Source organism: Undibacterium sp. TJN25, from assembly GCF_049339885.1.
Lineage (GTDB): Bacteria > Pseudomonadota > Gammaproteobacteria > Burkholderiales > Burkholderiaceae_D > Undibacterium.
In genome coordinates this window covers 456,460-503,269 of sequence record NZ_JBMPPM010000005.1, presented here as the reverse complement: position 1 = coordinate 503,269, position 46,810 = coordinate 456,460, and the positions used below count along the sequence as shown (strand labels likewise).

The window sequence follows — 46,810 nt, the reverse complement described above, 5'->3', positions numbered from 1 at the left end:
GCCGCCTTGTTCCACACCGGTGATCAGCACCGGGTTCAGGTTGGCGCGGGCGGCATAGACTGCGGCTGAGTAGCCGGCGGGGCCGGAACCGAGGATCAGGACTTTGGCGTGTTTTGGTGTGGACATAACAATTCGTGGTTAAAAGATGCCTGTGAAGCCAGGGACAGGTTCAAGCTATCAGGAAGCCAGGTAACGCGACAGGTGCTCGATAAAACGCTCCGGCTCCAGGAAACCGATGATACGGCTTTGCGGAATTTCCGTGCCGGCGGCATTGAACAGGATGATGCCGGGCGGGCCGAACAGGCTGAAGCGTTTCATCAGCGCCTTATCGTCAGCGCTGTTGGCGGTGACATCCACCTGCAACAGGCGAACCTGCTTCAGTTGCGTGCCGACCTGTGGTTTGGAAAAAGTGAAGCGTTCCATCTCCTTGCACGACACGCACCAGTCGGCATAGAAATCCAGCATGACCGGCGTCTTGGCCGACGCCAGCGTCTGGTCAAGCTCGGCCACGCTGTGGATGCGCGTGAACTTCACTTCCGCAGCCCCGGCAGCGTTGGCAGAAGCCGCATTGCCCGCAAGCTCCGCGCCGGCAACGCGCAGATGGTTCAGCGGCTGCAACACATCGTTGCCGGAACTGGCAGCACCGACCAGCTCGAACATGCCGCCCACCAGAAACACCAGGCCCAGCGTCTTGCCGACATAGGCGCGCAGCCGGGTATTGGCCGGCAAGGCGTCAAATACATGCAGGAATACGGCGCACAGGATGGCGAAGCTGCCCCAGATTGCCATCATCACGGGAACGGGAAATACCGGCGATACCATCCAGATCGCAACGGCGATCAGCAGCAGGCCGAACACCTTCTTCACCTGCTCCATCCACGCGCCGGCACGCGGCAGCAGGCTGCCCGCGGAAATACCGGTCAGCAGCAGCGGCACGCTCATGCCGACCGCCATCGAGAACAGCGCCCAGCCGCCTATCCAGATATTGCGTGTCTGGCTGATGTACAGCAAGGCGCCTGCCAGCGGGCCTGCGACGCAGGGGCCGACGATCAGCGCCGACAGCGCACCCATGATGAATACGCCGGCAAAGCGGCCGCCGCTGAGGTTGCCGCTGGTCTGGCTCAGCCGGCTTTGCAGCCCGCTGGGCAATTGCAACTGGTACACATCAAACATCGACAGGGCCAGGCCTACCAGCAAGGCGCCGAAGGTCAGCAGCACCCACGGCTTTTGCAAGGCGCCGGCCAGCCCCTCACCGGCCAGACCTGCCGCAACGCCCAGCGACGTATATACCAGCGCCATGCCCAGGCAATAGGCCAGCGCCAGCATGAATCCACGGCCGCGCGACACCTCGCCCTGGCCGACAATGATCGACGACAGGATAGGCACCATCGGCAGCACGCAAGGGGTAAATGACAATAACAGGCCAAACAGCAGGAAGGCTCCGCCGATGCGCCAGACGCTGCCGCTTTGCAAGGTGCGCTGGGCCAGTGAACTGTCGTCTTCTGCGGCAGGCGCTGCCGCTGCCGGAGATGCTGAAACCGTGGCGGCTACTGTAGTGGCTGCCGGTGCATCCGGCGCCACGGCCAGTGGGCCCAGTTTGGAAGTATCAACCGTATAGGACTGCTCCGCAGGCGAATAGCACAAGCCCGCATCGGCGCATCCCTGGTAGCCCACCGTCAGCGTGAATGACTGTTGGCCCTGCCCCGCCTGCGTGAGCGGGATTTCCGCTACCAGACGGTTTTCATAGGTTTCCAGCTCGCGGTTAAAGTTGGTGTCGAACTTGCGTATGCCTGCAGGCAGCTTGGGTTCGCCCAGCACCACGCCGGACTGTCCGGCCTTGAAGCTCAGGCGCTCCCGGTACAGGTGGTAGCCCGGCGCAATGGTCCAGGAAACCACGAGGGTCTTAGCATCCTTCAGTTCCGCCTGCACCTGGAACGCCTGCTCCGGCTCCAGGAAATTATCGGCCAGCGCGGCGCCGCCGAGCAGCGCCAAGGTAAAAAAAGCGACGAGTGCCAGCACCCATCTTTGTAGTTGACCAGGTTTCATCAAGCTCTCCGCTTCAGATTGTTCAATTGGGTTCAAATGATACATATTCGATGTCCGGTACCGGCTGCCTTCATGCCACATTTATCGTCTGTCACGTCATGCCGCATCGGACTGTAAGGCATTCTTGTGCAACAAATTACCCTCGCCGTCCATGGCCAGGTAGCGCATGCCGGAAGCCTCCAGGAAAGCCAGCCCTTCTTCCTGCTTCAGCATGGCGATGGTGGAACAGCTGCCGGCGGCAATCGCCAGCGGCGCCAGCACGCTGACCGAGCGCCAGTAGCGCACCGGCATGCCGGAGCGCGGATCGAGGATGTGGCAATACCTTTTTCCGTCCAGTTCAAAGTAGCGCTCATAATCGCCGCTGGTGGCCAGAGCGCCGTGGCTGATAGGGATGGTGGCAACAATGCCATCCACCCGTCGCGGGTCCTGTATGCCGATTGCCCACGGTCTGCCGTCCGGCTGCGGACCGATGACACGGATATCGCCGCCCAGGTTGATGTAGCCCGACTGCACGCCCTGCTCCATCAGCACGGCCACTGCGCGGTCGGCTGCGTACTCCTTGCCGAAACCGCCGAAATCCAGCTCCATGCCCGCCTTCGGCAGACGCACATGGCGCGGTTCCCGCTGCACCTTGTCCCAGCCTATCAGCGCGGTCAGCAGCCGCAGCTGCTCGGGCGTCGGGCAAACTGCATTGCGAAAATCCCAGGCACGCCGCAGCACGCCGGAGGTGATGTCAAACAAGCCCCCGCTGGCAGCGTAAATGCTGTCGGCATATCCCAGCAGCGCCGCAGTTTCCTCATCGCACTCTATCCATTCCGAACCGGCGGCGGCATTGATGCGCGAGACGATGCTGTAAGGCCGGTAGCGTGAATATTTTGCTTCTATCCGCTTCACCTCCCCGATCGCCGCCTTCGCCACCTCTGCCGCAGCGCCTTCGTCGGCAGCGGCCAGCCTCACCTCGCAGCGGCTGGCCATCGCATCGAACGCAATCCGGAATACTGATGCGGCTGCTGCTACCACTGTTTGTTCACCCCTATCTGTATGCTTTGCGCGCGCAGAGGTTCCAGCCCCGGGCTGCCGTCATGGAACAGGCGCCAGCTGCCGCGCTGCTCATACGACTCCAGCTTCAGGTCCACGGACCAGTCACGCGTCAACTGCTTCACGACCTTGATGCCGACGGTAACGGCGCCAAAACCGGACAGGCGCTGGTCTGCCGACGTAAACTGGCCGGAGCCGAACACATATCCCGGCGGGAAAGGCGCGCCCAGCTGCGTGTCGTACACAGGGTCGAAATAAAAGCTGGCGGCGCTCTGCGTGTAGAACCGCAGCGAAGGCGTCACCGTCCAGCCCTGCGACAGCGGCTGCACATATTCGCCGCTGAAGGTATGCGCGCGGATCTTGTAGGTATCCGTGTAGTAGCGGTAGCTGAGGCGGCTGGTGCCGTCGGTGCCGGAGAAATGATGGTTCCATTGCGCCAGCAGCGCGGTTTCATTACGGGTGCGCGGGCGGTTGTCCACATCCTTATAGGGATCGGAGAAATAACCGCTGCCCTGGCTGCGCGTCAGCGTCAGCTGGGCGATATCCTGCGCTGTCAGCACCTGGGTCACGCCAAGCAGGAAATCATTGGTGCGCCTGTGCTCGTTGACGACGATCAGGTTGACAGGGTTGATCTTATCGCGCGCGCCGCCAACGCCGAAAGACCAGGTCGTATTCTTGTCTTCGCTGGACACATTGCCCTGTACCGACAGTGCACGCGATTCATAGTCGTGCTCGGTCGAATAGGCGGCGCCCACTGTCACGCTGCCGCGCGAAAAATAACGGCTCACAGCAAAGTCCGCGCCGGTGCGCTGGTCGTTCATCCGCGATGCACCGGACACTGCCGTATGGTAGCGCGGCGAAGCGCCGGAAACATCATCCGACGTCAACGTGCCCTCTATCGACCATTCGCCAGCGACCGGCGTCATCACATAGATGGACGGCGAGTGCGCGGTGATACGGTCAAAACCGGGCTGGCTGTCCTGGTAGTTCAGATATTTGAGGCTGAAGATGCCGTTCTCAGGCGCCGTATCGGCATGTGCGGCCTGTATGCCGGGCAGCACCAGCGCCGCGGCGAGAATGGCGGAGCCCAGCGCCCCCTGGCCGGCAGAGGGAGAACTGCCGGCGGCAACAGCGGGAATAAGCGGTTTGTTTGTCGTCATATCGGGGTTTCTTTAAATACGCAATCAGCGTTCAACGTGGCGTCAGTTGGACCTCAGAGTTGGGTCTTAATTGCAGCCGCAACCGCCACCACCGACACCGGCGCCGCCGGATGCTGCTTCGCGGCTGGTGTAGATGTGCTCGGTATAGCGGGAATCGAGCTTGTCGCCGCCGAAGGTCATTTCAGGCCGCGCCAGCGTGCCCTTTTCCCATGGCTGCACATTGCCGAACTGCGCGCAGCCGGACAGGGCTGCCAGCGCGGCGCCTGATACGGCGATACACAGGCATTTTTTTAAAACGGCCGGTTTCATCAGTGTTTTCATCATTTGGCTCCCAGCAGGGATTTGATCTTGCTTTCCAGCTCGGCCCGGTCGGCTTCCTTGAAGCCGCTGTGCTCGAACAGGACCTTGCCGTCCGGTCCTATCAGCAGGCTGCTCGGCATGCCCTTGACGCCATAGTTGCGCGGCGTGACGCCGGAAGGGTCGAAGGCGATGGTGAAGTGCGCCGGCGTGCTGCTGAGGAAATTGCGCGCGTCGTCATTTTTTGCATCCAGGTTGACGCCGATGATCTGCAAACCCTGGGCGCCGTATTTGGACTGCATTTCATTCATCCACGGAAAGGACTGCCGGCACGGGCCGCACCAGGAAGCCCAGAAATCGAGATAGACCAGCTTGCCCTGGTATTTCGCCAGTTTGACGGTACCGTCGGCGCCGTTCAGTTCAAAGGCGGGTGCAGTGCTGCCTTTTTCCAGCGCAAACGCATGGGGCAGGCACAGCAACCCTGCTAGGGCTGCCGCGGCCCGGTAGAGTTGGATTTTCTTAGTGCTGAATACATTCATGGAGACACCTGATCGGATGGAAGCAGAAGAAACGGAACATCGCCGGGAACGCAGTCGCAGGACAAACTGCGCTCCCGTGCATGTGCTACCGCGGAGATACGCCGGCTTTGGCCTGGCGCCGGCGCCATACGATCACCAGCAGGGCCATGAACACCATCAGCACCAGCAGAGGATCGTTACCGCTTTCCGCTGCGGAGCAACCGCCGCCGCCATGGTTTTGCGGTGCGCTGCCGTCTGTTGCACCCGATCCACCCGAATTAACCGGAGTGGCTACGCTGGCCTCGCCGCTGAACGAAATCGTCCATTTGGTGGCTGCATCGCTGGACTGGATGACGACATTGCCGTTGCTGGTGCCGGCGCTGACCGGCAGGTATTGCACCACCAGGTCGCAGGAAGTGCCGGCCTGCAGTGAGAAAGGCAGAACCGGGCAGCCGCTGCTATCGGCGACGCCGGAGAACGGGCCGCTGAAGGTCGCGCTGGTCAACGACACTGCGGAAGTGCCGGTATTGCTCAAGGTGAAGCGCTTGGTCGGCGCCGTACCGCCTATCGTCACCGCACCGAAGTCGAAAGACTGCGGCGTGATGCTCAGCATAGGTGTGCTGACCACGACTGCGATGCCATTGCCGGCCAGCGCCAGGTTGAACTGGGCACCGGCGTCGGTGACCAGCAGCAGGCTGGCGGCACGCGCACCGGCTGCCGATGGTTTGAAGCTTGATTCGACGGTGCAGCTGCCGGAAGGATTGACTGTTGCATTGGTTGCACAGGTGCCGCCGAGCACGAAGTCGCCAGGTTGCGCGCCGCCCAGAACCAGCGATGTAATCTTCAGTGCAGCAGTGCCGGTATTGCTCAACGTCGTAGTGTGGACTGCGGAAGATTTACCGACCTGGGTATCGTCAAACGCAATGCTGCCGGAATCAGACAAGCCAGGCTTGGCGGTTGCCTTGGCCGTGCCGGTGCCGCTGATGCCGACCTGCACCGCCGCTGCATTGGAAGCAATTGCCAGGCTGGCAGTGACGGCTGCTGCTGCGGAAGGATTAAATACCAGTGGAACCGCGCATTTCGCGCCTGGGGCCAGGCTGGCGCCGCAGGTATTGCCTGTACCGATGGCGATGTCGGACGAGCCGCTTACCGCAATGGAAGTGAATGTCGCGGCAATATTGCCGGTATTGGTCAGCGTCACGGTCTGCGTAGCCGGTGTGCCTATGGTCTGGTTGCCGAAGGCAACTGCAGTCGGGCTCGCTGCCACTACCGCAAGCGGCGCAGCGCCGGTGGCGGACAAGCTGATGGCGGCCGCGCCGTTGGATGCATTGGACGTGATGTTCAGGCTGGCCGAGAAATTGCCCGCGCTAGTGGGATTGGCCTGCACGAGGATGGAGCAGCTGGCGCCGGCCGCGACCGCTGCCTGCGTGCTGCAGGTTCCGCCCAGCGTGAATACCGAGGCATTGGTGCCGGACAGGCTGATGGCTGTCAGGTTAAGTGCTGTCTGGCCGCTGTTGCTGACCGTGACGCCCTGCGCCGTGGACGGGGTATTCAGCAGTACGGAACCGAAGCTGAGGCTGTTAGCCGATACCGCAATGCTGGCCTGCGGCACGGCATTGCCGGTGCCGTTCAGCGCGATGGTGCTGCTGCCGCCGGTCGCGTTATGCGTAATGCTGATGGACGCCGCGCGCGCGCCGACTACCGTCGGCTTGAAGGCAGCATGGATGGTGCAGCTCGCGCCGGCAGCGACCGCCCCACCGTTGGCGCAAGTACCGCCACCGACGAACAGGAAATCGCCTGCGGCAGAACCGGTGATGCTGAGACTGCCGATGTTCAGTGCAGCGGAGCCGCTATTGGACAGCGTAGCCTCCAGCGCACCGCTGGTCTGGCCTAAGGTAGTGCCGGAGAAAGTCAGCGTGGACGGGGACACGGTTGCCGCCGGCGCTGCCGTCACATTGGGATTGCCGATAAACGCCGCGAGGTCGGCGATCTGTGATGCATTCAGCTTGCCGTTGAACAGCGAACCCATGCCGCCCAGGTTCTGTGCAAATGCATTGCTGATGACAGTCGGATTATTTGCCGCCGCCAGGATGCCGTTGACATTGTTTGCCGGGCTGGGGCCATGGCAGCTGGCGCAGGCCGGGCCGCCGGCCGGAGGGCCGTTTAAAAAGATGCTCTTGCCGTTCAGCGCATCGGCAGCGTGTGCGGCGGGAGCAATGCTGCCCAAGCCGAGCACGGCATAGAATGTGATACTGCGCAGTTGGTGCAGCAGACTGAATAGACGCGTGTGCGGCCTGTTCATAGATTCTCCCTGGGTAATTGGACAAATTTAAAAACCACAAAAACAAAGTGCAAAGGCGTTAAAAAGACAGTGAACCAAAGCGCACAGGCGCCAGTCTCGCGTCGCCTGGTAGATACCCGCCAGCGCCAGCCCCGGCAGGAACACCATCTCCGCAGCGATGAGACCGGAAGCGATGTGCAGCAGGCTGAAACCCAAAGCCGATACCAGCACGGGAACAATATGCACGGCATACATCTGCATGCCGCCTCTGCCCGCTACTGCTGCCGGTACTGCCATGCCGGCCGGCAGGCTGCGCCGTATCATCCATTCCTGCAGGCCCGCGCGCACTATCCATTCCTCCAGCAGTGGCGCCAGCAACAGCAGGCGCAGCAACACCCCGGCGTCGGGATGGTGCAACTGGTCGCCGCAGAAACTGGGCAACGGCAGGAACAGGTAGATAAAATTCATAAAAGCGTGAAAGGCGTCGTTATCCAGGCCATGCGGTCAAGCTCAATGCAAGGACAATGCAAGGGCGATGCAAACAGCGGTCCCCGGACAGCTTTGGGCAGGCCCGTTTTCAGTAGGTAAATGCAAAGGGCCGGGAGGATGGTTCAATCCGGAACTGGATTTTTATAAAAATATTTTGATACGGCATGTACCGCCGCCGCTGTCGGCAAGCCGCTAAAAAAAATTTGAATTTGTTTGAACCTTTTGCGGGCCGGCGTCAATTAACGCCGTTCGCAAGGACTTGGAGGGGGGATCTGAAGCCGTCGTGGAGCCTGGGATGCCAGTAAACCCGGCAAGCGCAAGAGCAGGAAGACGCCGGCAAGGTGCCCGGTGTCGAGACTGGAATTAATTCTGGGAAAAAAAACCCCGATCATAGGCCTTGCAATACGCTTGCCAGTCCTTGGCTAGCTGCTTGCTGCAATCCTGCGCCGCTGCCATGACGTCGGCGATCCATTTTTTCTTTTGCGCGAAGGCGATCAGCTCGTCGGCAATGGCGGAGCCCTGCCGGCCCGCACCGCGCAAGTGCGCAGAGGCGACGACCTCCCCCATCGTGCGCATGACGTCTTCCATCTCTTGCAAGGAGTTGACTGCGCCGTCCAGCGTCACCCGGTCTTCGGACGGTTGCAGCGCGCGCAGCACATAGTCGCGCTTGCCCATTTTTACCGGATGCAGGAAAGCCATGGACACGGCCTGCAGGCGGCGCTGCAGCGTGACGATGCGCTCGGCTTCGGTCTTCCATTGCGGCTGCGCGCGCTTCAGGCTGGCCGCCATCGACGAAGGCTGTGCGCGCTTCAGGTCCAGCAGGAAATTCCCATTCGGGCTGCCCTTGCCCTGCACCAGTACAATATAGCGTTCTATGCCCAGGCTGCCGGTACCGGCGACGCGCCTGGCAACGTCCAGCACCTTGAAGAATGCCGGGTCCGGCTGCGACGGCGCAAATTCGCTGAAAAACCGTTCTACCCTGCTGCGTTGCGCCGGCGTGACAGGCAGGCCCTTGCGCCCATCCACCAGCAGCCGCCTCGCCGCACCCTTGCGCACGGTGCGCCGGTCCAGAAATGCCGCCCTCTGCCTTTGCGCCAGGCTGCCCAGCAGCGTGCCGACCAATCCGCTCGCGATATCCCTTTCCACCCAGCGGCTTTTCCCCTTCATCAGCACTTCGCGGTAAGACGCCAGGAATGCCCGGCCCAGCGCCCTCGCCTGCGGCTTGCGCAGGCCCAGACTTTCTGCGCCGGCCAGCACGCTGCAGACAAAGCGCACCAGGTCCCAGGTCAGCGGCGCCATCGCCGCCTCGTCGAAATCGTTGATGTCAAAGTACGCCAGCCGGTTGTCACCCTTATAGCTGCCGAAGTTTTCCAGGTGCAGATCGCCGCAGCACCAGGCTGCCGGCGACGGCAAGATGTTTCCGGCCTCCGCCAGCCTCGCATAGAAAAGATGGCAGGTACCGCGCAGGAATATGAACGCGTTGCGGCGCATGTTGGCGTACTTCATCTGCAGGCGCTCAGGGTCGCGGCCTTCGTTAAAGGACAGGATGGCGCGGCAAGGGTCGAGCATGGTCACCTCTTGGACAGCAATTAAAACAGCGCTAGAAAATCGCCAGATTAGTTAAATTTTGTTTAATTAATATAAAAATTTTTTCATCACCGCACGGCGTCCGCATGCTGTCAGCTATTTGTCAGCTTCCCGTCAAGTTACTGACAGCATGGAAACGTAGTATCCGTAGCGATGATACACGGGCCATGCTCACAACATGCTGGCCTGAAGAATTTTGTTGCAGGAATTAGAAATGATGAACGAACTCGGCGAAATCGCCCACTGGCTGAGAAGCCACTCCGTGCACCACACTTCCGCGGTGCACGATAATTTGCCTGACCCGCGCTTTTCGGCGGACGGGCGCAGCTATGTATCGTTCAGCACCAACAACTACCTGGCACTGGCCAACCATCCGCGCCTGGTGGCGGCGGCAAAAAACGGACTGGACCGCTATGGCGTGGGCAACTGCGAATCGCGGCTGCTGGGAGGCGACCTTCCCGTCTATCGCGAACTGGAAACGAGCCTGGGCGCGCTGAAGCACAAATCGGATGCAGTTCTTTTTGTGACCGGCTACATGACGAACCTCGGCGTGCTGTCCACGCTGGTCAAGGCGGGCACAATGGCGCGCCTGCACGGCTACCGCGCTGCCAAGCGCCGCAAATACGTGTACTACAATGACGAGTTCAACCACATCAGTATCCGAGAAGGCATACAGATGTCGGGCGCCCTCAAGCACAACTACCGCCACGGCGACATGAACCACCTGGAGTCGCTGCTCAAGGCCGGCGACGGCACCTCGCCCATCATCGTCAGCGACGGCGTGTTCAGCATGGAAGGCACGATCGCGCCCTTGCCGGATTTGGTCATGCTGGCGGAGCGTTACGGGGCTATCCTGTATATCGATGACGCACACGCCACCGGCATCCTGGGCGTCAACGGCGGCGGCACGTCCGAGCATTTCAACTGCTACAGCCCCAGCATCATGCAGATGGGAACGCTGAGCAAGGCGCTCGGCTCCATAGGCGGTTTTGTCGCGGTGGAAAAAGAAATCGCCGACGTCATCCGCCTCACCAGTTCCGCCTACGGCTTTACCTGCCCGCCGCCTCCGGACCAGGCCAGCGCACTCATCGCTGCGCTGGATCTGCTGGAAGAAGAACCGCAGCGGCGTGAGAGGCTGTGGGCCAACCAGCGCTATTTCGTCGAACGCATGCGCCCGCTGGGATACCGGCTGACCTCGACCCAGACACCCATCGTGCCCGTGCTGATCGGCGACGCGGAAGAATGCCAGCGGCATGCACAGGCTCTGCGCAAGGAAGGCATCCACGTGGACTCGGTGCAGTTCCCGGCGACGCCCATAGGCCAGGCACGGCTGCGCTTCATGATGAACGCAGGCCACACCAAGGCGCAGATAGACCACGTCGTCAGCGTAATGGCCGGCCTGGCCGGCAGGCGCACGCGGATTGCCGATGATGCCGATGATGCCGACGTATTCGCCGAAGAGGCTGAAGCAGATTTACTTGCATGATCGAAAAGCGCCAACGCCTGCTCCACAGTCTGACCGGATTATAGGATTTGTCCGATACGAATAAAAATCTCGCTTCTTTAGCATGAAAGAACATGCCTGCATCGCGCATGCGTATTCAAATATTTCATGACTAAAAAAAAGGGGGTGATATGAACACTGGCAACCAGACAAAACCTGACGCTTTGCAAGACAAGAACAAGCAACGTCCTTCTTCGCCATCCTCGTCAGGCGGCGCCTCACATGATACCGGCGGCATGGAAAGCGGCCGCGAAGGTCAGCTCAACGGCACTCCCGTTCCACAGCGCGATGATGAATTGTCGCGGCAAGACAATTCCCAGGGCACACGCAGCAATCAGCCCAGTATCAACGAATCCGAAAAAACAGGTTCCGCCATTTAAAGATGCCGCGTATCCACGCAGAAGTGCCGGCTTCTGCTACATATCTAGCATTGCGTTAACCGCTTCAGCTTCTATACTCGAAACCATGTCCCGCCATGCCGGCACCCATTGCCGGCGTCGGTTTTCGCCGCGCGCAAGCGGATGTATCTGAGGAGTTCATCATGGCAATCCCCACCGGCCAGACCAGCCACGCTACCGTTCCCGGCAGCGAAAGAAAACCCATGCCCGGCGCCCGTGCGCTGGGGCCGGTGCAGGAGAACCAGCAGATAGAAATCACCGTCAAACTCCGAGCACCGGCAGCCAGTACCCTGGCCCAAAGCGGCCTGGAGGAGCGGGACACAGATAAAAACCCTGCCGACCGTCACTATCTGTCCCGGGAGGAATTTGCAGCGGTGCACGGTGCCAGCGCAGCGGATATGAGCACCATAGAAAATTTTGCCCGAGAGCACGGTTTGCTAGTCATCAAAGCCGATGCGGCGCAACGCGCCATCGTCCTGTCCGGTACGGCTGCGGCAATGAGCAAGGCTTTTGGCACCGCACTGGAAGAGTATGAGCACCCGAACGGCACCTACCGCGGCCGTGTCGGACATCTGACCGTGCCCACCGCCATTGCACCGCTGATTGAAGGTATTTTCGGGCTGGACGACCGCCCGCAGGCGACGACTAAATTCCAGATCCACCACAACCTCGAGCAGGCCTCCGCGCTGGCGAAGCCGCATGCAGCAAACGGCTCATTTACGCCGCCTGAGCTGGCAAAGCTCTACCATTTCCCAAACGGTGCGGATGGCCTCGGCCAATGCATAGGCATCATTGAGCTCGGCGGCGGTACCCGGCCGGCGGATATACAGGCTTATTTCAAGAAACTGGGGCTGGCAACGCCTAACGTCAAAGTTGTGTCAGTCGACCATGCCAAAAACAGACCGACAACTGCCGACAGCGCGGATGGCGAAGTCATGCTCGACATCGAGGTGGCTGCGGCAGTCGCGCCAAAAGCTGTTATCGCGGTCTACTTCGCGCCCAATACCGACCGCGGTTTCCTGGATGCCGTCACTACTGCCATCCATGACAAGGTGAACAAGCCTTCGGTCATCTCCATCAGCTGGGGCTCCGCCGAAGTCCACTGGACGGCGCAGGCAATGGATGCGTTCGAGCAGGCATTCAGCGAAGCGGCGGCGATGGGCGTCACCATCTGCTGCGCATCCGGCGACAATGGCTCCACCGACGGCGAGACCAATGGCAGCCAGAATGTGGACTTTCCCGCTTCTGCGCCGCATGCGCTGGGCTGCGGCGGCACCAAGCTGGTGGTGCATAACGGCGTCGCTACCGAGACGGTATGGAATGCCGGCGCCGACAGTGCCACCGGCGGCGGATTCAGCACGCATTTCCCGGTGCCCGCTTATCAGGGCGCCGTCGGCAAAAGCTTTAGCGGACGCGGCGTGCCGGATGTCGCCGGCGATGCCGACCCGGCCAGCGGTTACGCAGTGCGGGTGGATGGCAAGGACATGGTGATAGGCGGCACCAGCGCGGTCGCCCCGCTCTGGGCCGGCCTGGTCGCGCTGCTCAACCAGAAGATCGGGCACCCGGTGGGATATCTAAATCCGCTGCTGTACGGATCGCTGCTCGGCAAAGGCGTGACGAATGATGTCAGCGTAGGCAATAACGGCGCCCAGCAGGCAAAAGTGGGCTGGGATGCGTGCACCGGATGGGGTTCGCCGAATGGGCAAAAGCTGCTGAAGGCGCTTGCTTGAGTGGTTTTCTGGGGAACTTCGCCCGTATTGTCCATTTTGTCCATTGATTTTCCAAAACATATTTTCCCCCATAAATCTTATTAAAAAGTAATATAAATAAATTAACAAAATCTCTGGAAATTTCAGGTATCTGTCCTATTATCAGTTGGCGCAGCGCGGAAATTTTGCCTGGATATACAGGCAATAGAAGCAGGCAGGCTCCCGCTCGCGCCGGACAAAAATACCATTACTCTCAGGGAAAATCATGAACGAAACAGGACATGGAGTCGTCGGGACTCACGAGCAATTTTTTTCCAGGCTGCTGTCGCCGAGCAGGCAAGCCTACGAAGACGATGACTTATTCGCGGCAGCGAAGGCAATGGATTTGCCTGACACGGTGGGCGATGGCCCCGATGCGGAAGAAAATTTATATGTGCCGGCGGGCTACACCTATCTGGGCCAGTTCGTCGACCACGACCTGACCCTGGATACCACTTCCACACTCAACCCCAACGACCCCACGCCGCCCACGAATCTGCGCACGCCGGCTTTTGACCTGGATTGCGTTTACGGCGACGGGCCGGCCGCCCAGCCTTACCTGTATGAGCCCGATGGCGCAACGCTGAAAGTGGGCTGGTGTTTCGACGACCCGGCCAAGCCGGACTTGATACGCAACCAGGATGCAGACGGAAAAATAAGCGCAACCGGGCGTGCCATTATCGGCGACAAGCGCAATGATGAAAACTCCATCGTGTCCCAGATCCAGCTCGCCTTCATCAAATACCACAATGCAATGGTGAAACATTTCAGCACCAAGAACCCCGGCCTGAAAGGCGCCGTGCTGTTCAGCACCGCACGCCAGGAAGTGCGCTGGAGTTATCAGCGCATGCTGGTGGAAGATTATCTGAAGCGCATTATCGAAAAGCCTGTGTACCAGCAGTTTGCCAGCGCCTGGGCTGAACAGGGCGACAGCGCCTACAAGCTTTATCCGCCCGAACTGCGCAGCAGGATACCGCTGGAATTTGCCGGCGCTGCCTACCGCTTCGGCCACTCGATGGTGCGCATCGGCTACCGCATGAACACGACAACGGCGCTGCCGGTATTCGAGTTCAGCGGCGTCAGCGACAAAAGCCTCGCCGGATTCCAGCCCCTGCCTTCTTCCCATGTCATCGATGACTGGGGACGTTTCTTTCCAGCGCCGGACAGGAAAGAACTATGGCCCGGCGTGCAAGTCGACAACAATACAGGACAGGAACAGATCAAGGTAAGTAACGGCGGGCGTCCAGTTGTGAGGCTGCAATTTGCGTACAAGATAGACCCCAGCCTGACCGGTTCGCTGGGAGACCTGCCGGCCAGCATATCGGATTTCGACGGCAGCAAAAAACGCCCTCTCCACCAGGACCACAAAGGCCCGGCCCTTTCCCTGCTCAACCTCCGCAGGGGCAACAAATTCCAGCTGGCCAGCGGCCAACGATTTGCAGAAGCAATCGGCGTCGACCAGGCAAGCATGCTGAAAAATACGGAACTAAAAATCCGTGTGCCTAGCGGAGACAAATGGACCTTCGAAGATTTTCCGGCCGGCCTGCGCCAGAGGACACCGCTATGGCTGTATATACTCGCGGAAGCACAACGCGGCATCGTGCGCGCCTGGGCAGACCCGAATGGAAATAAAAGCCAGCCGGTCACGGAAGATTTTTTCATGAAAGACGTGGGCGCATGGACCCAGCTTGGCCCCGTGGGCGGAAGAATCGTGATGGAAACCTTCTTCGGCCTGCTGGACGCTGATCCACGCTCCTACATCAATGCCGCGCCTGTAGAATGGAAGCCTGTCGTATTTGAAGAAAAACCCCACCTGCCGCTGACGTTCTCGCGCATCCTGCACTGGACCGGCCTGCAGGTCAGCGACGCTTTCGGCGTGTAGGCCGCACCAGGTCATCACCGTCACTGCATTCCCGCCTGCCACGCAAGGCGGGAATGCAGCTCCGCATTATTCCACTCCCGCTAACAATCAATTTCATCCAGCCATCTTTATCGCAAACTGCTTGGTGCCTACACTATCAACATCGATCAAGCCATAGGCAATCATTGCCCCAGGGTTGATCTCTACATTGATGTGAGGAGAATAAAGATGACCTTCGAACAAGCCAAAGCCTATGCCGCCGGCGTGCGGGAACGTAAACACCCCGTATGCGACTGCGCCGCCTGCCGCCAGGCAGCAAAGCTGTCCAACGTCAACCGCCTGGTCAGCAACTGGAACCACCTGAAAGCCAAGGTATGGAAATAAGCGCCTTCATGTCCTTCTACCGTTTTTACCGGCGTGGCGGCATGCGCACGGTGGAGGCGCTACGCAAGGCCGGGCACGTGTGGAAGCACAGGTTCTAGGCTAGGCCGGCGTCTTCCTGCCCGCAGTTTTTTTCGATGCAGGTTTTTTCAAAACGGCTTCTTTCGCCACGGTTTTTTTCGCCGCGGTCTTGGGTGTGACCTGTTCCTGGAAGGCCTGCTCCGTCATCGGATCTGTCGCGCCTATCATGAGCTGTTGCTGCTTTTTCCCGGCATTCTTTAAACGGGTCGCCAGCTTTGTGCCTGGCGTGGCAAAAGTAACGGCGGTCTTGCCGTAGTTTTTCTTGTAGCGCGGATCATCCGGCGACACACCTCGCGGATGCACCGGCACTACGGCAGCTTCGGCTCCCTCCGCATCAATCACCCACAGCACAAAATCTCCATGCTTGAACAATTCGATGTCGGTGATCGGCGTTGGATAATGATGCACGCCGTGGCCTTTCGGGTTCAGGCCGGTATGCCGGAGCCTGGGCAGCGGCACGCTGGCATTGAAGATGGAGTCGCACCATAGCGCAATGCCTTTGCTGTCGGTAATTGCCGTATTGAGCAGGTCGTCGAACGGATATTGCTTCTGCAGCCTGGCGACTTCACTCTTGGTATTGGTATAAAAATCACCCTGGTAAAGGCGTTTGGCATTTTGTCTGAGCTGATCGACCTTGGCGGGGTCCGCGCAGAATTGCGAAGCCCATTCCATGCCCGCGAAATTCTTGACGAAGAACCAGCCCTTGCCGTCATGCACCCACAGACCGCCTCCATGGTGATCTTCCCAGCTCGGCGGGCCGTAAAACCAGCCGGCGCCTTTGCCGGACGACGTGCTCTGCGCAATCGCATTCATCAGCTTGCGCGATTGCGCGTATAAAGGGCTGTCAGTACGCGGCTCATGGTCTTCGTAATAAATGACAAAGGGATTGTCTTCTTTCAGGATTTTCTTTTTCGCGGGCGGCGGCACTGCCTTTACCGGCGGTGTGCTTGCGGCTTTGGTCCTGGGCATATCGGCCTCGCACAGTGAGACAACAAAGAGTCTGCTTACTCTGGATTGCGGCGGCTTCCAGCATGCTTGCGTTTTTGCTGCGTTTTTCTGCGTTTTGCTGCGCTTTGACCAAGCCCGTGCCGCGCGCAGAATAATTACCATTTTTTTAATGCATTGCAGCTTATTACACCGCATAGCCTTCATCCAGCTGTCACTTCTGACAGGATGTCCGCGAGCGGCCACGGACACTGTCCGATGCGCGACGGGCACATCCAAAAGAAATAAATTTCCTTTAAAATCAATTACTTAATATTGCAGCAAGATTGGCACGGTTAATGCCTATACATCAGTATCCACTTACAGGATACCGACATGAACCCTCTCTCTTCCTCACAACTGAAACGCACTGCCACACAGCTCGCCATCTGGGCCGGTACCGGGCTGTGCGGCGTAGCGGCAGCGCTGATGCTGGGTGTGTTATGCCTGGGCGACCAGGACACAATCAGCGTGTACCACCTGCAGATCAGCGAGCTTGCGCACGGCGTACCGGGCAGCCTCAGCGAAGCGGTACAGGCCGCAGCCAATTGCAGCGTGGAAGCCAGCATAGGCCCCGGCCTTTCCAGCGTCGCCGTAAAGGTTGATCTGTGCGGGCAGGTCCAGTTCTTCTATGTCCGCCAGCATGCGCGCCGTTTTGCCTAGATGAAGGCAAAACGCTGCTGTTGTCCGGCGGCTTAACCGGACACACTGCGGACACTGCGGACAATTTCTTCACAGAACATAAACATATACAAATCAACTACTTAGCAATGGCCAAGCACTGGCATGCTTCGTGCCTGTAAAGCAATATTCAATTTAACGATACCACCATGATCCGCGATACCTCCGCCCAAGATTCTGTCATCTCCGCGCCTAAACCCTGGCGCAATAAAAAATTCGCCATCTGGGGCGGGCTGGCTATAGCCGGCGTGATAGGCGCCGTGCTGCTACTGTCGGCCTGGCGCGGCAGCACCCAGTCTGTCAACCTGGCGCGGCTGAGTGTGGCGCCGGTCAGCCGCGGTACGCTGGTCAGGGATGCCGCAGTCAACGGCCGCATGGTCGCCGCCGTCAGCCCTACGCTGTACTCCACCGCCCCCAGCACCGTCACGCTGAAAGTCAAGGCAGGCGATACCGTGAAAAGGGGCGACATCGTTGCCGAACTGGAATCGCCCGACCTCAGTAATGAATTGAAACGCGAACAGGCCAGCTACGAACAGCTGGAAGCGGAAGTCGCGCGCCAACGCATCCTGGCGCGCAAGCAAAAACTGCTGGCCAGGCGCGACGCCGACCAGGCCGAGATCGACCGGATATCCGCAGAACGCACCTACCAGCGCATAGAAACTGCCGGCATCGTCGGCGTGGTGGCGAAGATCGATTTCCTGAAAGCGCAGGACGCGCTGAAATCTGCCGAAATACGCTCCAAGCATGCAGAATTGGCAACCGGCCTGGAAAACGAAGATGTGGACCTGCAGCTGAAAACCAAGATCAGCCAACTGGAACAGCAGCGGCTGACACGCGACAATGCCCAGCGCCGCGTGGATGAGCTGAAGCTGAAAGCACCGGTGGACGGCTTCGTCGGCACCTTGTCTGTCGCCAACCGCAGCGTGGTAGCGGCCAATACCGCATTGATGACACTGGTAGACCTGTCGCAACTGGAAGTGGAACTGGAAATCCCCGAATCCTATGTCGCCGATCTGGGCCTGGGCATGAACGTGGAGCTCGATATCAACGGCACCAAGGCCAGCGGCAAGCTGTCGGCGCTGTCTCCGGAAGTCGTCAAGAACATCGTGCTGGCCCGGGTGCGTTTCACCGGCGAGCAGCCTTCCGGCCTGCGCCAGAGCCAGCGCGTTTCCGCGCGTCTGCTGATAGAAGAAAGACCAAACGTGCTGATGCTGCCGCGCGGCCCCTTTGTTGAGAACGAAGGCGGACGCTTTGCCTATGTAGTGGACAACGGTGTGGCCCGCCGCCGCCCCATCCGCATCGGCGCCACCAGCGTTTCCGCCGTGGAGGTGCTGGAGGGCCTGAAGGAAGGCGAAAAAGTCGTCATCGCCGGCACCGACAATTTTGAAAATGCTGCAAGTATTTCCATCAACAACTAAGACAATTACTTTTTATAAAAAGGAAGGCCCGCCATGCTACGCATGAACAACCTCAGCAAAGTCTATCGCACCCACATGATAGAAACGCACGCACTGCGTGGTTTTGAAATCCATGTGAAGGAAGGCGAATTCGTCACCGTGACCGGCCCTTCCGGCTCGGGCAAGACAACTTTCCTGAATATTGCCGGCCTGCTGGAAGAGTTCACCGGCGGCGATTATCTGCTGGACGGCGTCAACGTCAAGGGCATGGACGACAATGCCCGCTCGCGCCTGCGCAATGAAAAGCTGGGCTTCATCTTTCAGGGCTTCAACCTGATTCCCGACCTGAGCCTGTATGACAACGTGGACGTGCCTCTGCGCTACCGCGGCTTCAATGCGGCGGAACGCAAGAAGCGTATTGAAGACGCGCTGAGCCAGGTGGGCCTGGCCTCGCGCATGAAGCACTACCCTGCCGAATTGTCCGGCGGCCAACAGCAGCGCGTGGCGATTGCGCGCGCACTCGCAGGTACCCCCAAACTGCTGCTGGCCGATGAACCGACTGGCAACCTGGATACCGCAATGGCACGCAGCGTCATGGAATTGCTGGAAGAGATCAATGCGCGCGGCACCACCATCCTGATGGTGACGCATGACCCCGAACTTGCCGTGCGCGCACAACGCAATGTGCACATCATCGATGGCCAGGTCAGCGACCTCGTGCGCAAGGCGCCGTCGCTGTTTGATGCCAACGCCAATGCCAATGCCGTACACGGCGCTGCTGCCGCGTCCTAAGGAGCAGCCATGTTCAATTACTATTTCCTGCTGGGCGTGCGCAGTCTGCGCCGCAACCCGGCGCTCACACTCCTGATGGTGCTGACGCTGGCCGTAGGCGTAGCCGCCAGCGTTTCCACGCTGACGATCCTGCAGGTGATGTCCGGCAACCCAATCCCGCACAAGAGCGACAAGCTGCTGGTGCCCAGCCTGGACAATGGCTCGCTGAAGGAATATACCCCAGGCGCAAAAACCGAAGATAACCAGATGACCTACAAGGACGCCATCAACCTGCTGGCATCCACACAGGCCAGCATAAGGCGTACCGCCGTCTACGGCACCGCCGGCGGCATAGAACCGGAAAGGCCCGACCTGCCGGTCGTCTCCGTCAGCGGACTGGCAGTCACCGGTGATTATTTTGCGATGTTTGAAGTCCCCTTCCTGTATGGCGCCCCCTGGACGGCCAAGGAAGACGCCAGCGGCCCCGGCATCATTGTGCTCAGCCGCACGCAAAGCGAAAAAATGTACGGCAAGACCAATCCGGTCGGCAAGCACCTGCGCCTGCAGGGGCATGATTTCCAGATCGTCGGCGTCATTGACACCTGGAATCCGGTGCCGCGCTACACGCATCTGATCAACGGCAATGGCGGCAGCTTCAACGGCGAGGACGATTTCTTCATGCCGTTCAGCTCTTCGGTCAGGCTGGAATTTCCCCAGTCCGGCAGCGTTACCTGCCGCGGCAGCAATGAAACCCCAGGCTATCAGGGTTTCCTGAATTCGGAATGTACCTGGGTGCAGTTCTGGTTTGAAACCAAATCCGCTGCCGACCGCCCAATGCTGCAAAACTACCTGAATTCCTATGCCAGCGAGCAGAGGAAGCTGGGCCGCTTCCCGCGCAATGCAGAAAACAAGCTGTATAACGTGATGGAATGGATGGAATACCTGAACATCGTTCGCAGTGACAGCAAACTGTCGGTGTGGCTGTCCTTCGGCTTCTTGCTGCTGTGCCTGGTCAATACCATAGGCCTGCTGCTGGCGAAATTTTCGGTGCGGGCGTCTGAAGTCGGCGTGCGCCGTGCACTGGGCGCCACACGGGCAGAAATTTTCAAGCAGTTCCTGATCGAGACTACCGTCGTCGGCCTGGCTGGGGGCTTGCTGGGTTTGCCGCTGAGTTTTGTCGGCACGCGCATCATTGCCGACCAGTCGGCCAGCCTGTCGGTCGTGCCGGGCATGGACTGGATGATGCTGGGCATCACCTTCCTGCTGTCCATCGCCGCCAGTGTGCTAGCCGGATTATTGCCGACGTGGCGCGCCTGCCAGGTGACCCCTGCACTGCAATTGAAATCGCAGTAAGCGAAAAGAACCGACAAAGGAAAACCCATGGAAATCCGCCCCATCCTCTCCGCGCTGATGCGCAATAAAACCGCGCCGCTGCTGGTTGCAATCCAGGTTGCCATCAGCCTGGCGATCCTGACCAACGCGCTGTACATCGTCAACATCCGACAAGCTGCATCGGCGCGCCCCAGCGGCATCGCCGACGAAAGCTCGCTGTTCCGGGTTGCTGTATTCCCCATCGTCCCGCTGAAATTCAATGAGCAGGTCGCCCAGCAGCAAAGAGCACACGACATACTGAAAGGCATCCCCGGCGTGGTCTCAGTAGCCGCGGCCAACCAGACGCCGATGAGCCGCTCCGGCAGCACCACCGGCGTGGCATCCGACAGGAAGCAGGCACGCGGCATCCCCGCCTCCAACTATACAACCTCGGATTCGCTGATCAATACGCTGGGACTGAAATTGGTGGAAGGACGCGACTTCAATCGCGGCGACGTGCTGGATACAGACCCTTCTACCGACAATTCCAACCCCAAGGTCGCCATCATCACAAAAGAACTGGCGAACACGCTTTACCCCGGTGCCGCCAATGTCGTGGGGAAACCGATGTATTTCGGCACCGGCGACGATGCCGATGAGCTGCGCGTCATCGGCGTAGTGGAACGCCTGCAGACGATAGGCGCGCAAACCGGCTCGCGCGGTGAATTGTCCGTCATGATCCCAAGGCTGGGCAGCGACTATGTCCAGTACGTCGTGCGCACCGAACCCGGCCAGCGCGACCGCGCCATCAAACAGGCGGAGGAAGCCATGCGCAAGATTGGGCCCGCCGCCGTCATCGTCAGGATCAAGACCATAGAAAGCGACCGCACTTCCCGCTACCGCAGCGACAAGGCGTTGGCCGGCCTGCTGCTCATCGTCAGCGCATTGCTGTTGCTGGTCACCGCCAGCGGCATCGTCGGCATGACGGCACTCTGGGTCGCGCAGAGGCGCAAGCAGATAGGAGTACGCCGCGCACTGGGCGCCCGCAAGATCGACATCCTGCGCTACTTCATCACGGAAAACGTCCTGATCACGACAGGCGGCATCGCCAGCGGCCTGCTGCTGTCGGTCGGGCTGAATCAGTTGCTGGTCAGCCAGCTGGAACTCAACAAGCTGCCAGCCAATTATATGATTGCAGGGGCGGGGATATTCTGGTTGTTGGGGATATTGGCGGTGTATGGGCCGGCGTTGCGGGCGGCTAGCATTTCGCCGGCTACTGCGACGAGGAGTGCTTGATAATCACCTTTAGCCTTCGAGCTTAGCTTTTTGCGATAGCTTACTGTGTTAGTTCTGTTGCATGTTGAAATTGCTGGCCGGGGGTAGCCCGGCAGCTACTCACTTTATTTTGCTTCGCCAAAATAAAGTAAGCAAACAAAAGGCGACCGCAGACTTGCCCTTCGGGTGATGGCGACAAGCGCCATCCCATTTTTCGCATCACAAAAAATGGGAAAGGAACGAAACTCGCTTCGCTCAAACAACGTTCCTTTCTGATCCATTTTCTGCGAAGCGCAAAAATGCTGTGTCCCAGCGGATTAACGTCAAAAACAGCAGCAACCAGATTCTCCATTTTTTGAAGAAAATAATCTTTTCATAGATAAACCAGTTTGCCACACCACCTGCTTTGTTTTGACCTTGCAGTTGCTTTGCAGTTGATTTTGACCTTCACCCGCTCGGGAGGCAGCATTTTGTGCGTTACAGAAAATGGATCAGAAACAGACGTTGTCTGAGCCGCAGGCGAGTTTCGTCTGTTTCCCATTTTTTGTAATGCACAAAATGTGATGACGCTTGCGTCATCACCCGTAGGGCAAGTCTGCGGTCGCCTTCTTTTTGCTTACTTTTTCTTGGCGAAACAAGAAAAAGTGAGTAGCTGCCGGGCTACCCCCGGCCAGCAATCCCAGCAAACACATCTAGCGATAGGAAGCAAGCAACAACTATAAAAAGCAAGTTTGATCCCATACTACCTAAATGTTATCCTAAGCCCATGCCCACCGTACTCATCATCGACGACAACCGCTCCGTAGCCATTGCACTGGAGGTTCTGTTGTCCCTGCAAGACATCTCCGCCGTCAGCGCCCAGTCGCCCGAAGAAGGTTTGTCCATTCTGGAAAAAACCCCGGTAGACCTGGTGATACAAGACATGAATTTCACCGCCGACACCACCTCCGGCGCGGAAGGCGTGGAGCTGTTCCAGAAGATACGCAAGCGCCATCCGGACCTGCCGGTCATCTTGCTGACCGCGTGGACGCATCTGGATGCGGCGGTGGACCTGATCAAGGCTGGGGCGGCGGATTACCTGGGCAAGCCGTGGAACGACCAGCGCCTGATCGCCACCGTGCAGAATCTGATCGAACTGGGGCAAGTCAACCGCGCTTTGCAGCAGCGGCTGCAGCGTGAGCGCAAGCAGAAGCGCGAGCTGGAGCAGAACTACGACCTGCGCAATATGGTCTGGCAGGATGCCGCAACCGAGCGGGTGCTGGACATGGCGTGCCAGGTAGCGCGCTCAGACGTGTCGGTGCTGATTACCGGGCCCAACGGCGCCGGCAAGGAGCGCATTGCCGAGATCATCCAGGCCAATTCCAGCGTCAGGGACGGTCCCTTCGTTGTGCTGAACTGCGGCGCCCTGCCCTCTGAGCTGATCGAGGCGGAACTGTTCGGCGCCGAAGCCGGCGCCTATACCGGCGCCAGCAAGGCACGCGATGGCAAGTTTGAGGCGGCGGACGGCGGCACCCTGTTCCTCGATGAAATCGGCAATCTGCCGCTGGCGGGGCAGATGAAGCTGCTGCGCGTGCTGGAAACCGGACGTTTCCAGCGCCTGGGCTCGAACCGCGAACGCCAGGTCAAGGTCAGGCTGATCAGCGCCACCAATGCCGATCTGCCGGCAATGATCAAGGCAGGCAGTTTCCGCGAAGACTTGCTGTACCGCCTGAACGTCATCCAGCTCAACCTGCCGCCGCTGGCTGCCAGACCCGACGATATCGTGCCGCTGGCCGAACATTTTCTCGGCGCAGGCAAAACCTTGCACGCGACGGCGCTGGCTGCCTTGCAGCACCATTCATGGCCCGGCAACGTGCGAGAATTGAAGAATGTGATGCAGCGCGCAGGCTTGCTGGCCAAGAGCAGCGAGATCAAGGCCAGCGACCTGGGATTGCCTGCGCCCCTTGCCAGCATGGCAGCAGCTGATGTGGAACTGGACCGCGACACCATAGAGCAGGCTCTGGCCAAGGCCGGCGGCGTCGTGGCCCAGGCCGCAGCAGAACTGGGCCTCAGCCGGCAGGCGCTGTACCGCCGCATGGACAGGCTGGGTATCAGCCGGGCCGGATGAGCACGCTTCCAGGATCCGGCTCATCTGCCAGGCGCGGCATTCCGCTGTCCCTGGCGGCCCGTTTTTCCCTGCTGGTGGCCGTATTGCTGGTGCTGGCAATAGGGCTGACACTGGGGCTGCTTCAGCTATTGCCGCATGAACCCCTGCTGGCCGTATCACTGGCGGCACTGGTAATGCTTCCCATCGGCATTGCCGCCGTGCGCAGCCAGCTGCGCCCCATGCTGGCGCTGTTCCGTGCCCTGGGCGGCACCGTCATCAGCTACCAGGACGGCGATTATTCCTTCGGCCTGCACTGGCGCCGGCGCGATGAACTGGGCGAACTGGTGGACTCGCATAATGCACTGGGCAATGTATTGCGCGACCAGCGCCTGAACCTGATGCAACGTGAACTGCTGCTGGACACCATGGTGCAGAATACGCCGGTGGCGATGCTGCTGATCTCCGACCACGGCCCCATCGTCTTCGCCAACCTGGCCGCGCGGCAGCTGCTGAACCAGGGGCGCAAGCTGGAAGGCCATACACTGGAATATGTCTTGCAACACGCGTCCGTCTCGCTGCGCGAGGCCATAGACAAAGGCGGTGACGGCCTGTTTACCGCCCACCCGGCAGACACGCAGGAAAACCAGGGCACCGGCGACGAGGAGGAAGAGGTATACCACCTGGCGCGCCGCAATTTCAGCCTGAACGGCCGCAGCCACGAACTGCTGCTGCTGCGCCACCTGACGGCGGAACTGCGCCGCCAGGAGGTGCAGACGTGGAAAAAAGTCATTCGCGTCATCAGCCATGAGCTGAACAATTCCCTCGCACCGGTGGCGTCATTGGCACACTCGGGCGCAGAACTGGTCAGGCGCGGACAGACCGAGCGCCTGCCGGAAATACTGCAAACGATAGAAGAGCGCACCCGTCACCTGGAAAGCTTCATCCACGGCTATGCCCGCTTCGCCAAGCTGCCGACGCCTAGGATGGAACATACAGACTGGCGCAGCTTTGTCGGCGGCCTGCAATCGCAGGTTGCCTTCACGGTGACAGGCCCCTTGCCTGAAGAAACACTGACGGTGGACATCGCACAGATGGAACAGGCGCTGCTGAATCTGTTAAAGAACGCCCATGAGTCCGGCTCCCCCGCCGAGCATATTTCGCTGGCTGTGCGGCGGGTGCAGCAGCTGCTGCGCATCGAAGTGATGGACAGGGGCAGCGGCATGAGCGACACGGTAATGTCCAACGCGCTGGTGCCCTTTTACTCCACCAAGCGCAGCGGCACCGGCCTGGGGCTGGCGCTGGCGCGCGAAATCGTGGAAGCGCACGGCGGCAGGATCAGCCTGGGCAACCGCGAAGGCGGCGGCCTGGTGGTGACGCTGATATTGCCGGTCAACAAATGACAGCCGGCAGCAGTTAGCGACCGCTTCTGCAGAATAAAAATTTGATCAAAAAATTCAATCAATGAATTCGATTAAAAAATCCGGCTAAAGAAGCCGGTTTCCCCAGCCCGCTTCGTCAAGGCACTTGCGCTCCTCGCCGCACATTGCCGGTATTTCGCTGCGCCCCATTCCCAGATCCCGCAGTTCCAGGTCGCTCATGGCCCGCAGTTGCCTTGCATCGTCGCGGTTCCTGCGTTGCGCCGGAGCGCATAGCGTGCCATACATACCTGCAAACAGATTGAATAACATGATCGCACTCCTTGTACCCGAGAGCCGTATGGTGACGCTTGATGTAAAATCAGGGAAGTTGAATTTTATGATCACTACTATCAGGAAAACTGATGAGAGAACTGAGCCTGGACCAGTTGCGCACGCTGGTGGCCATTACCGACCTGGGAACTTTTTCCGCTGCGGCAACCGCGCTGCACCTGGCGCAGCCGACGGTGAGCCTGCATATCAGCGAGCTGGAAGCCAGGGTTAATGCACAGCTGCTGGTGCGTGGCGGACGGCGCATACAGCCCACGGCAGCGGGCGCCACGTTGGTGGAGCGCGCGCGGCGGCTGTTGCGCGACGCCGACGACGCCGTCGATGCGGTTCGCCGCCATGTGGAAGGCCGCGCCGGGCGCGTGCGGCTGGGCACATCCACCGGAGTCGTCGTGCATTTGCTGCCGCAGGTGCTGGACACGATGCAGCAGGTCTATCCGGATATCGATGTCGAGGTCAGCATCCTCGGTTCCAGCGAGACGATGGCGCGGCTGCACCAGGGTAGCCTGGACATAGGCCTGGTGGCCACGCCGCAGCCGCCGTCGCGCGAACTGGTGCTGACGCATTGGCGCAGCGACCCGATGATGGCCTTTGTGCCGGCACGCTGGACAACGCCGAAACGCATCACGCCGCAATGGCTGGCGCAGAAGGCGCTCATCTTCAACGAGCCGACGACGCACATGTATGAACTGACGATGGAATGGTTTGCGGCAGCCGGCTATTCGCCGCGTGCGCGCATAGAGCTGAACTATACTGAAGCGATGAAAAGCCTGGTGGCGGCCGGCTATGGCGCCGCGGTGCTGCCTCTGGAACATCCTAGCCAGGTAAAGATGCATCAAGGCGTAGAGGTAGTGCCGCTGAAACCGGCATTGATACGCCATATCGGCATTGCGCACCGCCCGCTATCGGTCATCGACGGTGCAACGCGCAATCTGCTGCAGACGCTTGCCGCGCTGAAGCAGCAATCACCATAACGCCCACGCAAACGGCCGGAGCGCCGCGAGTTTATCTGAGCCGCGGGAAGCTGCAGGTAAAGATGGTGCCTTTATCCTCATCGGATTCGACCGCAATCGACCCACCATGCCCGAGCATGATCTGGCGCGCTATATACAGGCCCAGGCCCAGGCTGGTGTCCTCCCGGTTGTCTTGCGAGGTTTCGTCGGTGGGAATGCGCACCAGCGGATCGAATACCGTCGGCAGGTCCGCAACCGCGATGACCGGGCCGAAATTTTGCACCCTGAGTGTCACCGACGCCGCGTCACCGCGTACGCTGACCTTGATCGGGGAGTCGATGGCGCCGTGCTGTACTGCATTGTTCAGCAGGTTGGACAGCACCTGCTGCACGCGGTCTGCGTCGTAATTACCGTCCAGGTCGCCGGAGGTGCTGAGCAGCAGCTGCTTGTCTGGGTGGGCAGAGCCTATTTCGTCTATGCTCAACTGGCACAGGTCGCCCAGGTTGCAACGGGCAGGACTCAGCGGGATGCTCTTGCCCAGCCGCGTGCTGGAATACTCCAGCAGATCCCGGATCATGCGCGCCATGGTGGCGGCGCTGCGGTTGATGGTGGAGGCAATCTGCGATTGCTTTCCATCCGGCATGGGCACGGCAATCTTCAGGTAGGAGCCGGCCATGGTAATGGCTGATAGTGGGCTGCGCAGGTCATGGCCCAGGATGGCCAGGAAGGTATTGCGCGAGCGCGATACTTCTTCCGAGTGTTTAATGATGGACTGCTCCATCGCCTCGTCCACGGCCTCATTGAACTGCAGCACTTCATCCAGCGACCAGTTGTCGGCATCACTCAATTGCGCCATCCACATCCTGACGACAGTGGAACGCATGGAGCGGTATTCGGCAGCAAGCTGCTGCATGTCGAAACCTATCATCTGGCGCAAGGCGCCATGGGCTGCCGCGGGCGTTTCGTAGTCGGTACTACCGTTCAGGGCCCGGCCCTCGCTCAGCTTTTGGGCGGCGACCTGGCGGCGGTCTATATCATTGGCGATCGCCGTCAGGATCTGTCCTGCGTGGTCGCGCAAGGTCAGAGAACTCATCCTGCGTGCTTCAGGCATCAGGGTGCGGGCAAATGCTTCCCATTCGACAAGTATCGGTTCCATGCTGCTGATGATGAACTTGGCCAGTCTCATAAAATCCCTGCAGTCCCATGATGGTGAGTGCCCTGCTTTCAGCACGGCCACTAATATATCATGCTGGAACGCTGTTAGATGTTGCAGCTTGGGGCAAAAATAAGCCCTGCTTCAAGCTGCAACTACCGTTACTGGTGCTATTGCTTTAGATAATGGTCAAGCCAGTCCGTCACCGTATGGTGCCACAGGATGGAATTGGCCGGCTTCAGCACCCAGTGGTTTTCATCCGGGAAAACCAGCAGCTTGCTGTCCACGCCCTGCCGCTGCAACGCGGTGAACGCACCCAGGCCCTGCGTCGTGGGGATGCGGAAATCGAGTTCGCCCTGCACGATCAGCATTGGCGTCTTCCAGCGGCTGACGAAATTGGCGGGATTGAACTTTTCATGCTTTTCCGGCACCTTGTAGTAAGGGCCGCCATTTTCCCATTCGGTAAACCAGATTTCTTCCGAGGCATAGTACATGCCGCGGGTGTCGAACACACCGTCATGGTTGACGATGCATTTGAAGCCATCCGGCCAGTTGCCCTGTATCCAGTTCATCATGTAGCCGCCATATGACGCGCCCAGCGCACAGCTGCGTTCACGGTCCAGCCACGGGAATTTTTTGGCCGCCGCTTCCAGGCCTTTTTTCAGGTCTTCCAAAGGCTTGCCGCCCCAGTCGCCGCTGATGGAGTCGGTAAATGCCTGGCCGTAGCCGGTGGAGCCGTGGAAATCAATGAATACCGACGCATAGCCGGCGCCTGCATAGGTCTGCGGATTCCAGCGGTAGCCCCATTCATTACCGAAGCTGCCCTGTGGACCGCCATGCACGAGGAAGGCAACCGGGTATTTAGCTCCCGGCTTCGCATTCCATGGCTTCATCACATAGCCGTATACCGTGTCGCCGTTGGCACCCGCAAATGAGAACTGTTCATATTCGCCAAAATGCACACCGGCCAGCGCGGCCTCGTTCAGGTGCGTCAACTGATTTTGTTGGCCTGGCTGGCCTGGCTTGGCGGACGCGGGGTCCAGCCGGAACAGCTGCGCGCCCGAACTCAGGCTGGAATGGGACACCACCAGCGTCTTGCCTTGCATGTCATAGCCGTTTATCCAGCCGTTGCCGCTCAGCGGCGTTACCTTGCCGTCCGCAACGGCAATGGAAAACAACTTGTGCTGGCCCATGTCATCGGCACTGGCGAGCAACGATTTGCCGTCCGGCGCCCAGATGAAGTCGGCGACGGACCTGTCCCAGCCATCTGCCAATGTGCGTTTCTTGCCGCTGGCGACATCCATCAGCACCACGTGGAAACGGTCTGCCTCGAAGCCGGCGCGCGTCATTGCAAGGTAGGCCAGCGTGCGGCCGTCCGGCGCATAGATCGCGCGGGTATCCCAGGCAGGATTGTCTGCGGTCAGGTTGCGCGGCGCTTCGCCGCCTGCGGCGGGCACCTGGTACACATCAAAATTGGTGGACCAGGATTCTGCCTTGCCGGCCACGCGGGCCGAGAACACGATGGTGTTGCCGTCCGGGCTGAAATGGTATTCGTCATGGTCGCCATAGGGTTTGGACGGCACATCGCCGTCCAGCGTACCGGACAGGCTGACCGGCGCCGTGCTGACGATGCCGCTGGCATCCAGCCGGGCGGAATACAGCACGGAACGGCGGCCATCGGCCCAGGTGTCCCAGTGGCGCACAAACATCTGGTCGTAGATGCGGCCGGTGGCCTTGTTTTTTGCCCGTTCATCCAGGCGGCCCTTGGTGCAAGCCAGGTCCGCGCAATCGCGGAACACCGCCAGGCTCAGCGCCAGCCTGTCGCCCTTCGGGGACAGGCGGAAATTGTCGACATCCAGTGGCAGGTCGGTAACGCGTGATGCTTCGCCACCGCCCAGCGGCAGACGCCATACCTGGGAACTGCCGGAGCGGCCGGACAGGAAATAGATCGCGTCGCCGGCCGGCGACCACTCCGGATCGCTGTCATTCGCCTCGCTCTGCGTCAACCGCTGTGGCAGGGCCTTGCCCGCTTTGTCGCGCAGGTCCAGCATCCAGATTTCGGTATGTCCGCGGTTTTTGTCCAGCTCAGCGGCGCGTACGGTATACACCATGCGGCTGCCATCCGGCGACAGTACCGGACTGCCGACACGTTCCATGCCCACCATATCTTCTACTGTAAAGCCCCGTGCAGTGGCAGCAGCAACAACAGGGGCCGCCGCAGTAGCAGGGCCAGCCGCAGCACCGGCCGCCAGCGCCTGGCTCGTGACCAGTGCCGCACCCAGCGTCAACAGACGTAAATTCATTCCTTTTTCCTCAAAAAAAATGCTGACCAGCGTCAGCCACCCGGCATGATATCAGTTCCTGGCGCAGCGGCTTACACGCCACCCTGGCGCGGCCCGGAGCGGGCCGGCAGCCGGCACTCCCCAAACTCTCTTTGCCAAACTGCGGGGCGCAGTAGTAATATTAGAACAATGCCTGCCCGGAATACCTGCATTGGCAGTGCTCCTGCAAACCCGGCGCCTGCCGCACATACAATATTTATAAAAATTAAAATGAACAATTTGCTCGAAAGCTTGCGCGATGCGCTCGATCTTGTGGAATACGGCGTGGTGCTGCTGGACGACGACCTGAATGCCCGCTTCATCAACCGCGCCTTCAGGGCCATGTGGGCGTTGCCGGAAACGGTGCCCGGCGAGCGCGAACACTATACGTTTGCCAGCCTGATGCAGCACGGCTCGCGCACCGGCGCCTACCCTGTGGATGAACAGCATTTGGAAAGCGATATTGCCGATCGCACGATCCAGATCCAGGCCGGCCAGGACGGCCCCCGGCTATTGACGCTGGCAGACCACAGGGTGCTGAAGTTTGAATGCGTTCCGCTGCCGCGCGGCGGCAGGATGCTGACCTATTCAGACCAGACCGCACTGATACACGCAGTAGAAAAGCTGGAAGAAATCGTCCACATCGACGACCTGACCAAGCTCTACAACCGCCGCTTCCTGACGACCTGCGGCGAAAACGAGGTTGCGCGCTCCAAGCGCTATTCGCATCCGCTATCGGTGGTGACATTGAACCTGGACCAGTTCCGGCAGGTAACCGCCGAATATGGCCACGATGCCGCCGACATGGTGCTGTGCGCGGTGGCGCAATGCTGCCGCGAAGCCACCCGCTCCACCGACATCATCGGGCGCCTGGGCGGTGAGGAATTTGCGCTAATCCTGCCGGCAACGACACTGCCGGCGGCAATGGTGGTGGCGGAAAAAGTGCGCCGGAAAGTTGCCGCCGTGCTGGTGCATGTCGGCCCGCTGGCCGCCACCGTTACCGGTAGCTTGGGCGTGGTGACCGTGACCGAGCACAAGCGCAGCTTTGAAGACTTGCTACGCAGCGCCAACGCAGCATTGTCGGCGGACGCAGGCGGCAGCAACCGCGTGGTTGCCGCACCTCAATAAACGCCCCGCCGGCATGGCTATTATTTAAAGTTTATCGTTTTTTGGCCGATATCCTGCTTATGCGCTCCGCATATTGCAGGATATTGAATCATGGCCGACATTCACATCTCCCTCCCCCCCATCGTCAGTACGACCGTCGGCGCACTGGGTGGCGGCACGAACGAGATTGCGACCATCATGAAGCGCATGACGGAAATACAGAAAAAGATACAGGAACTGGCCCACAGCCCCGGCACGCCGGAACAGAAAAAAGAGCAGATGAAAGCCCTGCAGGCCGAATGGCAGGTGCTGACCGAAAGGCTGGCCCAGTTGCAGGATGAACAAAACAAGAAATCGGGCAAAAACAGCGGCGAAGGCTCCGTCGTCACGAGTGCGCTGGCAACTCCGGCCACTGCAAAAAGCCCATTGAAGTTAACTATCACTTCTGACAAGACTTCTGCATCCGATCAGCAAGCGCCCTCTGCCGACAAGCTCGCGCCTGCCGGAGAAGCCGGCTCAGTGGTCAATACCTACGCCTGAATGTAGCCTTGCTCCACACGGTGCTTTGGCACTCTCCCATCCACGCTGATCAGCCGCCCGCCTTGGCGCCGCCCGCATTGAGCTTGGGCAGATTGAAGTTGACCGGATTGCCGTTGACTTTGAATTTACCCGCGCTGTAATCCAGGCTGCTGCGCAACACGCCATTATCAACACGGATCATTTTCTGCGCGCGCAGGTTTTCAACCATCTGCGTCACCATCAGGTTGGCCGACTGGTTTACGGCATCTTCCGTCACTGTCTGGCCTGGCTCCAGTTTTTGCTGCAAGCTGCGGCGTGAAAAGAAACGGGCAACATCTTCCGCAAAGCCCATAGGCATTTCCATATCAAAATGCAACGCCAGCTTGTCCTTCCACTTGTCAAAAGACAGCAGATCGCTTTGTTTGGCCTGGTTCAGCCATACCTTGCCGCGCACCACGGCCTTCAAGTCATGGTAGACAACGGATATCTCGTCAATGTCCAGCGAGGTGGTCGGGGTCAGCATTTTAATGCCGTTCTTTTTCAGCAGGGCCAATATGGCGGCGTTCTGTTTTTCCTCCGGTTCCGTGGATGTAACCTGCCTGTCAATACCTTTTTTCGTCGCGGACAGAGCCTGCTCGTTCAGGTTGTTCATTTTGAACACAAAGCGCAGCGCCCCCAGCTCGGTGCCTCCGAATTTGGCAGACTGGCTGGAAACAGCATACGAGATGTCAACCATCTTTCCGTGCTGGGATATTTCAGAAGTCCACTCTATGCCGCGGATCGAAGTGATATTTTCTGCTGAGGCATCCGTCACATCAATCGACTCGATCAGGAAGTTTGCCTTGCCGAGCCAGAGATCGTGATTACCCAAATGCTGCGTTGCCTGCCCGCTTAGCCTGTCCATAGCCAGGATCCAGCCGTCCTGATGCTCTAACTTCATCCAGGGCATGCCAAAGTTGACTTCCGCTTGCCGGAAAGTATTGTCGAAGGTGGCAAGCCCGGTCTCCGGCGCCAACCTGATTTTTGCGCCCAGCACCGGGTCACTGTAATCCAGGGAGTCCAGCGCAAGGCTCACATCGACCTTGCCGTCCGCGCGGCGGGTTGCCTGCAGTTTCCAGGGCTTTTCCTTGCCAAATATTTTCAGCAGCTGCTGCCGCGTGGAAGGGGAAAAATCGAAGCGGTTGTAGCTGTCGATTCTTGCGGCAGGGCTTAATTTCTGGGCCTGCAAGACTTTCAGTTCCGCACTTACAGCTATGAACGCCCGTACCAGTTCAGATGACGACAAGTCTTTGGCAAGCGGGGTTTTGACCGCGCTGTCTGCGGCAACTGGATTAGCGGGCGCAACGGCCTGATCATCAGCAAAAACAGGGGAGACACACAGTATTGACGCCGCAATCGCAGCTGAAAGGAGATTTTTTTTCACAAGGAGACCCAGGAAAACAATGGTTGCAAAGTTTGAAAACATTACATGGAATCAAGATTGTATTGTGGAAAATATTAAAATTGCAACGACCCAAAGTGTACTGTTGTATCTGTTGAACAGTCGTAAGCGGCACCCGCTTTGCTCTTCCCTCTATGGGCAAAGTGCGTTCTGGCGTACCATGATGCCTGCCGCCAAGTGGCGGCGCCTCCACCGGAAGGTACATGGATACTGATGAGCTTGAATATGTAGGATTTGGCCCGCGCTTCTGGGCTTTTATTGTAGATTCCGTGCTGATTACCGTGCTGTTGCTGGTGCTGCTGCTAGTCGTGTACGACTTCAAGGACCTGTCCAGCGGTGTCATGCTGACAGGCTGGACCAGCATATTCCTCAATTACGTACTGCCCGCACTGATCGTCCTGGCATTCTGGATCTTGAAAAGCGCAACGCCGGGCAAGATGGCGATAGGGGCAAAGATCGTGGATGCCGATACCGGGCTGCCGCCAAGCATGAGACAGCACATCATCCGCTATGTCGGGTATTTTGTGTCGATGATTCCGTTCTTCCTCGGTTTCTTGTGGATCGTATTCGACAACCGAAAACAGGGATGGCATGACAAGATGGCCGGCACCGTGGTGGTCAGGCCGAAAAACCATGGCAATGCGCCGGTGAAGTTCCAAGGCACAACGTCGTCCCAAGAGTAAAGGCAGGACCGTGACAGAAAACGACCTGCAGCAATACCTGTACGAGCATATTCCCCTGTCCCGCGCAATGCAGGTCGAAGTCCTGCACTCCAGCCACGACAGCGTCGTGCTGGCCGCCCCGCTGGAACCGAACATCAACCATCAGGAAACTGTCTTCGGCGGCAGCGCTTCCGCAGTAGCCATCCTGGCGGCATGGTCGCTGGTGCAGGTGCGGCTGAAACAGGCCGGTATCAAGAATGATCTGGTCATTCAGCGCAATACGATGGAATATGCGTCGCCCATCAGTGGGGCGTTTACCGCCCGCTCGCGCATTGCCGATGACGACTGGCAGGCTTTCATGCGCATGCTGGCCCGCAAGGGAATCGGCAGGATCAGCGTTGCGTCGGTACTGGAGTTCAATGGCCGGGAAGCCGGCAGCCTGCAAGGCGAATTCGTGGCCTTTACAGAGCAAGGCTGAAAGCAGCCAGGCAGGGTGTTGTTGGCGCACTGAAATATTTCCCCATATCTGTGACGCGCAACGCAATGTGTCGGATAATCGGGTAGAGGCAGGATGCAGATCCTGCCCTGCCATCCGCCATCACTGCCTTCGGTCCTAACGCCAGCCAATATCCATGTCCAAGTTCCCTTTTTTCAAACCGCATATCTCACTACGCTATGAGCAGTTGAATTCCGTCATGCTGTTTGAAACGCTGACGCGGCGCGAGTTCAGCACCATCGACGCGATGCTGCATGAAAGGGATTACGTCAAGGATGAGCTGATCTTCGACGTCGGCGAAGACAGCCAGGCAATTTATATTGTGCTGTCCGGCGCTGCATCGGTTGCGCGTCGTGCCAATGGCGTGGAAGAGGAAATCATCCGGCTGGGCCCCGGGGATTTCTTCGGCGAGCTGGCATTGCTGGACAATGCGCCGCGTTCCGCGGTGGCACGCGCAGCGGAAGATTGCCGGCTGGTGGTGATGTTCCGCGCCGATCTGGCAGCACTGGCCGACACCCATGTGGCATTGTCCTCCAAAATCCTGCTGCAGATGGCACGCCATCTGGCGCATATCGTACGGCAGACGGCGATGCGCACTGGCGCTACGCTGCATGTGTGAGAGTCTAGTGTGAGAGTCTGGTATGAAAGCCTGAACTAAGATGACAGAAGAAGACACCATCGCCGCCGCGCAACGCTCTGCCGCTGAGGGCAACAATATAAGCGTCGCCAGGCCGCTCGCGGACCAGGACGACAGCCTGGACGACGGCAGGGAAGACGAGAAGAGCGACTTCGACATCAACCAGTATGCGCGGCCCAGCAATTCTTCCGGCCCGCTGGTGCTGCTGAGCGTCATCGCAGCCACTTGCGTGCTGCTGTTCCTGTTCCAGAAACTGCTGTGGCTGGTCACGCCTTTCCTGCTGGCGCTGATTTTGTACTACCTGCTGTTTCCGTTCATGGAAAGGCTGATGTTTTTCGGCCTTAGCCGCGAGCGGGCGGCGCTATCCGTGATCCTCGGTTTTGTCACGATCGGCTTTGTGGCGACGGTGCTGTTCCTGCCGAGGGTGCTGCTGCGCCTGTCCAACAGCCAGGCGCTGATCGGCCGCTATGTACGCGGCGCGGTGTCGCTCGCGGTCAATACCGTCGCTACGCTGGAAGAACATTTCAGCGTGCTGGCGCAGGCCAGACTATCCAATACGCTGGGCGGACGCTTCGAACACGCAACCGGCATGGTGTCCGACCTGGTGGAACCGATGCTGGCGGGAATTGCAACCTGGGCGCCGGCACTGCTGCTGGTGCCGCTGCTGGCATTCTTTTTCCTGAAGGACGGCCAGCGCTTCAAGGTCTTCCTCAGCCGCTCCGTGCCGAACGCTTTTTTTGAAACCACGCTGCAGCTGCTGCATGAGGTAGACCGCGCCGCCCTCGCCTACTTCCGCGGGCTGATACAGCTGACGGTGCTGGACACTGCCACCCTGGCGGTAGGCCTGTGGATCATCGGCATGCCGGCCCCGCTGGCGCTGGGACTGCTATCGGCCGTACTGGCCTGGGTGCCGTATATAGGCTCGGTGGTCGGCGGCTTCATCGTCGTTACGGTAGCAGCATCGGCCTTTCCGGGCGATACCTCCATGGCCTACTGGGCGGCCAGCCTGTTCATCATACTGCGTCTGCTGGACGATTTCGTCTATATGCCGATGACGATAGGCAAAAGCCTGCGCATCCATCCGCTGGTGTCGGTCGTGATGATTTTCATCGGCGGCGCCGTGGCCGGGATCGCCGGCCTCATGCTGGTGCTGCCGGTGTTCGGCATCGTATTAGTGGTAGGCGAGACGGTAGGGCTGGTGCTGACCAACCAGCGGCTGCGCGCACGCTATCTGCATGGCAGGTATTTGCGGCGGCGCAAGGCACATCTGGGCTTGAGGTTCGGGAGTTCGCGGAAGAGGTGGTAAGGCTGCGGCGAGGTAGGGTCTTGCGAAGCGCCAGGAGTATCAACATGCAGCGCCGTCGATACAAGCTGCGGGTGCTCCGACAGGCGGTGCCATTAGGACATATTGCGTTTAGAGTTTTTACATCCGCCCTACCCAGCTCGCTGACACCGCTGTAGCGCCCGAGCCATCGGTAATGCACGCCCGGTTGCCGCAGTCGGGATCGGCCACCAGATATTGGTTTTTGCCGCTGCGCTTGGCTTCGTATAAGGCCTGGTCGGCATAGTTGATCAGGTCTTCCGGCACGGTTGCATTGTGCGGGTAGAAGCTGACGCCGATGCTGGCCGTTACCTTGACCACGCGGCCATCGATGATGCAGGGTTCGGAGACGACACGGACCACGTCGGAGGCCAGGCGGTGCACGTCGCTGGCCTGGTTGATCTGCGCCAGCACGATGACGAACTCGTCGCCGCCGATACGGGCGATGGTGTCTTCCTCGCGCGATGTTGCCAGCAGGCGTTCTGCCACGATCTTCAGCAGCTTGTCGCCGCAGTCATGGCCGTGGCCGTCATTGACCTGCTTGAAGCCATCCAGATCCAGATACAGGACACCGACGGACATGCTATTGCGGTTGGCGTGCTTGATCGCGGTATCCAGCCGGTCGTTCAGCAAGCGGCGGTTGGGCAGGCCGGTCAGTACGTCCTGCAGCGCGAGCGCTTCCTGCGCCTTGCTGTGGGCAGATACCTGCTTATACAGCAGGCGCACTTCCAGCATATTGTGGATGCGCTTTTCCAGTTCCACCGAGTCGAAAGGCTTGGCAATGAAATCCCTCGCGCCCGCTTCCAGCGCGCGTATCTTCAGATCGCTATTGCCGGTAATGGCGAGCACGGGCAGGTAATCGTCAGTACCCATGCTCTTGATCTCGTCCATGACCTGAAAACCGCTGACGCCAGGCATCTGCATGTCCAGCAGGATCAGGTCGTAATCGTTCAGCAGATGCAGCTTGCAGACGGCGGACGAATCAGTCGTACCTTCCACGTCCATGTAGCCCATCGCATTTAATAGCATGGACAGCACTTCCACATTGTCGCGATGGTCATCAACGACAAGGATGCGTGCCCTCAAAATGTCTTCGCTATTTACCATGTTCTATTAAAAAATACGTGAAATGTATCAAACGGCCTGCGCAGGCCGGGGCCGTTCCCGCAGCGCTCCTTCAGACCGCTGGCGTGCCTGCCCTCATAGGGAGCGGCATCATTCTTTAAATTAGACTATTCCGCGGGCTGATTCAATGTAAATGTTGATTATTAATTATCACTTTAATTTTCAGATCCATAGCAAATAACGGTATGGATTTTCTTCAAAGCAATTTCTACATTTCGCATGATAAGTTGTACCGCATCCGCTGACTGTAAGACTTAACCTACTGCCAACGTGAGAAAACTCTGAATGTGGATGCTCCGGGATGGCGTTTTTTTACGCTCTTGTCTTGAGATTCATTCTCAACTGAGCTTCCAATATCGTATTCATCGACATGGGTGTCAATCGCTGTAACAACTTCTTACCCTTGGGAAATACCAAAAACGCAAAAGCGTCGGGAGCGATATAATGACTCATCAAGCTGATCATTTATTGTTTTTTTACAAATTATTTCAAAGACCTGCCATGTTTACGACATCCGCCGCCAGCACCAAACCTGATTACTCCCTGCTTTCCCGCCAGATTGCCAGCGTGCTGGAAGACGAACGCGACCTGGTCGCCAATGCATCGCAATTCTCCGCATTCATTTACGACACCATTGCCGACCTGAACTGGGCAGGCTTCTATCTGGTCCGGCCTGCCAAGGCAAACGGTGCGCAGGAACTGCTGGTAGGCCCCTTCCAGGGCAAGGTCGCGTGCGCGCGCATTGCGTTTGGCCGCGGCGTCTGCGGTACTTCCGCCGCCGAGCGCCGCACCATTCTGGTTCCCGACGTGCACGCCTTCCCCGGCCATATCGCCTGTGATTCGGCGTCCAATGCAGAGATCGTCATTCCTGTCATCAAGGATGGCGAACTGTTCGGCGTGTTCGACATCGACAGCCCTAGCCTGAACCGCTTCAACGAAGAAGACCAGCAAGGCCTGGAAGCGCTGGTGGCCGCCTTCGTCGCCGCGACTGACTTCAAATAATGCAGGTATAAGCCCGCGTTACTGCACCGCTTTTTCCGGCAGGCGCCTGCGGCGCCAGACGATATTCATCAAAGGCTTGACGCTGATGCCGTGTACGACGATGGACAGCGTGATCACGATCAGCGTCAGCTGGATGAACTGCAGCGCGAGCGGTTCCGGCAAGCCGTGCTGTATCGCATACATCAGGTAATACAAAGAGCCTATCCCGCGCACGCCGAACCAGCCGGTCAGGCCGCGCATGCGCCACGACGAACCACTGCCCAGCATCCCCAGTAGCACACCGGCCGGGCGGGCCACCAGGAACAGGAAAAACGCCAGCCCCACGGCACGCCAGCTCCAGGAATTCAGGAACAGCATGCCGCCCACCAGCAAGATCAGGATCACTTCCGACAGGCGCTCCAGGTGTTCCTTGAAGACCAGCGAACTCTCGCTGACGGTATCAGCCGGATCTGTGCTTTTCCCTGTTTCTTCCAACTCTCCCTTTTTGTCTGCGTCTGCAACGGATAGAATTTTCACTTCGGGCAAAGCAATGCCGGTGGCGGGCATCGGCTTCGGCCTTTGCTGCTTATGCCTGATCACGCTGGCCAGTTTCAATTCAGTCTGATGCAATGCCACGGCAGCGAAAAATACCGCCAGGAAGCCGCCTGCGTTGATCAGCACGCTGATGCCATACACCACCCCGATCAGCCCCAGGCCAAGGAAGTCGTCCATCAGGTCCCTGCTCTGCTGCCCACCGCGTATTTTCCAGATCAGCCGCGCCAGCAAAGTGCCTGACACCAGGCCCAGGACAATGCCGGACAGCGTGGCCCAGACCACATCCAGCCACACCCAGTCCATACCGGTTTCCCCTACCTCGTGCAAGCCCAGCAGCCCCATGCCCAGCATGACGAAAGGAAAAGCGCTGCCGTCATTGATGCCAGCCTCGCAGGTCAGCGTGAAACGCAGCTGGTCATGGTCGCCCGGATGCCGTATCTGCACATCGGTCGCCAGTACCGGGTCGGTAGGCGCCAGGATCGCACCCAGCAGCACGCAGGCTCCCAGGGGCAAGTGGAATACATAATAGGCAAACGCCGCCACCAGCGCGATGCTGACCATCATCGAGACCGACGCCAGCAGCACCGGCGTGCGCCAGCGTTTGACATTGACGGGCGCCGGCATTTTGACGCCGGCTGAAAACAGTGAAATCAATACCGCAATCTCGGTCAGTACTTCCAGCAGCGCCGACTCTTTCAGCGGATTGAAATGGAACAGATTCAGTACCGTAGGCCCCACCAGCAGTCCCGCCGACAAATAAATAATGGCGGACGTTACCGGCAGGCGCTTTAACCTGGAAGACGTCAGCCCCATAAACAAGAGCAGGCCGCCCACCAGTAAAAACCACAAGGGATCAGAGATCATGGCGTCCGTTCAAACAATATTCTCGTGATTGGACCATAGGTACGCCAATATCTGTGCGCGCTAACGCACGGATAACGGGCATGTAAAAAATATCTGTGCGCCTGCAACATTTTTTTAAAGCAGACCGTGCAGTACATCCATATTGCGCGTATATTATTTCTCATGAACAATCAAACCGACATTGAGCTCAGCGGTCCGTTCAGCGCCAGGGATTCCTCGGGACACCTGCGCGACATCAAGGGAATTCGCATCTTTGATGAGGGCTACGGCATGATCGACGTGTATGTGGATTTCGCTTCCGGTTTTGAAGACGATCCGCTGCATGAAGATGAGGTATTGATCAGCGGCATACTGGCCCGCTTGCGCAATCTGGGTTATCGCGGCCCCGATTTCGGCCTGGCGGATGCCGGCTTGCAAGACGACGGCCTCATCGTGCTGCAGGCGCCTGAACAGTTCAACGATTTTGCCGCCAGCAAAGGCTGGCGCAACCTGGCGGAAGAATTTGCCGACGACGATGCCGACCTGGCGCCCGACTCCAGCCCCGCCGCCCTCGTCTCCGCACTGGAAGTCAGCATGCTGCTGAATAGGTTGCGGGCGCACTGATTTGTCGCTGGCTTGCACGGCGAATCGGACTATTCCACGTTTGAGCCCTCTTGAATTCCCTTCCCCTCAGCCGGACGCTTCCTCGCCCCAGACATGCTCGTTCCTGTTTTTTTTGACTTAACATCACCGGGCTACTACAATCCAGTCAATACCTAGATAATCGTTACACAAATCGTTACATAAAATCCTGCCATTCTTCATTTTCTATCCATAAAATTTAATATTTAACTAACAAAAATCGTTACATGACAATCGCTGATACTCTTCTCGCTACGCTTCGCACCTGGCGTCGGCAGCAGGCAGGTGAGCTGTTAAAACGTCTGGCGATAAGCCGGCCTTCACTGATGCGAGCGATTGCTGCCTTGGGCGGACAAGTCGTCTCGCGCGGCCGGGCGCGGCGAACTGCGTATGCAGCGCGCCGGCCGGTTCGAGGCAATGCAGCTCCGCTGCCCCTTTACTGCATCGATGAGTCGGGTCGCGCGCATGAAGTAGGGGTGCTTGAACCTGTGTATCCGGAAGGCTGTGCAATGAGCTTCATGCAGGCATTTCCGTGGCCGCTCGATGACGAGATGGCCGACGGCTGGTTTCGCGGCTTGCCATACCCCTTGGCCGACATGAGACCCCAGGGTTTCCTTGGACGTAACCTTGCTCACCAGTTTGCGGCGCTGATGCAGGTAGATGAAGATGTGGCACGCTGGAACGAAGATGACGTGCTGCATGTGCTGGGCGTGCTGGGCTGGGATCAGCCTGGCAACTACATTCTGGGCGAACAGGCCTTGCGCCGCTTCCTGGAGGAACAGCAGCACGGCGCCCATTTTCTGTCGGACGACGAGATAGAAACAGAATATCCTCTACACGCCTTACAGGCGCTGAACTTCGGGACAGCGGATTCTTCGGCGGCCGGAGAATTTCCCAAATTTACCGCGCGCCGCCGGATGGAGACACCGACCCATGTCATCGTCAAATTCTCAGGCGCCGACGGCTCGCCGCAGGAACAGCGCTGGTCCGACTTGCTGGTATGCGAACACCTGGCATTGACCACGGTTGCCGACACGCTACAACTCAGCGCGGCGCAAAGCCGTATCTATCAATACGGCGGCCGCACCTTCTACGAAGCTGAGCGCTTTGACCGGCATGGCGAATTCGGGCGCTCCGGCGTGTGCTCCTGGCATGAATTGAATTTTGCCTTATTGGGCGGAACGGGTACCTGGTCGGACGGCGCAGAAGCACTGCTGGCAAAAAACTATATTTCGGCGGATACCGCGCAGCAGATAAAATTGCTGGAGCATTTCGGACGCCTGATTGCAAATTCGGATATGCATGACGGCAATCTGGCATTCCTGCCTGGTCTTGCCCTCGCGCCAGCCTATGACATGCTGCCCATGCTGTATGCGCCGCAGCGCGGGGTAGAACTGGTCGAACGCCTATTCTCGCCCGCCCTGCCCGTCCCCAAAGAACGCAGCGCCTGGCTGCGTGCAGCAGAAGCGGCAGCGCTATTCTGGCGCCGCGCTGAGCACGATGCGCGTATCAGCAAAAAATTCCGCTCCCTCTGCGGAACCAATGCCGCTCAGGTAGAACGCCTGCTTGCCTCGCAGCGTAACTGAGCGGAGGCAGGCCTCTGCCCTTGGCCTTCTGCCCTCTGCACGCTAGGAAAACTTCATCAGCAGTTCCAATGCCGCCGGCGCCGATGATGCCGGATTTTGTCCGGTGACCAATAAGCCGTCGGTGACGATATGTGCTTGCCAGTCTGGTCCCTTGCTATAGTTGCCGCCGTTCTTCACCAGCTCATCTTCCACCAGGAAAGGCACTATCTTGGTTAATTGCACCGCTTCCTCTTCAGTATTGGCAAACCCTGTGACGTTCTTGCCCTTGACGAAAGGCTCGCCGTCCGCTGTCTTTACGTGGCGCAGCACGCCTGGTGCATGGCAGACCAGCGCCAGCGGCTTGCCGGCAGCATACATCGTTTCTATCAGCTTGATGGAGTCTTTGTCTTCGGCAAGATCCCATAGCGGGCCATGGCCGCCCGGATAAAACACCGCGTCGTAGGCTGGCGCCGAAGACAAGGCTTCCGACAGGCGTATCGTTTCCGACAGCGCCTTTTGCGCGGCGGCATCGCCCTTGAAACGCTCAGTGGCGGGAGTTTGTGCATCCGGCTCGTCGCTCTTCGGGTCCAGCGGCGGCTGCCCGCCTTTTGGCGACGCTAACGTAAGCGCAGCGCCGGCATCCTTGAAGGCGTAATACGGGGCGGCAAATTCTTCCAGCCAAAAGCCGGTTTTTTTGCCGGTATCGCCCAGCTGGTCGTGCGATGTCAGTACCATCAGGATTCTCATGTGCAGCCTCTCTGTCTATCATTGGATCAGACAGGCATTGTTTGCCACCGGCCCGGCAATCACCGTGCGGTAGCGAACCGAGACCGCTTTGCGCAGCAGTTTTAAATGATTACACTGGTAACTGGCAGACGATAAAACATAAAAAGAAAGACACTGATGAGTCAAACACATCCATCGAACAGCCGGCATCTATTGGTAGACGGCATCGACGTTTATGTGGAAGGCCATGGCCGCGATACCATTGTCATGGTGCACGGCTGGCCGGATACCTACCGCGTATGGGACGGCCAGGTCGCCGCATTAAAAGACCGCCACTGCTGCGTGCGCTTTACCTTGCCGGGCTTTGATGCGGGCAAGCCGCGGCGCGCGTATTCGCTGGACGAAACCATCGCCATTTTCAAGCACATCATCGACAAGGTGAGCCCCGGCCGCCAGGTGATACTGATGCTGCACGACTGGGGCTGCGTGTTCGGGTACCAATTCTATATGCGGCATCCGGGCATGGTGTCCAAGATCATTGGCGTGGACATTGGCGATGTCGATTCCCCCGAATACCGGCCTTCGGTGAAAGCCCGGCTGATGATCTTCAGCTACCAAGTCTGGCTGGCGGCAGCCTGGCGCATAGGCGGCAACACCGGCGACGCCATGACCCGCAAAATGGCGCGCATTGCAGGAGCGCCGGGCTTGCCGGACAGCATAGGTTCGAAGATGAACTACCCGTATTACCTGCTATGGACCGGCTCCCTTGGCGGCTACAAGGACGCGCCGCAGTTCAAGCCGGCCTGTCCCATGCTGTATATCTACGCCAAGCGCAAAGCCTTCATGTTCCATTCCGCCGAGTGGCTGATGGAATTGGCAAGCCATGCGGATTCGGAAGTGCTGGGCATGGAATCCGGCCACTGGGTCATGCACGAGCAGGAACATGCATTCAACGAAGCGGTGATCTACTGGCTGGGTTTCAGTGGCGGATAAGATTGCGCGCGGTTGACCGCGCTACAGACGTCTTGCCGGACATGCTGCGGCCGCCTCTTAATCGGTTTTCAACTAAGCAAATTTAGTTTGCCTGGGTTATCATTGTTGCCATATAGTAAAATTTTCCCTTGGGCATACAATGAAAAAGAATCTACACAGGCATAACAAGCTTCTCTCCGCCGCTCTCATCTGCCTGCTGGCAGGCACGGGTACTTCCGCTATGGCGGCAAACCCCGGCAAGCCGGGCATCGACGCCGCCACCCTGAATACCATCCGCGAAACCGCCATGGGAAGCGACTGGGCTTACCAGCGCCTGGAAGACCTGACCGATCTCGTCGGTCCGCGCCTGTCTGGATCGTCCGGTGCAGCAGCAGCGGTAACGCAGGTAGCGGAAGCGATGAAAAAAGCAGGCGCGCAGGTGACGCTACAGCCTGTCAAGGTGCCGCACTGGGTGCGCGGCGCAGAAACCGCGGAACTGGTGGAGTACACCGGGCGCCCCGCAGGCATCACGCAAAAAGTAGTGCTGACCACACTGGGCAGCTCTTCCGCCACGCCGTCGGCAGGCATTACCGCGCCTGTACTGGTCATCAACAGCTTGGACGAATTGCAGGCACGCGCCGCAGAAGTTAAAGGACGGATCGTACTGTTCAATGTCGCGTACGACCAGGACCTGGCCAATGGCGGCCGCGCCGGCGAAGCCTATGGCCTGGCGACAAGATACCGCTCCACCGGCCCGAATGCCGCCGCCAAACTGGGCGCCGTGGCCGCGCTGATGCGCTCGATCACCGGTGCGGACTATCGCCTGCCGCATACCGGCATCACCAATTTCGACAAGGGCGTCAGCCTGCCTGCGGCAGCCGTCAGCACAGAAGACGCAATGCTGATAGCGCGCCTGGCGGCCAGGGGCCCGTTGTCCATGCACCTGACGTTGACGCCGCAAACACTGCCCGACGCAGACAGCCATAACGTCATTGCCGATCTGCCGGGTAGCGACCCCAGTGCCGGAGTCGTGCTGATTTCCGGCCATCTCGATTCCTGGGACCTGGCCCAGGGCGCCATTGACGACGGTGCCGGTGTCAGCGCCGCGATGGGCGCACTGGAAATCCTGAAGCGCCTGGGCCTGCAGCCGCGCCGCACGATACGGGTCGTTGCCTGGATGAGTGAAGAAAACGGCGGCTCCGGCGGCCAGGCGTATTTTGAGGCGAACAAGGGCAAACTGGCCTCGCACTTTGCCGCCGTGGAAAGCGACAGCGGCGCCGGCCGGCCTGAAGGTATCATCGCCGGCATACGTCCAGAATACGCCGCCCTGTTTGCACCATTGCAAAAAGCACTGCTGCCGCTGGGAGCCCCGGTACTGCAACGCTCAGACGCGCTGCATACCGGCGACCTGACGCCGCTGGAACAAGGCGGCGTGCCCATCTTCGAACCGCTGCTGAACAACCGCGACTACTTCCACTACCACCACAGCGCCGCCGACACGCTGGACAAGGTAGTGCCGGACCACCTGCGCCGCCAGGTCGCGCTGATGGCAATGATGAGCTGGTACCTGGCCAATATGGAAGAAACGATAGGACGTTCGCCTGAAATGAAAATGTAATGCAAAGGCGCCGGATTTGCCGAAAGAACGGCGTGCCGGCGTTGAATGCTCAAATGCCATGACGCCGGTAAAACCGCCAGCGCAGACGCACATCTTGCCAGATAGGCCCCGGCGTCAGGATCGCCAGCACAAACGATAGAAAGAGAGTTGCTGAATAGCCTATCTGCTTGAATCCCAGTGCGCCGCACAGGCCGCCGCTAAAAAAGTAGGCAATCAGCATCGCATGCAACACCAGCTTGTCGCGGTTGGCATACACCGGCTGGCCGGGCAACGGCCTGCGGTTATAGTAAAACAGCTTGCCCAGTTCTATGCCCATGTCGGTACACATGCCCGTAATATGGGTGGTGCGGATTACTGCGCCAGACACCTTGGTGATGATCGCGTTCTGCAAACCCATGATGAAGCACAACAGCAGCACCGTCACCGGCGCCAGCAAATCCCGCATTGCCGCCAGATTGACGCCTGCCAAACCAAACAATAGCAACAGCGCTGCCTCCAGCAGCAAAATCAGCGCAAAGCGGCTATGCAGCTGGTTCCGCCTGCCCCAGTTGACCAGCAAGGCAGTCGTGGCGGCACCCAGCACAAACGCCAACCAGGCTGCGAGTGCCGCCAGCGCCAATGTGATTTCGCCCAGCGCCAAGTTGTCGGCCATGCCGGAGACGATGCCGCTCATGTGCGATGTATACTGGCCTATCGCCAGGAAACCGCCGGCGTTGACCGCGCCTGCAACGAAGGCAAGCACGCATCCGAGATGGCGGTCGCGGCGGCTGGTGCGCCGGGTGCCGGCCAGTTGGCGGAGGAATGAGATAGGCATCTCTGAATAAAAACGTTTGTCCGGTTCAGGCCGCTGCCTGCGCCGATCTGTCGTTGCGGCGCTGCTGCAGAATATTGCGTGCGGTCAGGCGCAACGCAATGTCGTGCTGCAGCTCCAGTTCGCGCAGCCTGCCGATGACCGTCTGGTCCGGGCTATCCAGCAATCCGCCCTTGCAGGCGAAAACAATTTTGTTATTGGAGTCTGGCACATCGATGGCGATTGCCGCGCCGTCAAAGCTGCGGCGGATGCGGTCTGCGTATAACTCCACATCCTCCTTGTCGCCCAGCAGGTTCACGACCATGATGCCGTCCTGCGCCAGCGAGGCTGCGCAGGAATCGTAGAATGTCTGGCTGCATAGTTGCGGCGGCTGGCCCTGCTTGTCGAAACCGTCCACCATCAGCACATCGTATTCAGCATCCGCCTGCGCCACCATGTCCACGCCATCCCTGCACAACACCTGCAGCCGGGCGTCATCGGGCGGCAAACAAAAGGCATCCCTCAGCGCAATCACCTGCGGATCATTGTCGACCACGACAATTGCAGTGTCCGGCAGGTAGCGGTGGCAGTATTTCGGCAGTGATCCTCCGCCCAGGCCTATCATCGCGATCAGCCGCGGGCTGCTGCTGAACAGCAGGAAGCCCATCATCGCCTTGGTATAGGCCAGCGTCAGGTAATCGGGATGATCCAGATGCATCTCGCTCTGTATCGCAGAGATGTCAAACAGCAGCGACACGGTGCGCCTGTGCTGATGGACGAAGGGCT

At 59.1% G+C, this 46,810-nt stretch carries 44 protein-coding genes (1 of these 44 cut by a window edge); 24 read left to right on the top strand and 20 right to left on the bottom strand.

Annotation, left to right across the window (positions count from 1 at the left end; translation table 11 throughout):
• The 9 genes from ACO0LO_RS15625 to ACO0LO_RS15585 all read right to left on the bottom strand — a co-directional run.
• Window positions 1–126: FAD-dependent oxidoreductase (locus ACO0LO_RS15625; protein ID WP_422965170.1), on the bottom strand; the 126-nt coding region annotated here is incomplete at its 3' end.
• A gap of 51 nt (window positions 127–177) precedes the next feature.
• A complete protein-coding gene (gene dsbD, locus ACO0LO_RS15620) occupies window positions 178–2,046 on the bottom strand; it encodes a protein-disulfide reductase DsbD (RefSeq protein ID WP_422965156.1) in 1,869 nt (622 codons plus the stop codon).
• A gap of 96 nt (window positions 2,047–2,142) precedes the next feature.
• On the bottom strand, window positions 2,143–3,066 hold the full coding sequence (locus ACO0LO_RS15615; RefSeq protein WP_422965155.1) for an FAD:protein FMN transferase: 924 nt from the start codon (window positions 3,064–3,066) through the stop codon (window positions 2,143–2,145).
• Window positions 3,060–4,244 (bottom strand): DUF3570 domain-containing protein, encoded by a 1,185-nt coding sequence (locus ACO0LO_RS15610; RefSeq protein WP_422965154.1) that lies wholly within the window; start codon window positions 4,242–4,244, stop codon window positions 3,060–3,062. Before ACO0LO_RS15610 ends, ACO0LO_RS15615 begins: the two co-directional genes overlap by 7 nt.
• 66 nt (window positions 4,245–4,310) lie before the next feature.
• Entirely contained in the window at window positions 4,311–4,568 is a 258-nt protein-coding gene (locus ACO0LO_RS15605; protein ID WP_422965153.1) for a DUF4266 domain-containing protein, read from the bottom strand.
• On the bottom strand, window positions 4,565–5,080 hold the full coding sequence (locus tag ACO0LO_RS15600; RefSeq protein ID WP_422965152.1) for a TlpA family protein disulfide reductase: 516 nt from the start codon (window positions 5,078–5,080) through the stop codon (window positions 4,565–4,567). Before ACO0LO_RS15600 ends, ACO0LO_RS15605 begins: the two co-directional genes overlap by 4 nt.
• 85 nt (window positions 5,081–5,165) lie before the next feature.
• Complete coding sequence (locus tag ACO0LO_RS15595) at window positions 5,166–7,361, bottom strand: choice-of-anchor D domain-containing protein (protein ID WP_422965151.1); 2,196 nt, start codon at window positions 7,359–7,361, stop codon at window positions 5,166–5,168.
• A 27-nt stretch (window positions 7,362–7,388) separates the two neighbouring features.
• Entirely contained in the window at window positions 7,389–7,808 is a 420-nt protein-coding gene (gene mrtJ / locus ACO0LO_RS15590) for a JDVT-CTERM system glutamic-type intramembrane protease MrtJ (RefSeq protein WP_422965150.1), read from the bottom strand.
• Window positions 7,809–8,192: 384 nt separating this feature from the next.
• On the bottom strand, window positions 8,193–9,398 hold the full coding sequence (locus ACO0LO_RS15585; RefSeq protein WP_422965149.1) for a DUF2252 domain-containing protein: 1,206 nt from the start codon (window positions 9,396–9,398) through the stop codon (window positions 8,193–8,195).
• 232 nt (window positions 9,399–9,630) lie between these two features.
• Between ACO0LO_RS15585 and ACO0LO_RS15580 the strand changes: the two genes are divergently transcribed.
• From ACO0LO_RS15580 to ACO0LO_RS15560, 5 genes are all read left to right on the top strand, one after another.
• Entirely contained in the window at window positions 9,631–10,902 is a 1,272-nt protein-coding gene (locus ACO0LO_RS15580; protein WP_422965148.1) for an aminotransferase class I/II-fold pyridoxal phosphate-dependent enzyme, read from the top strand.
• Between the two features lie 149 nt (window positions 10,903–11,051).
• The gene (locus ACO0LO_RS15575; RefSeq protein ID WP_422965147.1) at window positions 11,052–11,300 is read left to right on the top strand and encodes a hypothetical protein; all 249 of its coding nucleotides are present in this window, start codon (window positions 11,052–11,054) and stop codon (window positions 11,298–11,300) included.
• A 161-nt stretch (window positions 11,301–11,461) separates the two neighbouring features.
• The gene (locus ACO0LO_RS15570) at window positions 11,462–13,048 is read left to right on the top strand and encodes a S53 family peptidase (RefSeq protein WP_422965146.1); all 1,587 of its coding nucleotides are present in this window, start codon (window positions 11,462–11,464) and stop codon (window positions 13,046–13,048) included.
• A 244-nt stretch (window positions 13,049–13,292) separates the two neighbouring features.
• Window positions 13,293–14,948, top strand: coding sequence for a peroxidase family protein (locus ACO0LO_RS15565; RefSeq protein ID WP_422965145.1), 1,656 nt, complete (start codon window positions 13,293–13,295; stop codon window positions 14,946–14,948).
• Between the two features lie 207 nt (window positions 14,949–15,155).
• A complete protein-coding gene (locus ACO0LO_RS15560; RefSeq protein ID WP_422965144.1) occupies window positions 15,156–15,311 on the top strand; it encodes a hypothetical protein in 156 nt (51 codons plus the stop codon).
• Between the two features lie 99 nt (window positions 15,312–15,410).
• Here the strand turns inward: ACO0LO_RS15560 and ACO0LO_RS15555 are convergent, their stop codons facing one another.
• Entirely contained in the window at window positions 15,411–16,358 is a 948-nt protein-coding gene (locus ACO0LO_RS15555) for a DUF6424 family protein (protein ID WP_422965143.1), read from the bottom strand.
• Between the two features lie 351 nt (window positions 16,359–16,709).
• On the opposite strand from ACO0LO_RS15555, the gene ACO0LO_RS15550 reads away from it, so the two are divergent.
• From ACO0LO_RS15550 to ACO0LO_RS15530, 5 genes are all read left to right on the top strand, one after another.
• Window positions 16,710–17,036, top strand: coding sequence for a hypothetical protein (locus ACO0LO_RS15550; protein WP_422965142.1), 327 nt, complete (start codon window positions 16,710–16,712; stop codon window positions 17,034–17,036).
• Window positions 17,037–17,203: 167 nt separating this feature from the next.
• On the top strand, window positions 17,204–18,472 hold the full coding sequence (locus ACO0LO_RS15545; protein ID WP_422965141.1) for an efflux RND transporter periplasmic adaptor subunit: 1,269 nt from the start codon (window positions 17,204–17,206) through the stop codon (window positions 18,470–18,472).
• Between the two features lie 33 nt (window positions 18,473–18,505).
• Window positions 18,506–19,243 carry an ABC transporter ATP-binding protein gene (locus ACO0LO_RS15540; protein WP_422965140.1) on the top strand — a complete coding sequence of 246 codons (738 nt, stop codon included), beginning with the start codon at window positions 18,506–18,508 and terminating at the stop codon, window positions 19,241–19,243.
• 9 nt (window positions 19,244–19,252) lie between these two features.
• Complete coding sequence (locus ACO0LO_RS15535; protein WP_422965139.1) at window positions 19,253–20,575, top strand: ABC transporter permease; 1,323 nt, start codon at window positions 19,253–19,255, stop codon at window positions 20,573–20,575.
• Between the two features lie 27 nt (window positions 20,576–20,602).
• A complete protein-coding gene (locus ACO0LO_RS15530; protein ID WP_422965138.1) occupies window positions 20,603–21,829 on the top strand; it encodes an ABC transporter permease in 1,227 nt (408 codons plus the stop codon).
• Window positions 21,830–21,869: 40 nt separating this feature from the next.
• On the opposite strand, the gene ACO0LO_RS15525 is transcribed toward ACO0LO_RS15530, so the two are convergent.
• Entirely contained in the window at window positions 21,870–22,160 is a 291-nt protein-coding gene (locus ACO0LO_RS15525; protein WP_422965137.1) for a hypothetical protein, read from the bottom strand.
• A 414-nt stretch (window positions 22,161–22,574) separates the two neighbouring features.
• On the opposite strand from ACO0LO_RS15525, the gene ACO0LO_RS15520 reads away from it, so the two are divergent.
• Together ACO0LO_RS15520 and ACO0LO_RS15515 are read left to right on the top strand one after the other, a co-directional pair.
• Window positions 22,575–23,915: a sigma-54-dependent transcriptional regulator gene (locus tag ACO0LO_RS15520; RefSeq protein ID WP_422965136.1), complete on the top strand. Its 1,341-nt coding sequence runs from the start codon at window positions 22,575–22,577 to the stop codon at window positions 23,913–23,915.
• Window positions 23,912–25,294: a sensor histidine kinase gene (locus ACO0LO_RS15515; RefSeq protein ID WP_422965135.1), complete on the top strand. Its 1,383-nt coding sequence runs from the start codon at window positions 23,912–23,914 to the stop codon at window positions 25,292–25,294. The genes ACO0LO_RS15520 and ACO0LO_RS15515 overlap by 4 nt, the downstream gene beginning before the upstream one ends.
• A gap of 84 nt (window positions 25,295–25,378) precedes the next feature.
• Here ACO0LO_RS15515 and ACO0LO_RS15510 read toward each other — a convergent pair whose 3' ends face one another.
• Window positions 25,379–25,582 (bottom strand): DUF1127 domain-containing protein, encoded by a 204-nt coding sequence (locus ACO0LO_RS15510; protein ID WP_422965134.1) that lies wholly within the window; start codon window positions 25,580–25,582, stop codon window positions 25,379–25,381.
• 92 nt (window positions 25,583–25,674) lie between these two features.
• On the opposite strand from ACO0LO_RS15510, the gene ACO0LO_RS15505 reads away from it, so the two are divergent.
• The gene (locus ACO0LO_RS15505; protein ID WP_422965133.1) at window positions 25,675–26,571 is read left to right on the top strand and encodes a LysR family transcriptional regulator; all 897 of its coding nucleotides are present in this window, start codon (window positions 25,675–25,677) and stop codon (window positions 26,569–26,571) included.
• 31 nt (window positions 26,572–26,602) lie between these two features.
• Here ACO0LO_RS15505 and ACO0LO_RS15500 read toward each other — a convergent pair whose 3' ends face one another.
• A complete protein-coding gene (locus tag ACO0LO_RS15500) occupies window positions 26,603–27,736 on the bottom strand; it encodes a sensor histidine kinase (RefSeq protein WP_422965132.1) in 1,134 nt (377 codons plus the stop codon).
• Between the two features lie 137 nt (window positions 27,737–27,873).
• On the bottom strand, window positions 27,874–30,006 hold the full coding sequence (locus ACO0LO_RS15495; RefSeq protein ID WP_422965131.1) for a prolyl oligopeptidase family serine peptidase: 2,133 nt from the start codon (window positions 30,004–30,006) through the stop codon (window positions 27,874–27,876).
• A 249-nt stretch (window positions 30,007–30,255) separates the two neighbouring features.
• Between ACO0LO_RS15495 and ACO0LO_RS15490 the strand changes: the two genes are divergently transcribed.
• Together ACO0LO_RS15490 and ACO0LO_RS15485 are read left to right on the top strand one after the other, a co-directional pair.
• Entirely contained in the window at window positions 30,256–31,152 is an 897-nt protein-coding gene (locus ACO0LO_RS15490) for a GGDEF domain-containing protein (protein ID WP_422965130.1), read from the top strand.
• A gap of 90 nt (window positions 31,153–31,242) precedes the next feature.
• Complete coding sequence (locus ACO0LO_RS15485; RefSeq protein WP_422965129.1) at window positions 31,243–31,671, top strand: FlxA-like family protein; 429 nt, start codon at window positions 31,243–31,245, stop codon at window positions 31,669–31,671.
• 49 nt (window positions 31,672–31,720) lie between these two features.
• Here the strand turns inward: ACO0LO_RS15485 and ACO0LO_RS15480 are convergent, their stop codons facing one another.
• Window positions 31,721–32,878, bottom strand: a complete 1,158-nt coding sequence (locus ACO0LO_RS15480; protein WP_422965128.1) for a DUF945 family protein — start codon at window positions 32,876–32,878, stop codon at window positions 31,721–31,723.
• A gap of 416 nt (window positions 32,879–33,294) precedes the next feature.
• Between ACO0LO_RS15480 and ACO0LO_RS15475 the strand changes: the two genes are divergently transcribed.
• The 4 genes from ACO0LO_RS15475 (at window position 33,295) to ACO0LO_RS15460 (ending at window position 36,192) form a co-directional block, all read left to right on the top strand.
• Window positions 33,295–33,774, top strand: coding sequence for an RDD family protein (locus tag ACO0LO_RS15475; RefSeq protein WP_422965127.1), 480 nt, complete (start codon window positions 33,295–33,297; stop codon window positions 33,772–33,774).
• Between the two features lie 10 nt (window positions 33,775–33,784).
• A complete protein-coding gene (locus tag ACO0LO_RS15470; RefSeq protein WP_422965126.1) occupies window positions 33,785–34,231 on the top strand; it encodes a YiiD C-terminal domain-containing protein in 447 nt (148 codons plus the stop codon).
• 154 nt (window positions 34,232–34,385) lie between these two features.
• Window positions 34,386–34,868: a cyclic nucleotide-binding domain-containing protein gene (locus ACO0LO_RS15465; protein WP_422965125.1), complete on the top strand. Its 483-nt coding sequence runs from the start codon at window positions 34,386–34,388 to the stop codon at window positions 34,866–34,868.
• 40 nt (window positions 34,869–34,908) lie between these two features.
• A complete protein-coding gene (locus ACO0LO_RS15460) occupies window positions 34,909–36,192 on the top strand; it encodes an AI-2E family transporter (protein WP_422965124.1) in 1,284 nt (427 codons plus the stop codon).
• Window positions 36,193–36,309: 117 nt separating this feature from the next.
• Here the strand turns inward: ACO0LO_RS15460 and ACO0LO_RS15455 are convergent, their stop codons facing one another.
• The gene (locus ACO0LO_RS15455; RefSeq protein ID WP_422965123.1) at window positions 36,310–37,314 is read right to left on the bottom strand and encodes a diguanylate cyclase domain-containing protein; all 1,005 of its coding nucleotides are present in this window, start codon (window positions 37,312–37,314) and stop codon (window positions 36,310–36,312) included.
• Between the two features lie 519 nt (window positions 37,315–37,833).
• Here ACO0LO_RS15455 and ACO0LO_RS15450 point away from each other — a divergent pair.
• Entirely contained in the window at window positions 37,834–38,334 is a 501-nt protein-coding gene (locus tag ACO0LO_RS15450) for a GAF domain-containing protein (protein ID WP_422965122.1), read from the top strand.
• Between the two features lie 18 nt (window positions 38,335–38,352).
• Here the strand turns inward: ACO0LO_RS15450 and ACO0LO_RS15445 are convergent, their stop codons facing one another.
• Window positions 38,353–39,732 (bottom strand): cation:proton antiporter, encoded by a 1,380-nt coding sequence (locus ACO0LO_RS15445; protein ID WP_422965121.1) that lies wholly within the window; start codon window positions 39,730–39,732, stop codon window positions 38,353–38,355.
• Between the two features lie 162 nt (window positions 39,733–39,894).
• Here ACO0LO_RS15445 and ACO0LO_RS15440 point away from each other — a divergent pair, with 162 nt between their 5' ends.
• Together ACO0LO_RS15440 and yjjJ are read left to right on the top strand one after the other, a co-directional pair.
• Complete coding sequence (locus ACO0LO_RS15440) at window positions 39,895–40,335, top strand: hypothetical protein (protein WP_422965120.1); 441 nt, start codon at window positions 39,895–39,897, stop codon at window positions 40,333–40,335.
• A gap of 245 nt (window positions 40,336–40,580) precedes the next feature.
• Window positions 40,581–41,939: a type II toxin-antitoxin system HipA family toxin YjjJ gene (gene yjjJ / locus ACO0LO_RS15435; protein ID WP_422965119.1), complete on the top strand. Its 1,359-nt coding sequence runs from the start codon at window positions 40,581–40,583 to the stop codon at window positions 41,937–41,939.
• 42 nt (window positions 41,940–41,981) lie between these two features.
• On the opposite strand, the gene ACO0LO_RS15430 is transcribed toward yjjJ, so the two are convergent.
• Window positions 41,982–42,665, bottom strand: coding sequence for a type 1 glutamine amidotransferase domain-containing protein (locus ACO0LO_RS15430; RefSeq protein WP_422965118.1), 684 nt, complete (start codon window positions 42,663–42,665; stop codon window positions 41,982–41,984).
• Window positions 42,666–42,821: 156 nt separating this feature from the next.
• Between ACO0LO_RS15430 and ACO0LO_RS15425 the strand changes: the two genes are divergently transcribed.
• Both ACO0LO_RS15425 and ACO0LO_RS15420 read left to right on the top strand, forming a co-directional pair.
• Window positions 42,822–43,637, top strand: a complete 816-nt coding sequence (locus ACO0LO_RS15425) for an alpha/beta fold hydrolase (RefSeq protein WP_422965117.1) — start codon at window positions 42,822–42,824, stop codon at window positions 43,635–43,637.
• Window positions 43,638–43,776: 139 nt separating this feature from the next.
• The gene (locus ACO0LO_RS15420; RefSeq protein WP_422965116.1) at window positions 43,777–45,234 is read left to right on the top strand and encodes a M20/M25/M40 family metallo-hydrolase; all 1,458 of its coding nucleotides are present in this window, start codon (window positions 43,777–43,779) and stop codon (window positions 45,232–45,234) included.
• A gap of 49 nt (window positions 45,235–45,283) precedes the next feature.
• Here ACO0LO_RS15420 and ACO0LO_RS15415 read toward each other — a convergent pair whose 3' ends face one another.
• Together ACO0LO_RS15415 and ACO0LO_RS15410 are read right to left on the bottom strand one after the other, a co-directional pair.
• Window positions 45,284–46,048, bottom strand: coding sequence for a YoaK family protein (locus ACO0LO_RS15415; RefSeq protein ID WP_422965115.1), 765 nt, complete (start codon window positions 46,046–46,048; stop codon window positions 45,284–45,286).
• A gap of 25 nt (window positions 46,049–46,073) precedes the next feature.
• Window positions 46,074–46,810 carry the 3' portion of a fused MFS/spermidine synthase gene (locus tag ACO0LO_RS15410; protein WP_422965114.1) on the bottom strand. 49 nt of this gene lie beyond the right edge of the window, so 737 of the gene's 786 nt are visible here — the last part of the coding sequence; the start codon falls outside the window, past its right edge — the gene reads right to left on this strand; the stop codon is at window positions 46,074–46,076.

Coding starts and splice junctions, on each gene's coding strand:
- ACO0LO_RS15455 (WP_422965123.1), bottom strand. CDS start 37,314: ATGGTAAATAGCGAAGACATTTTGAGGGCACGCATCCTTGTCGTTGAT.
- ACO0LO_RS15600 (WP_422965152.1), bottom strand. CDS start 5,080: ATGAATGTATTCAGCACTAAGAAAATCCAACTCTACCGGGCCGCGGCA.
- ACO0LO_RS15420 (WP_422965116.1), top strand. CDS start 43,777: ATGAAAAAGAATCTACACAGGCATAACAAGCTTCTCTCCGCCGCTCTC.
- ACO0LO_RS15465 (WP_422965125.1), top strand. CDS start 34,386: ATGTCCAAGTTCCCTTTTTTCAAACCGCATATCTCACTACGCTATGAG.
- ACO0LO_RS15440 (WP_422965120.1), top strand. CDS start 39,895: ATGAACAATCAAACCGACATTGAGCTCAGCGGTCCGTTCAGCGCCAGG.
- ACO0LO_RS15505 (WP_422965133.1), top strand. CDS start 25,675: ATGAGAGAACTGAGCCTGGACCAGTTGCGCACGCTGGTGGCCATTACC.
- ACO0LO_RS15585 (WP_422965149.1), bottom strand. CDS start 9,398: ATGCTCGACCCTTGCCGCGCCATCCTGTCCTTTAACGAAGGCCGCGAC.
- ACO0LO_RS15490 (WP_422965130.1), top strand. CDS start 30,256: ATGAACAATTTGCTCGAAAGCTTGCGCGATGCGCTCGATCTTGTGGAA.
- ACO0LO_RS15430 (WP_422965118.1), bottom strand. CDS start 42,665: ATGAGAATCCTGATGGTACTGACATCGCACGACCAGCTGGGCGATACC.
- ACO0LO_RS15460 (WP_422965124.1), top strand. CDS start 34,909: ATGACAGAAGAAGACACCATCGCCGCCGCGCAACGCTCTGCCGCTGAG.
- ACO0LO_RS15425 (WP_422965117.1), top strand. CDS start 42,822: ATGAGTCAAACACATCCATCGAACAGCCGGCATCTATTGGTAGACGGC.
- ACO0LO_RS15610 (WP_422965154.1), bottom strand. CDS start 4,244: ATGACGACAAACAAACCGCTTATTCCCGCTGTTGCCGCCGGCAGTTCT.
- ACO0LO_RS15555 (WP_422965143.1), bottom strand. CDS start 16,358: ATGCCCAGGACCAAAGCCGCAAGCACACCGCCGGTAAAGGCAGTGCCG.
- ACO0LO_RS15445 (WP_422965121.1), bottom strand. CDS start 39,732: ATGATCTCTGATCCCTTGTGGTTTTTACTGGTGGGCGGCCTGCTCTTG.
- yjjJ (WP_422965119.1), top strand. CDS start 40,581: ATGACAATCGCTGATACTCTTCTCGCTACGCTTCGCACCTGGCGTCGG.
- ACO0LO_RS15565 (WP_422965145.1), top strand. CDS start 13,293: ATGAACGAAACAGGACATGGAGTCGTCGGGACTCACGAGCAATTTTTT.
- ACO0LO_RS15575 (WP_422965147.1), top strand. CDS start 11,052: ATGAACACTGGCAACCAGACAAAACCTGACGCTTTGCAAGACAAGAAC.
- ACO0LO_RS15415 (WP_422965115.1), bottom strand. CDS start 46,048: ATGCCTATCTCATTCCTCCGCCAACTGGCCGGCACCCGGCGCACCAGC.
- ACO0LO_RS15510 (WP_422965134.1), bottom strand. CDS start 25,582: ATGTTATTCAATCTGTTTGCAGGTATGTATGGCACGCTATGCGCTCCG.
- ACO0LO_RS15550 (WP_422965142.1), top strand. CDS start 16,710: ATGAACCCTCTCTCTTCCTCACAACTGAAACGCACTGCCACACAGCTC.
- ACO0LO_RS15495 (WP_422965131.1), bottom strand. CDS start 30,006: ATGAATTTACGTCTGTTGACGCTGGGTGCGGCACTGGTCACGAGCCAG.
- ACO0LO_RS15475 (WP_422965127.1), top strand. CDS start 33,295: ATGGATACTGATGAGCTTGAATATGTAGGATTTGGCCCGCGCTTCTGG.
- ACO0LO_RS15545 (WP_422965141.1), top strand. CDS start 17,204: ATGATCCGCGATACCTCCGCCCAAGATTCTGTCATCTCCGCGCCTAAA.
- ACO0LO_RS15500 (WP_422965132.1), bottom strand. CDS start 27,736: ATGAGACTGGCCAAGTTCATCATCAGCAGCATGGAACCGATACTTGTC.
- dsbD (WP_422965156.1), bottom strand. CDS start 2,046: ATGAAACCTGGTCAACTACAAAGATGGGTGCTGGCACTCGTCGCTTTT.
- ACO0LO_RS15570 (WP_422965146.1), top strand. CDS start 11,462: ATGGCAATCCCCACCGGCCAGACCAGCCACGCTACCGTTCCCGGCAGC.
- ACO0LO_RS15580 (WP_422965148.1), top strand. CDS start 9,631: ATGATGAACGAACTCGGCGAAATCGCCCACTGGCTGAGAAGCCACTCC.
- ACO0LO_RS15595 (WP_422965151.1), bottom strand. CDS start 7,361: ATGAACAGGCCGCACACGCGTCTATTCAGTCTGCTGCACCAACTGCGC.
- ACO0LO_RS15515 (WP_422965135.1), top strand. CDS start 23,912: ATGAGCACGCTTCCAGGATCCGGCTCATCTGCCAGGCGCGGCATTCCG.
- mrtJ (WP_422965150.1), bottom strand. CDS start 7,808: ATGAATTTTATCTACCTGTTCCTGCCGTTGCCCAGTTTCTGCGGCGAC.
- ACO0LO_RS15530 (WP_422965138.1), top strand. CDS start 20,603: ATGGAAATCCGCCCCATCCTCTCCGCGCTGATGCGCAATAAAACCGCG.
- ACO0LO_RS15605 (WP_422965153.1), bottom strand. CDS start 4,568: ATGATGAAAACACTGATGAAACCGGCCGTTTTAAAAAAATGCCTGTGT.
- ACO0LO_RS15450 (WP_422965122.1), top strand. CDS start 37,834: ATGTTTACGACATCCGCCGCCAGCACCAAACCTGATTACTCCCTGCTT.
- ACO0LO_RS15560 (WP_422965144.1), top strand. CDS start 15,156: ATGACCTTCGAACAAGCCAAAGCCTATGCCGCCGGCGTGCGGGAACGT.
- ACO0LO_RS15535 (WP_422965139.1), top strand. CDS start 19,253: ATGTTCAATTACTATTTCCTGCTGGGCGTGCGCAGTCTGCGCCGCAAC.
- ACO0LO_RS15525 (WP_422965137.1), bottom strand. CDS start 22,160: ATGGAGAATCTGGTTGCTGCTGTTTTTGACGTTAATCCGCTGGGACAC.
- ACO0LO_RS15540 (WP_422965140.1), top strand. CDS start 18,506: ATGCTACGCATGAACAACCTCAGCAAAGTCTATCGCACCCACATGATA.
- ACO0LO_RS15520 (WP_422965136.1), top strand. CDS start 22,575: ATGCCCACCGTACTCATCATCGACGACAACCGCTCCGTAGCCATTGCA.
- ACO0LO_RS15485 (WP_422965129.1), top strand. CDS start 31,243: ATGGCCGACATTCACATCTCCCTCCCCCCCATCGTCAGTACGACCGTC.